We start from the raw sequence: 57,250 nt of genomic DNA, 5'->3' as shown, positions 1-57,250 counted from the left end.
AGGTGCTGCAGGACGGGATGAAGGGCCTGAAAAAGGGCTCGGAGGAATACGTGAACGCCAACAAGGAACTGAGCCAAGTGCGCGGCCGGATGGAGGAGCTGCGCAACGAAATCGGCCTCACCTCGCTCACCAGCGACCAGCTCAAGGCCAAGTCGCGTGAACTCAACCGCGAACTGGGCCAGCTCACGCCCAACACCGAGTCCTTCCTGAACAAGGCCGAGGAACTGGCCGCCGTGGATGCGCGCCTGGCCCAAGTACGCGCCGAAGCCAAGGGGGTGAAAGAGGAGTTGAACAACGCCGGCGGCGGGGTGCTCGACTTCATCAAAAAGGCGGCGGGCTTTGCCGGCATCCAGCTGGGCGTGCAGGCCGCCATTAGCGGGCTCAAGCAGTTGGGCAGCGAGAGCATCGACGCGGCGGCCAAGGGCAGCGACTCGATTGCCGACATGGAAAAGAGCCTCAACCTGACCACGGCCGGGGCCAAAGCCCTGCGCGGCCAGCTGGAAGGCATCGACACCCGCACCGCGCAGAGCGAGTTAGAAGCCATCGCCGTAGGAGGGGGCCAGTTGGGCGTGGCCGCCGCCGACGTGGACGAGTTCACCCAGTCGGTAGACCAGGCCGTGGTGGCGTTGGGCGATGAGTTCACCGGCGGGGTGGCGGACGTGACCAAGAGCATCGGCGGCTTGCAGAAGCTGTTCAAGACCACGGCCGACCTCAAGCCCGACCAGGCCATCACCAAAATCGGCTCGGCCCTCAACGCCCTGGGCGCGGACGGCAGCGCCACCAGCCCCGTCGTTGCCGACTTTACGGCGCGCATTGGCCAACTCGGCGACCTGGCTCCCGAAATCACCCAGACCCTGGGCCTGGGCGCGGCGTTCCAGGAACTGGGCTTGTCGGCCGAAATATCCAGTGGCGGGCTGAGCAATATCCTGCTCACCGCCTCGAAGGACACGGCCGGCTTCGGCAAGCAAATTGGCCTCACCAGCGCTGAATTTCAGCAGCTCATCAACACGGACCCCAACGAAGTTATCCTGCGCCTGGCGGCCAGTTTCAAGGGCGCCAGCAACACGGAAATCATCTCCACGCTCGATAAGTTGGGCATCAAGTCGCAGGAAGCCACGAAGGTGGTGAGCCTGCTGGCCAGCCAAACCGACATCGTGCGCCAAAAGCAGGCGCTGGCCAGTGCCGAGTTTGCCAAGGGCACGAGCCTCACGGACGAGTTCAACAAGAAGAATACTAACGCGGCGGCGGAGGTGGCCAAAGCCGAGAAGGGGTTTGCGCAGTTCCGGCAGGAGCTGGGCGAGCTACTGATTCCCATCTACATCAAGTTCCTCCAGTACGCGGGGCTGCTGCTCGACGTGCTCAAGGCCGTGCCCTCGTTTGTAGCAGAAAACAAAACCGCCTTTGGGCTGCTGGCCCTGGCGGTGCTGGCCTTCAACGCCGAACAAATCAAGGCGCAGGCCTCGACGCTGCGCACCCTGGTGCTGCAAAAGCTCGTGGCCCTGGGCGTGCTCACGGAGGTGGAGGGCAAGTACACCCTCATCACGGCCACCGAGTTGCAAACGGCGGCGCAGGAAGGGCTCAACACGGCGCTGGCGGCCAACCCCATCGGCCTCGTTATCACGCTGCTGGCCCTGTTTGCCTTTGGCCTGAAGCAACTCTACGACCGCAGCGAGGCTTTTCGGGCGGCCGTCGATAGTTTGTTCACCATGCTGCGGCCCTTGGGCGCGCTGTTCGGGAGCTTGTTCGACCAGCTGGTGCCCCTGGGCAAGGAACTGGGCGCGTTCTTCAGCAGCTTCAGCACCGGCAAAGGCGGGCTGGAGCTATTCGGCCAGGTGGTAGCGGTCGCCGTGGTGCTGCCCCTCAAGACGCTGGTCGCCGGCGTGCAGCTGGCCATCGACGCGCTGGGGCTGTTCATCGACGCCAATAAGCGGGTGGCCAATTTCTTCGGGGCCAATTTTAAAATTGACGACACCGCGTTCGACACCTTCACCCAGCACGCGAAGGCCAACGCTAAGTCGATTCTAAGCACCCTCACGGGCCAGGACGGGGCCGAAGCCAAGGCGGCGCAGACCAAGCGCTACAACGATTACTACGCCGAATTGCAGCAGCGGGAGCACCTGCGGCTGCTGGCTGCGGAGCAGGCCCGAGCCGAGGAAAAGAAAGCGGCGGTGGCGAAAAAGGCGGAGGAAGCCAAAAACGACCTGGAAAGCCTGAAGGAGCGGCTGGCCAACATCAAAGCCGCCCTGGCCCTGGTGCAGCAGGGCTCGGCGGAGGAACTGCGGCTGAAAATTCAGGAGGTGGCCACCAAGCGCGACATCGACCTGCTGGGGGAGAAAAAAACGGCCGGCGACCGCAAGGTGGTTGTGGCGGAAGCTGCCCGGGACATCCGGCAGCTCAAGGCCGATTTCGCCAAAAAGGAGCAGGAGGAAGCCGAGAAGCGGGCCAAGGAGCAGGCCGACGTGGAGAAAAAGATTGCCGACCTGAAGGCTGCGCAGCTCACCGACGAAACCGAGCGCAAAATCCTCCAGCTGCAGGCGGCCGCTGAAAAGGAAAAGGCCACGGCCAAGGGCACCGCCGAGCAGGTGGCTGAGCAGCGCAAACTCCTCGACGCGAAGCTGGCCACCGACATCGCGGAACTACGCCGCGCCCGGGCCCAGAAGGACGCCGAGGAGGAGTTAGGCATCGAAAAGCAGCGCAACGACCTTATTGTAAACGAGTGGGTGCGCCGGGCCGCGCAGCTGCGTACGGCCGCAGCCGGCGAGCAGTTGAAAATTCTCGATTCCGACCGCAACGCGGCCGAGAAGCGCCGCTTGGTGCAGGAAAAGCTCCAGCGCGACTTGCTCCAGCTCGAAGCCGACCGGGTGCGCCAGCAGGCTGAAATCGAGGCCCGCATCCTGGCCATCGACCAGGACATTGCCTTGCGCCGCATCGAGCGCCGCCGGCAGCAGTCGGCCGAGTTCAGCGCGGCCCGGGCGCAGGCCGATGCCGACGAGCAGGCCCTCCGCCGGCAGCAGCTCGATGCGCAGTACGCCGAAGAGTATTTTCAGCAGGGCATTTCGGAGGATACGAAGCTGGCCATCACCCGCCGCTACCTCGATGAGAAGCAGGCGCTGGAGGAAGAATACGCCGACCGGGCCAAAGCCCGCAACCAGGCCGGGGCCGAATTTGCGCTCAACATCGGCAGCCAGGCCATCCAAACGCTGAGCGATTTTGCCAAGATTGATGGCGACAAGGAGCTGATACGCATCGAGCGGAGCAAGAAGCAGCGCCTGGCCCAGCTCGAATTGGAGTACAAAGCCGGGCGCGTGGCCAAGGAGTCATACGAGCAGCAGAAATCGAATATCGAAGCCAACTATGACCTTCAAACTCGTAAGGTCAAGAAGGAGGCAGCTGAGAAGGATAAGGCGTTTAATATAGCCCAGGCCATTATTGCCGGTGTGCTGGCCGTGCTCAAAGCCGGTGGGCCATTCACGCCCACTGGCTTTGCCACAAGTATTGCAGCAGCTGCCAGCGTAGCCAAAATCATTGCCACGCCCATTCCCGAGTTTGCCAAGGGCACCCTCTTCGGTGGCGACAAGCTGAAGCTGGGCTGGCGCGAGAAGGTGCGGCGCTTTGCCTCCGGCGGCATCAACCCCGTGGCCGGCGTGCCTTCCGTGGGCCAGCTGCACGGCGGGGGCGGCATCCGGATGGTGGACGGCGCCACGGGCGAGCACCTGGGCGAGTGGGAGCGGGGCGAGCCCTACATGATTCTGAGCCGCGACACCTACGCCAACAACCGCGAGCTGGTCGATGACTTGCTCGACACAAGCATCAACCGGGGCGGGGCACCAGTGCGCCGGCGGGGCGCTGGCTACTACGAGGACGGTGGTACGCCGGGCGGTGCACCAGGTGCAGGCGGTGGTACCACGGGCGGCAGTAACCAGGAATTGGTGCAGGCCGTGCGTGAGACTCGGGACGCGGTACTGGGCCTGCCCAGCCGGCAACGCATCGATTGGACCAATGAGGACACAGCCAACATCGAGGACCAATTGGCTGAGCGAGAAAGCGACCGCGACAGCAACGCCATTCGATAGGGTGTGCCACTGAAAATGCCTCTGAAAAAACAAAAAGGCCATTTCCGTGCTGGAAATGGCCTTTTTAGCAAACGTCTGCGGTCTGGACGGGACTCGAACCCGCGACCTCCGCCGTGACAGGGCGGCATTCTAACCAACTGAACTACCAAACCGTTTGCCTTGGTGGAGAAGCCGTGTGCTTTTCCGTTTTGGTGATACAAAGGTAGGGTAAGAAAACCGCGCCCTGCAAGCCAGGGGCTAATATTTTTCTAAAAAGAAGGCCAACTTAGAGCTTGATGGTTGTTTCTCAGGGGGATTATTTTTCGCTGCCGGTCGCAACGATGGATGTTTTACCTTTGCCATCCGCTTGTAAGGCGGCATTTGGTGGTGCAGGTCGCGGCTTCTAGACCCGTTTAGCTTGCGCCATCCGTTATTTTCGCCTTCCCACTCCCGTAAACCCGAACGTAGCTCATGCTCCTCGACTTTGAACAACCCATCGCTGCCCTTGAAGGCAAGCTTCTCGAAATGCAGAAACTCGCGGCCGACAGCGAGGTAGACGTGAGCGAAGCAGTAGCGGCTCTGGAAGCTAAAATCAAGACCCTTAAGAAGGAAACCTTCGCTAACCTTACCCGCTGGCAGCGGGTACAGCTGTCGCGCCACCCGGAGCGCCCCCAGATGCTGGATTATATCACGGGCATGGCAGAGAAGTTTGTGGAGCTCCACGGCGACCGCACGGTGGGCGACGACAAGGCCATGGTGGGCGGCCTGGGTGAGCTGGATGGGCACACCGTGATGTTCATCGGCCAACAGAAAGGACACAACACGAAAGAACGGCAGTACCGGAATTTTGGAATGGCAAACCCCGAGGGCTACCGCAAGGCTTTGCGCCTGATGAAGCTGGCCGAGAAGTTCAACGTGCCAGTGGTTACCTTAATTGATACCATGGGCGCTTATCCGGGCCTAGAGGCCGAGGAGCGGGGGCAGGGCGAGGCCATTGCCCGCAACCTGAAGGAGATGTTTATGCTGAAAGTGCCGGTTGTCTGCGTCATCATTGGCGAGGGGGCCAGCGGTGGAGCCTTGGGCATTGCCATCGGCGACCGGGTGCTGATGCTGGAAAATACCTGGTACTCGGTGATTTCGCCGGAGTCGTGCAGCAGCATTCTGTGGCGCTCCTGGGACTACAAGGAGCAAGCCGCAGAGGCGCTCAAGCTTACGGCGACGGACATGAAGAGCGCCGGGCTGGTCGATGGCATCGTGAAAGAGCCGCTGGGTGGGGCCCATACAGCGCCCGAAGTGATGATTGATACTCTAAAAAGTACATTGCTCAAAACCCTGAAGGAATTAACTGCTATTTCTTCCGAGGACCGAATTTCGCAGCGCATTGATAAGTTTTCGGCAATGGGCGTAGTGGTAGAGTAGCTTTTTAAGCTGTTAGCTAATAGCTAGATTATGAAAATCCATACCCTTGATACCGGTCTTTTTAAGCTGGATGGCGGGGCCATGTTTGGCGTGGTGCCGCGCAGTATGTGGCAGAAGTTGAACCCGCCCGATGCCAATAATATGTGCACCTGGGCCATGCGCTGCCTACTGATTGAGGACGGCGGCCGGCTGCTGCTCATCGACAATGGTATTGGCGACAAGCAGGATGAGAAGTTTCGGGGGCACTTTTACCTGCACGGCGACGACACGCTGGAAAAATCCCTGCGCAAGCTGGGCTTCAGCAGCACGGATATCACCGATGTATTCTTGACGCATCTGCACTTCGACCACTGCGGGGGCTCGGTGCAGCGCCGGCCCGATGGTGTGCTGCAGTTGGCCTTTCCAAACGCTACCTATTGGAGCAACGAAGCACACTGGGACTGGGCCGTAACGCCCAACCCGCGTGAGAAGGCCAGCTTTCTGAAGGAAAATATCCTGCCGATTCAGGAAAGCGGACATTTGAAGTTTATCGACCTGCAAAAAGGTGTGCCCGATGCGCTGCCGCAGTTTCGCGAAATCATTCTGGCCGATGGGCACACCGAGAAAATGATGGTGCCGGTGATGGACTACAAAGGCCGGACACTGGCTTTTATGGCCGATTTGCTCCCTAGCGCCGCGCATATTCCACTGCCCTACGTGATGAGCTACGACGTGCGCCCGCTGCTCACCATGCCCGAGAAGGAAGCAGTGCTGCGCCGCGCGGCCGAGGATAATTGGGTGCTGCTGTTGGAGCACGACCCCACCAACGAGGCCTGCACCGTTCAGCTGACAGATAAGGGCATTCGCCTGGACCAAACCCTGCGTCTGGCTGACTTATAGGAGTGGAGTCGGTTGTGACGACGGATTTTGCGTAACGAAAAGCCGCCGGGCGGGCTATTGCTTGCCGGCATACGCTTACCATTCATCAACTAATACCACCATGGCCCAACTGGGTTTGGCTTTATCGGGCGGCGGTGCCCGGGGCATTGCGCATCTGGGGGTGCTGGCGGCCCTCGACGAGTTGCAGTTGCCGGTGGCAGAACTGGCGGGCGTGAGTTCCGGGGCCATTGCCAGTGTGTTTTACGCAGCTGGATTTGCTCCGCGCGAAATTCTGCGGCTGCTGATGTCCACCAACGTGTTTCGGCTCACGCGGCCTGCATTCAGCCGGTTTGGGCTACTGCATTTTGATGCGGTGGAACAGCTATTGGCCCGGCACTTGGGCAGTACCCTCAATTTTGAAGATTTAGACCGGCCGGTGACGTTGGTGGCGACGGACCTGATGGTGGGCGAGTCGGTGTATTTCAATACTGGGCCGCTGCTGCCGCCACTACTGGCCTCATCGGCGGTACCCATTATCTATCGGCCGGTGGAGTATCAGGGACGGCAGCTGGTGGATGGCGGCTTGCTTAATAACCTGCCGGTGGAGCCGCTGCTGGGCCGTGCGGGCCTGCGCGTGGTGGGCGTGCACTGCAATCCAATCAATCCGGAGGCAAGAATACCTACGTTCCGCCGCTTGATTGAGCGAACCTTGCATCTGGCCATCAATGCCAACACGCCGGCCCGTAAGGTGAAATGTGACCTGCTGCTGGAGCCACCTGAACTGCGGCACTATCGCCCGCTGGGCTATAAGCGCGGGCCGGAACTGTTCGACATCGGCTATCGCTACGCCATGAACCAAGCCACGGAGTTGCGGACGCTGCTCCAATAGAAAAGTGCATTTGGCCTCAATAACCCATCTTTGCTGAAATAATGGCCCATCCGGGCTTTTTGCTGACCAATTTATTTTCCGCTTTCTAGACTGCCTTTTATCCGATGCCCGCTCGCAAAACCTCGACCTTCTGGTATTACATGGCCAAACTCGTATTCGGAGTGGCCGGCTGGCACCTGGGCGAAATCAACGATTCGGAAATCAAGAAAAGCATCATGATTGCGGCTCCACACACCAGCAATTGGGACCTCATTCTAGCCCGCGCCGCCTTTTATCTCATGGATGTAGACGTGCGCTTCACCGTGAAAAAGGAGTGGACTGAGCATTGGGCATTGGGCTGGCTCGTGAAAGCCATTGGCGCGCTGCCTGTGGACCGCAGTCGCAACAACAGCCTCGTGGATGGCATGGTACAGCTTTTCAATGAGCATGATGAGTTAGTTATTCTCATCACCCCCGAAGGTACGCGGGCTTACCAGCCACGCTGGCGCAAGGGCTACTACTTTGCCGCACTAGGAGCAGGGGTGCCTATCCGCCTGGGCTACCTCGACTATGCCAAGAAGGAAGCCGGCATCGGAAAAGCCGTGTGGCCCAGCGGCGATTACGAGGCCGATGAGGCAAAAATCAAGGCGTTCTACCGCACAAAATCAGGCCGTTTTCCAGAGAAAGGTGTGCGCTAGACTAGTTTCAGAGAAGCAAAATCAGTATCTCCTGCTGAGCACAGCCGAAGCATTTTTACCGTGCAAGTGATTGTTCACTTTTGCAGTAGAGATGCTTCAACTGTGCTCAGCAGGACGTACCGGTTTACCTTGTTAGTCTAGCCGGGACCGTTCTTACCGTGTAGGAATATTCGGAACGTTGTGCCCTGGTGCTCTTGGCTTTCTACGGCCACGCTACCGCCGTGGCCTTGCACCAGGCGGTTGACCAGAAACAGGCCAACCCCGGTGCCTTCACCCACCTGCGGATGGAAGCGCCGGAAGAGGTGAAATAACTCGTTGCCGTAGCGGTTTAAGTTCATCCCTAAGCCATTATCGGCTACCTCCAGCACCGGAAGCCCATCGGTTTCGTAGCTCCGCACGCGGATGTACGGTGCCCGGTTAGGCTCGTGGTATTTGAGGGCGTTGCTAAGTAGGTTTAATAGGATGGTGCGGAGGTTGCTACGCACATACGTGAGCATAGGCAAGGCATTGAAGTCTGTTTCAACCTCGCCTTGGGTGGCAATAAGCTGCGGCTGCAGGACCTGTAGCACATCGGTAGCCACATCAGCAAAAGATATGGACTCAGTAAATTGCTCGCCGTGGCTGCGCTGCTCCTGCACCACCGCTGCCAGGTCGGTGATGGTGGTGGACAGGCTCTGGAGCGAATCGTCAATCAGGCGCAGCACCACGGCCTCCTCGGGGTCGTGGAAGGTGGCAGAACGGCGCAACTCATCAAACAGGCCATTCAGGTTATTTACCGGTTGGCGCAGGTCGTGGCTGGCGGCGTATACAAAGTTGTCGAGGTCCTGATTGGTGCGGGCCAGCTGCTGGTTGCGGGCAATAATGGCCTCATTGGCACTGCTAAGCTGGGCATTTTTGTCGTGTAGCTCCTCTCGAATAGTGGTGAGCTCAGCCAACGAATCGCGCAGCTGGCGGTTCACGCCCTGCAGTTCGGAATGGTAGCGGGCCACATATTGCCGCCACTCGTTTTTCTCGATGGCGTGGGCCACCGTTTTGGTCAGCAACTCGCGGTCAAACTCCTGCTTCACCAGATAGTCCAGGGCGCCGCTGTTGAGGGCGCGCACGGCCAGGGTTTCGCTGCCGCCGCCGGTTATCATCACCACGCACAGGGTATCGGGCGGAGCCAGGGCCTGGAGGCCTTCGAGCATGGTAAGGCCGTCGGTGTCGGGCAGGTTATAGTCGAGCAGTACACAGTCGGGCTGCCATTCTTTGAACAGCGCCAGACCGTCCTCGCCCGAGGAAGCTTCGGCAATTTCTACTCGCATGCTGGCCATTCCCTGGCCCAGGTAGCGGCGATATAGCATCCGGTCTTCCGGATTGTCGTCGATAAGCAGTATTCTCTTCACTCGCGGCGGGCTAGCTGGCGGCGGGCAGTTCCGAGGCGCCCAGCCAGTAGCTGGTCAGGAGACCCACTTTTTCTTCCAGTGCGCTGTAGGCAATGGGCTTGGTGAGGTAGCTGTTGGCCCCGAGGCGGTAGCATTCCTCAATGTCGCGCGCATTGGAGGAGGAGGTAAACACAATGACCGGAATGGAATTGAGAGCCGCGTCCTGCTTGAGCACGCCTAGCACATCGCGGCCGTCCAAGCCGGGCATATTCAGGTCGAGCAGCACGAACGCGGGCAACTGGCTGGGCCAGTTGGGGTGCTTGCCGTGGCCCTGTAAGTACTCCAGCGCCTGCTCACCGTCTTCGCAGCGCAGCACGGGGTTGGGTACCGCGCTTTTGCGAAGCGCCCGGCTCAGGGCCGTGAAGTCTTCGAGGCTGTCTTCCACCACAAGGATGGGGGTTTGGGATGCGGAGCTCATTTAGAGGTGCTTAGAAAGCGAGAAATAAAACGTGGAGCCTTGACCAACAACGGAATCAACCCAGAGTTCGCCACCGTGGCGTTCCACCATTTTTTTAGCAATGGATAGGCCTGCGCCAGTGCCACCGCCATACTTGTCCTGCGCGTGCAGGCGCTTAAAGATTTTGAAAATGTTATCGTGGTGCTTAGGCGCAATTCCGATGCCATTGTCCTGTACGTAAAAGACGTAAAAATCGGCGGGATTTCCGGTGCCTTTTGGTCCGCGCACGGTCGCTGGTGCCAAGCCGATAGTGACGAGTTTCTCGTCGCGGTCATTGTAGCGCATAGCGTTGGTGAGCAAATTGTTGAAAACCTCGCGGAGGCGAACCCGGTCGGCGCGCACGGTGGGCAGCTGCTCGGGTATTACTACAGTGGTGTGCGTCTGTTCGATACGGGGCGAAAGCAGGTCCAGCACATCGGCCAAATCCTCGTTGAGGTTGGCGGTTTCGGGCGACAAATCGAGGCGGCTCACCCGGGAAAGCAGGAGCAGCGACTCAATCAGGGACTCCATGCGCTGGCTGAGGCGCACCAGGGTCTGGAGCTTGCTCACGGCATCGGCGTCGAGCTTGTCGGCGTAGTCTTCTAGCAGGAAAAGCGAGTAGTTGTGGATGCCCCGCAAGGGCTCCTTCAGGTCGTGCGAAGCTACGTAAGCAAACGAATCCAGCTCGTCGTTGCTGCGCTCCAACTCGGCATTCAGGGTGGCTAGATTGGTGGCGCGGGCCTGCAGCTCGTTAAAGATTTTCAGCCGGACATCGGAAATAAACAGGCGGATTTCCCGCGCCGCTTCAATCTCGAGCGGCAGCCAGGGGGCGGCCGTGTCTTCCACCGTTTGCTTCCAAGCCTCAAACGACTGCCGGGGCGAGAGGAAAATCTCGCCGTCGACGGTAGTCTGATTCTTTTCGTGGCGCCCGGCCCAGGTTACGGTCTGGATGACTTCGGGCCGGAACCAAATGATGAACTCGCCGGGGTCCTGGGCCAGGGCAATGGCCAGAACGCCACTGGCCGTGCCCCGGATAGCGCGCCCGGCCGGGTTAAGCTGGGCGTAGGAATTGGTATGGAAAACGTCCTGATGGGTGTTGGCGCGCAGCCAGTCCACCAGTTCGGTAATTTGGGCTTTAGAAGGAGTGTTGCCCAGCGTAATGATTTCGCCCTCAAAGCAAATGGCCGCACCACCGCAGTCGAATACATCGAGCAGCGTCGGCGAGAAGCGATAGAGGCCATGGAGGAAGTTTTCCTGGGTGCTCACCAGCTCAAACAGCCTCGTTTGCGTCTGGCTGATGCGCGTCTGGTAGGCCAGTTCATCGTGCTGCTGCTTGGTCTTGAGCAGTGCCGACATGGTTTTGCCCAGAAACTGGCACAAGTCACGCAACTCGTAGCTCACCAGGCGCGGGCTTTCGTGGTGGCAGGTAATCATGCCCCACAGCCGTCCGTCTTCAATGAGCGAAATAGTCATGGTGGCCTGCGAACCCATGTTGTGCAGGTACTGGATATGGATGGGCGACACGCTGCGTAGCACGGCATAGGTCATGTCGGGCGGGCGGGTAGCACCAGGGCGATGGGCTGGCAGCAATGGCGTGGGCACGTACGACGCATCGGGGATGAACCGCAGCCAGTTTTTGAGGTACATGGCCCGTGCCTGCTTGGGAATATCGGTGGCCGGGTAGCGCATGCCCAGCCAGGGCGGCAGGTCTTCGCGCACGGCTTCGGCAATGACTTCGCCGCTATCATCCGGGGCAAAACGGTAGACCGCCACGCGGTCGAAACCGGTGAGGGCACGCACCTGCTCCACGGCCGACTGGCACATGGCCTGGGTGGTTTCGGCAGCCAGCAGCTGGCCCAGGGTTAAGTTGAGCGAGGGCAAGTCGAGGACGCTGGTGTCGTTGTCGGCCATTGGCTCACCTTCCACCCACAGCAGGCCGTCGTAGCGGTGCAGAATGAGCTTATAAAACGGCCGGTTCAGCACACGGCCCAAGCGGATGCCTAATAGCCGGCTCTGCTCGGTGAGGGTAGGCCAGATGCGTTCCACCTCCAGCAATTGCTCGGGTTCCAGTAGCTGGCCCAGGCCACCGCCAATCAGTTCTTCGGGCGTGATGGCCAGCAAGTCCCTTGTGTTGGCGCTGGCCTGCACCACGCGCCGGCTGGCCTCGTCAAGACACAGCAGAAACCCATAAGGCTGAATAAGCCCTGGAATATGAATCGGCTCCCGGTCGCAGTTATTGAGGTCAATGGGGGCTCCAACAAGGCTTTCGTCGGAGTAGCTTACGGCTGATTTAGCCATGCGGAAAGAGTTTGAAACGTAAGAATGGCCGAGGCTACGACGGTAGCTGGGTCTTCAGCAGCGGCTTCGCTCAGAAGCTGGCAAAACGCTTTCCAGAGCGGGCCGGTTCGCTCGGCGCGGCCCGTAAAAAAGGCGTGGGCCGTGATGCCCGCCTTGTCAAGCTGGCGGGCAATCACCTGCCCGCCCAGCGTCGAGCCTTCGAGCACGTACATCGCGCCAAGCAGCTGAGCCCGGGTGGCGAGCGGTAGCAGCACCGGACACCGGGGCGGGATGCCAGCGTAACCGAAGTGGGGTAAGTCCTCCAGAATCAGCGGGGCCCGGTAGCGCTGGTCCAATTGCCACTCGGGGCCAAAGGCAGCGGCGTGCGCCTGCAATTGGTGCTCGTAAGGTTGGAGGAATCCGTACATTTTGGCCAGAAACCGGGCTGTATCGGCGGCGGTTACGGTCCCGGCAGTCAGTGCCAGGTTGAAGGAGTTCTGCTCAACTGCGTCGTGGAAAGGGCTGGTTTCCTTGCGTAATTGATGCAAAATAGCCGAGCTTTCCGTGACCGATGACATAAATTAGGGAAAGGATTAAGAAAGCGAAAATAGGGCAGGGAGCCCAATTGCCGCCGTTTTGCTCAGTCCTGGGTTAGTGCGTAGCTCACCAGATTGGCACCCATGCGCAGGGCCTCGTCGTGTACGGCGGGCGAGTCTTCGGGGTAGGTCCCCACATCTTCCCAGCCGTTGCCGAGGTCGCACTCAAAGCTGTAAAAGCATACCAGGCGGCCCTTGTAAAGTATACCAAAGCCCTGGGCACGCTTGCCGTCGTGCTCGTGCACCTTGGGCAGCCCGCGCGGAAACTGGTATTTCTGGTGGTAGATGGGATGCGAGTAGGGCAGCTCCACAAATTCCAGCTCCGGAAATACCTTCTTCATCTCGGGTCGGATGAATTTATCCAGTCCATAATTATCATCGATGTGCAGAAAACCGCCCCCAATCAGGTATTGACGCAGGTTCTTAGCCTCGGCCGCCGTGAAGCTCACGTTGCCGTGGCCGGTCATGTGCACGAAGGGGTAGGTGAACAGCTCAGGCGCATCGAGCTCCACGGTGGCTTCGTCGGGCGCAATATTGGCATGCAGCGCCTGGTTGCAGAAGCGGATAAGGTTCGGCAGCGAGGTTTTGTTGGCGTACCAGTCGCCCCCGCCACCGTAGTGCAGCTTGGCAATGCGGAAGCTGGGCGCGGCCGGCGGCGCGGCAGCCGAGAGGGTGAGCAGCAACGAAAGGGTGAGTAGCAGTGACTTGAACATGAATGCGAGCTAGCGGGAGAATGCGGATATGAAGACAGTTTGCCGGGAATTGTAGTTCTTAGGCCTGAATTTACTGGTTTTCTACTGGCCTGACCAGAATGCCCCATGAGCAGCAAGCTTGAGAAACTAATTGCCCACCACGAAGCCGAACACGCAGCCCTCATTGTCCAAATTGACGAATACGTAGAAGAGATGCAATATAAAATGGCTCATCACTTGTCCAAAGGCTTGTCTTTGGTGAGTCAAAAGCTACATGTGCTGCAGAATCTCAAGGACAAATTTTACGATGATAAAGAAAATATAGCGCGTAGTATCAGCCTATTGGAAGACAGAATAACCAAGGAGGATTCCAGCTGGATGCGTGGCTACTGGTAGGTGAGAATGGCGGAACAGGAACAAAAAATAAAGGAGATTCAGGATGCCCAACAATTAGCACCAGCTAATGCAAAGTCAGTACTATTTCAGGAAGTTTTACGCAAATTGCTTGCTAATGAAATAGCCCAGTTTAAGCTCACGCTAGATGAATACAATACATTTTATTGCAATTTCCGACTAGTTAGAAGAACGCTGATAATGAGCATTCCTGAAATAAATAGACACCGAAGTGATAACCGATTTCGCAAAAAGCAGCTGGCGCATATGGAGCGGTTGGGCTTTCGCCTTTACGACCACAAGGATAAGCTTATGCTCTTTCTGCCGTATTCGAAGGAGGAAGACCTCGAGTAGGTGAAATGGGTGCTGGCACAGTTAGTTTTCGAAGTATTTTATTTCAAGGAATTTAGCGGCCAGTCTTACGTGAGCTATTCCGAATAGTGTATAGGAATGAGGATTATAACTGCTGACTATTTGGGTAGTAATGACACAAGAAAAATTGCGTAAATTCCTGCAGGCCAACGGACTGATAAATGCGCAGCAGGCGGAAGAAATAGCTAGGCAGTTTGTGCCAAAAGAGATTGCGCAGCATGATTTCCTGCTGCGCGAAGGCCGCGTGTGCGACGAATATTTATTCCTGGAAAAAGGCTTACTGAGAGCCTTTGCCCACGACCCCAACGGCAATGAGGTTACGACCAGCTTTTACAAAAGCGGGCAAGTTGTTTTTGAAGTGTCATCCTTTTTCACCCGTGTCACCTCACAGGAAAATATTCAGGCCCTGACGAATTGTGCCGGCTGGTGCATTACGTTTCAACAGCTCAACGCCTTGTTTCACGCACGGCCCGAGTTCCGGGAATTTGGTCGTTCGGTGCTGGTGCAGGGCTTTGCTACGCTCAAAGGGCGCATGCTGGGCATGATTACCACGTCGGCTACCGAGCGTTACGAACAACTGATGAAAACCACGCCCGAAATCCTGCTCAATGCCCCCGTGAAGCACATTGCATCCTATCTGGGCGTCACGGATACTTCGCTAAGCCGTATCAGGGCTGCGGTGACGAAAAGCGCCGGCCACGAGTGATTTCCTGCCATTTGGCAAGTAGCTGCCGGAGTTGCGTCGGTTCCTTTGCAGGGTTAGTTATCAACTCTCCAACACCATGCAAAATGTTTCGAATTACCTCAGTATCACGTTTATCATCATTGCCTTACTAGCCGCTGGTGCTTTCTATCGGGCGGCTAATAATTCGCGGCTCACGCTCGGCATATTACTGCTGTGGCTGCTGGTGCAGGCGCTGGTGGCGCGCAGTGGGTTCTATACCATAACCACCGGTTTTCCGCCCCGAATAGGCCTGCTGCTGGGGCCACCCATGCTACTGATTGCTGGCCTTTTCCTCAGCAACTCCGGCCGCCGCTACCTTGATGGGCTGCGGCTCGAAACGCTCACGCTCCTCCACACGGTACGCATTGCAGTGGAACTGATACTGCTCGGCCTGTTTTTGCACCGCGCCATTCCGCAGCTGATGACGTTTGAGGGCCGCAATTACGACATCCTCGCCGGGCTGACCGCGCCAGTGGTGTATTACCTGGTTTTTCGCAGCAAACTGCTTGACGCCAAGGGATTGCTGGTGTGGAATTTTGTCTGCCTGGGCTTGCTGGCCAATATTGTGGTTAATGCGGTTTTATCAGCTCCATCACCCTTCCAGCGGTTTGCTTTTGAGCAGCCAAACGTAGCTATTCTCCATTTTCCTTTTGTATGGCTCCCGTCGTGTGTGGTGCCCTTGGTGCTGCTGGCCCACCTCGCGGCCATCCGGCAACTGTTGAAAAAGCAGCAAAACCTGACGCTGGGTAAATAGCATCGGCCATGCGTAATGAGTCTATCTTCTAGCCTAGGTGCTAGATTGGCAACTTTTACGGCTGGGTTTTAGTAAGTAGGAGCACAGTCAGTACGCATTACACCTAAACCAGATATGCTTATGAAAGGGCTCCTAATGGTGATTTCGGCAATGCTATTTGTTGGGCAAACGGCCAATGCGCAAACGAAGGTGGCGAATTACTCTATCGGCAAATACGGCACTGATAAGTATGAGCATTTCAGCTTTTATGTAAAGGATGGCCATCGAGCCGAAATTTATTATCGCTATGGAAAAGTGGATAAGGAATTTAAAGTTACTTATTTGAATAAGCTGCAAGTAAATGGCAGTGACGCCTTTAAAGTTAAGTTCTCTAATGGTCACACAACTACCGTTATTCCCAGTGGAATTAAATTAAAAATAGCAGATGATGGGGAAACACCAAAAATATTTACCTGGGAATACGAAGGGCCGGTAAATGGAGTCGGCACGTTTTGCCAGCCCTGTACTGAAGATGAAAAAGAGGCCATTCAACTTGTGAAGGCATACTATTTAAAATGAGTGGGGATAGTTATTGATTAGGTTATTAGCAATATTTATTCAATCTGTTCAGGCGGAAATTTATCGCTTGAAATCCCTGATAATTCTACACTGTATTTATCTTATGACCAACGAGGAAACCGCTGTCAAAGCTACTTATTTTAGCATTGCGGGCAACGTTTCTCTGGCGCTGCTTAAGGGGTTGGCCGGCTACTTCGGCAATTCCTACGCCCTGGTAGCTGATGCCATCGAATCGACGGCGGATATCTTTTCTTCGTTTCTGGTGCTGCTGGGCATCAAATACGCATACCGGCCGGCCGATAAAAACCATCCGTATGGTCATGGCCGCATCGAGCCACTGGTCACGTTTCTGGTAGTAGGCTTTCTTATCACGTCGGCCACCATTATTGCCTATGAGAGCATCCAGAACATCAGTACCCCGCACGCATTGCCCCGCGCCTGGACGCTGCTGGTGTTAGGCGGTATCATCATCTGGAAAGAAATTTCTTTTCGCACGGTGATGAAAAAAGCGGAGGAAACCAATTCTTCCTCGCTGAAGGCCGATGCCTGGCACCACCGCAGCGACGCCATTACGTCGGTAGCGGCATTTATCGGGATTTCCATTGCGCTGTTTTTGGGCAAAGGGTATGAGGCGGCTGATGATTGGGCGGCGCTATTTGCCGCTGGTTTTATTCTCTACAATAGCTATCAGATTTTTCGACCCGCATTAGGCGAAATTCTTGATGAGCACATGTACGATGATTTGGTAGCAGAAATCAGAGCGGTAGCGCAGCAGGTGGAGGGCGTGCTTGGGACTGAAAAATGCCTCGTTCGCAAAACAGGCATGCAATACCAGGTCGATTTACATGCCAGTGTGAGCGGCGAGATTACCGTGCGGGCCGGCCACGAAATTGCGCACCGGCTGAAGGACAGCCTGCAACAGAAAATTCCGCAATTAGGCAACGTCCTGATTCACATTGAACCGCAGGAGTAGGGCAGGAGCCAACGTGGTGATGCGTAATATTTCGCTTTCTTGCCGCCTGGAATGACATTCCATTAACCTGCTGAAAACACCTTAAGCGCACAACCAATGGTAACGGGCAAAGACTTGCTGGACCTGGGCCTGAAGCCCGGCAAATGGTTTAAAGATGCATTGGAGCACATCAACGCCCATGAATTGACCGGCGACGCCCTGCACGCTTACCTCGATACGGTGAAGCCCGCGCCGGTAATTCCGCTGCTGCCGGCGCCGGTGTCGTACCACGAAAATATTCAGGCCGATACACCCACCGAGCAGGCCAATATCGACTACGTGAAGCTGTCGATGGAACAGCTGATGCGTACGCCTACGGTGGTAGCCGGGGCCATTATGCCCGATGCCTGCCCGGCGGGGCCGCTGGGCACCATCCCGGTGGGCGGCGTAGTAGCTACCCGCAATGCCATTCACCCCGGCATGCACAGCGCCGATATCTGCTGCTCGGTGATGCTGACCAACCTGGGCAAAGCCGACCCCAAAACGGTGCTTGATGTGGCCCAGCAGCTTACCCACTTTGGTCCCGGCGGGCGCGAGCCCGGAAATCAATTTCCACTACCGGCCGAAATTGAAGCGGAAATGCAGGCCAACCCGTTTCTAAATTCCGGGCGCAGCCTGAAAATGGCCCATGAGCACCTGGGTACTCAGGGCGATGGCAACCACTTTCTCTACGTTGGAGTTTCCAAAAATACCGGCGACACGATGCTCGTGACGCACCACGGCTCGCGGGGTGTGGGAGCCGTGCTGTATGGCCACGGGATGAAAGTGGCAGAGTTGTTCCGTCGGGAGATTTCGCCCGAAACCGCTCCGGCTAACGCCTGGATTCCCAGCCAGACCGTGGAAGGCGAAAACTACTGGCGTGCGCTGCAAACCGTGCGCAAATGGACCAAGCAAAACCACTTGTGTCTGCACGATGCTATTGGCGAAAAGCTTGGCACAACGGTGCAGGAGCGGTACTGGAACGAACACAATTTCGTATTCCGCGACGGCGACGTGTTCTACCACGCCAAGGGCGCTACGCCGCTCGACCCGAAATTTATGCCCGACATCACCGGCCCGCGTATCATTCCGCTCAACATGGCCCAGCCCATTCTTATTGTGGAAGGTGCTACCAACGAAAACAACCTGGGCTTTGCGCCGCACGGTGCCGGCCGCAACCTCAGCCGCACGAAGCACAAATACAGCAAAATTGGCCAGACCAACGAAGAGGTATTTGCGGAAGAAACCCAGGGCATCGACGCCCGCTTTTTCTTCAATCGAATTGATATTTCCGAGCTGCCCAGCGCCTATAAAAATGCCGAAGACGTGAAGCGTCAAATCACGCAATTCAATCTGGCCACCATCATCGACGAAATTCAGCCCTACGGCTGCATCATGGCTGGCGACTGGGAGCAGGATGCGCCATGGCGCAAGAAAAAGCTGGCTAAAGCCGCTGCAGCTTTGGCCGCGGAAGGCGGCATTGATTCGCAGGAAGATTTGTCGGCGCTGACAGAGGATTGATTATCAGATGGCAATGTTAAAGGTCACGTTGCGTATCTCAGAGAAGGAACCGAGCTGCGTAGCTGTGGAAAAATTCCGGATTACTGGTGATGTTAAATCAAACATTTTGCCGTTTTATAGAGCCTTAAACGAGGCGGTTTCTACTCAGCATGGCAATCATTGGCCGGTAATTAACGCTCCCAAAGTGGAGGTGCTAAGTAGGCTAATGAAATCGCATAAAGTTTGGATTTGAAATTATTTATCACGCATAATTTGCGCCGTAAATACGACTGCTAGCGCTGCTGTTTCTGTCCGTAGTCGAGAGGCACCCAGCGTCACCGGCCGGATGCCTTTTTCCCGCGCCAGCGCAATTTCCTGCGGCGTAAAATCGCCTTCCGGGCCGATGAGCACGCAGCAGCCGGACCCCGCGCCAGCTACCTGCGCCAGCGCCGTCCGCTCGCCTTCTGCTAGATGCGCGATGAAAGTAGTTTCGGGGAGCACCGCTGCTACAAACGTTGCGTAATCCGTCAGCTCATCCAGTTGCGGCAGCCACGTCTGGCCCGACTGCTTGAGGGCGCTGATGGCAATTTTTTCCATCCGCTCCAGCTTCAGCTCGCGGCGCTCGGAGCGGGCGCAACGCAGGAAGCTGATGCGTTCGACGCCCACTTCCACGGCCTTTTCCACGAACCACTCCATGCGGTCGAGGTTTTTGGTAGGGGCTACGGCTACGTGCGTGAAGTAGGGGCGGGGCGCTACGGTTGCGTGGTAGGTGATGTGCAGCTGGCAGCGCTTCGGGTTGGCATCGGCCACCGCAGCAGCGTAGCGGCCCCCGCGCCCGTCGAGCAGCTCTACAGCATCGCCGATGCCCAGGCGCAGTACGCGCACGGCATGCTTGCTTTCGTCTTCGGGGAGGGTATATGTGGAGCCGGCGAGGTCGGGCGCGAAGAAGGTATGCATAGATGCAAAGAACGGCAGGCAGCTTCGAAATGGCGTTTTGGCTTCCAAAATACAAGCTGAGCCATAACGGCCGACCCTTGTCGGGCGTAGAAAGTAGCTCCACATTTCATCATTTCCGCCTTATGAATACGCCTCTTATCCCCCGTCCTGTGCATGGGGTAGCCGATTACCTCTACGTACCCACCGTAGCCGCAGCACCGGACTTGTTTGGGTTTGCACACAACAAAAAAGCGGCCCGCATCTGCCGCATCGTGAGTGGCGGCGTGTTGGCATCCACGCTGTTCACCCGCGCCGAATGGGGCGTGTGGAAGCTTGTGCCTTATAAAGCCCACTTGTTCCTGGATTTTGCTGCCGGCGTGGGAGCCATGGCCATGCCCTGGCTAGCAGGGTTTGCGCAAGACCGGCGGGCTCGCAACACGTTTCTGGGCATTGGCGCCATCAGCTTGGGCGCAAGTCTGCTGTCGGGTGTTTTCAGCAACTCTGAGGAAATGCCCCTGCCAGCTTCGTCGGCCGATGAAGCGGTGATTCCCGGCGGTACGGACTACACGACTTCCTCTTACTAACCACCCATCCACTCTTTCATGAAAATCAACCTTAAAAACCTCAGCGAACAAGTTGTGGTCATTACGGGCGCTTCGTCGGGCATAGGCCTTGTCACGGCTCGTATGGCAGCCAAAGAAGGTGCTAAACTGGTGCTGGCTTCGCGCAGCGAAGAGGCCCTGAGCCAGCTCTGCGCTGAAATTACGCAAAGCGGCGGGCAGGCAATATATGTTGTGGCCGATGTGAGCCAACAAACCCATGTGCAGCGCATTGCACAAGCCGCGCAGGAAAAGTTTGGCGGCTACGACACCTGGGTGAACAATGCCGGTGTGTCCATCTACGGCAAGCTGGAGCAGGTGCCCATCGACGACATGCGCAAACTGTTCGAAACCAACTTCTGGGGACTCGTCTACGGCTCTTTGGAGGCCGCGAAGCACCTGAAAAACAAAGGTGGAGCAATTATCAACGTGGGCAGCATCTTGTCCGACGTGACGGCTATTCTGCAAACCATTTACTCGGCCAGCAAACATGCGGTGAAAGGCTTCAACGACGGCCTGCGCATGGAACTGGAAATGGACGGTGCGCCGGTTTCCGTTACGCTCATCCAGCCCTCGTCCATCGACACGCCCTACACGGTGCACGCTAAAAACTACCTGGACCGCGAGGCCAAGCACGGCCCACCCGCTTATGCCCCCGAAACCGTAGCTCGCGCCATCCTGCACGCCGCCATCACGCCCGAGCGCGACATTGTGGTGGGTGGCGGGGGCCGTGCTTTTATTGGCATGCAGCGCTGGACGCCCGCAGTATTCGACCAATACATGGAAAAGGCGTTCGCCAAACAGGAGCACGCCGATGAGGCCCCGCGTCCCCTGGCTCAAAATGGCCTTGACCGGGCTGCCGGCGACTTGCGTGAGCGCGGCAACTACCCCGGTTATACCCGCGAAACCAGCTTCTATACTGCAGCCGTTACCACCGGCAGTCCGGCCTTGCGCACGGCGCTGTTGGCCGGTGCTGGGGTAGCGCTGGCCGCATGGCTGGGCCGGGCCAGCAAAATGAAAGACCAGCAGCGCCGCGACCGTCGGGGTTGGTAGAATTGAACCGCTATAGTTAGGAACAGCACGACGGCCGGGGCAGTAATTCCGGCCGTTTGTGTGCTGTGCCTAATAAGTCGCGGAAGTAACCTGGTTTCGTTGCGCGGCTTCAAAAAGCCGGCCTTACCGGACCTCCAGTTCTAACAGAGTCCAGATTAAAATAAGCAGCGGTGGCCAGGTTGAGTGGGTGGCCAGGACCGGGCTGAATGTCGTAGCCGCGTACTAAAACATAACGAGGGATTACCCCTACAATGGGCCTGACGGTAAGCACGGCGTGATGCCCAGCGGCGGCTCTATAAATCGGCAGGCGCGCATCGCATTGCCTGGCCCATTCGGGCGCATCAGCCAGCAATTCCTGCCAGGCCCGGATGGCTGGCGCGGCAGTCATAACCAAAAGCAGGATGCTCACTACAGTTCTGGTGGTCATTGGCGCGGGCTTACTGGGCTGGCTGTGTGCTGGTAAAGCTGCCCAACAGGCGGCGCACCAACCTAGCAAAATCCACCATATCAGCACATTGGTGGCGCGGGCAAGCAGGGGAGGGCCGCCCAGGGAAGCCAGCATTAAAACAATGCCTGCCACAAGCCCCAGCAATAAAACAAGTGCACTGATGGGGAGCGGTATACGCATGCCCACCGGCCGGTATCGTTGTAGCATGTCAGCGTGTGGGCTCAACACCACCGGAATGGCCAGTAGCAAAAGCACAGTCGGTTGCCATAGAATGAGGCGCAGGCTTTGTCCTACAGCCATCAGCATAAGCTTCGATTGCAGCGGAATTCGGGCAGGTTCTTCCGTCAAGCGGGCGTAATTGCCGGGTGCTAGCACGTGTACGATGCTAGTCAAGCCAAGGATGGTGAGCAGCCCTGCCCATACGTAGACGCTCGTCCGCTGACGCCGCCAAATACTAAGGCCCAACGCCAATAGCAGAACGGAGCCCAACTGCACAATGCCCAATTCGCTCGACCCGCCGGTGACAAACGTGCCAACTCCAGCTAGTCCCAACCAGCTCCATCGGGCATGGCCCGTGGCCTGGTGCGCCAGCGCAGTTGCTACTGGCACAATAATCAGGAGCAACATTGGAATCTGATGCACCACTTGTCCCGAAAACCAATAGAGGCTTGAGTGAATATCCGGAATTGCGGCTATGTAAACCAGCAGTAAAATGGCCGTAATCCATGCCGACTGGCTTCGACTGATGTGATTACTGGATAAGCGGCGCAGGCCAAACCAAAGCGTGGCAGCTGTGGCAATGCAAAAAAGCAGAGCAGTGGCTTTCACTCCATTCCACCAGCCGTAGGTGAGCGGATTGGCTGCCGTAAGAAGAAACATTGATACAAACCGGCCACCTGCCTCCTGATAAAGCTTGGACTGCAGGTGCCACAGCCCAAAATCACGAACGTGGGCCGCATTGCTGAGGTCGTCCCAATAGGGCTGGTTGTAGAGGCAGAGCGCAAAAAAAGGAAAAAGAGCCGTTACCAGTGCAACGCGGGGAAGCCAAAAATATATTTTGGGGTTCATCAAAGACCTGTTTGGAACAAAAAAGCGAAAGTGGTTAAGGCAGTCGCATACTATTGGTCATTCTGAGCAGCGCGAAGGACCTTATAAATACACCAGTTGATATTACTGCGAACGGTTGCAATAAGGTCCTGCGAAAACCTTTTAAAGATACGCGGATAGGTTCCTGACAACGCAAAAGCCCCGTCAGCTGCAACTGACGGGGCTTTCTGGTGAGTGAACTACGGCGAAACTTAGGCTTCTACGGCAACTCGGGGTGCCCCGGCCATAATTTCTTCATTTGCAAACTGCGCATACTTCTTAAAGTTTTCAACAAACTTCTCCGCCAGTGAATTGGCGGTGTGGTCGTAGGCGTCTTTGTCGGCCCAAGTATTACGTGGGTCCAGGATTTCGGTTGGCACACCGGGCACCGCGCCGGGTACTTCCATGCCAAAAATCGGGTGCTTGGTGAATTTTACTTCGTCGAGCTGACCGTTGAGAGCGGCCGTAATCATGGCACGGGTGTAGGGTAGCTTCATGCGGTGGCCGGTGCCGTAGCTGCCGCCGGTCCAGCCGGTGTTGATGAGCCACACGTTGATATCGGGGTTCTCATCCATTTTCTGGCCCAGCATCTCAGCGTATTTGGTGGGGTGCAGCGGTAGGAATACCGCGCCAAAGCAAGCCGAAAACGTAGTCTGAGGCTCGGTTACGCCCATTTCGGTGCCGGCCACCTTAGCCGTGTAGCCTGACATGAACAGATACATGGCGTGGCTTTTATCGAGCTTGCTGATGGGCGGAATTACGCCAAAGGCATCCGCCGTGAGGAAGAAAATGTTCTTCGGCGCGTTGGCCACACCGGGCTCAATGGCGTTGGGAATGAAGTCGATGGGGTAGGCGGTGCGGGTGTTTTCGGTCACCGATTTGTTGGCGTAGTCCACGGTATGGGTACCGGGGATGAAGCGTGTGTTCTCCACAATAGAGCCGAACCGGATGGCATCGTAAATCTCGGGCTCCTTCTCTTTGCTTAGGTCAATGACCTTGGCATAGCAGCCACCCTCAAAGTTGAAAATGCCAGCATCAGGCGTCCAGCCGTGTTCATCGTCGCCGATGAGGCCACGGTTGGGGTCGGCCGAGAGGGTTGTTTTGCCGGTGCCGGATAGGCCGAAGAAGATGGCCGTATCGCCCTGCTTGCCCACGTTGGCCGAGCAGTGCATGCTCAGGGTGTTGTGCTCGTGCGGCAATAGGTAGTTCAGCACGCCAAAAATGCCCTTTTTCATCTCACCAGCGTAGCCCGTGCCGCCAATCAGAATCATCTTTTTGGTAAAGTTGATGATGGCAAAATTGGTCTGGCGGGTGCCATCCACAGCCGGGTCGGCCTCAAAACCAGGTGCGCAGATGATGCTGAAGTCCGGCGTCCACGACGTGTCAGCGCCATTGGCCGGGCGCAGAAACATATTGTAGCAGAATAGGTTGTGCCAAGCCTGCTCGTTCACCACGCGCAGCTTGAGCTGGTAGTCGGGGTTGGCGCCGGCGTAGGCTTCGCGCACGTATAGCTCCTTATCGGCCAGGTAGGCCACCATTTTCTGGTGCAGTTGGTCAAACTTATCGGCGTCGAAGGGGATGTTGATGTCGCCCCACCACACGCTGTCCGCCGTGTTGGCATCGCGCACTACAAACCGGTCTTTGGGCGAGCGGCCGGTGAATTTACCGGTGTCAGCCATTAGCGCGCCGGTGTCGGTGAGGCTGCCTTCCTGGTTGCGCAGGGCGTGCTCCACGAGCTCGGCAGGCGTTAAATTGAGGTGAACGGTAGCGGTTTCGTTAAAGCCCAAAGGCTGCAAACGATTGTGGATATTGGCGGCAAACCGGGAATCTTTTTGCATGGCCCTTAAAGTGTTGGGTGGGAATTCTCTTGACTTCTGCTGCAAAGGTAGAAATTCCGCAAACGTTACCAGTGAAACAATTTGTTTTTTTAGTGGGACAAATCAAACTAGATATGGTTGATTTGTGCCTAGTGGTAGAAATATGACGCTTACTGGGCCGCTAGGGTAGGAGTAATACAACGCTTGACTACCTTTAGGTTTGGTTTGTCCCGGTCTTTCGCCCATTTGTCCATGCGCACCGATATTGCCCGCTACAACGGAATCTACGGCGACAGCCGTGCTCAGATTTCACACGACTACTTGCAGAGCCAGCTCATTGTGCCCCGCCAGCGCCTTACCGACTGGGGCCTCAAACCGCACCTGCACGAAAACCTATTCCAGCTTTTTTTCCTTGAAGCCGGCCGTGCCGCCTTCGAGGCCACCGAGCTTGTGGAGTTGCGCACGCCTTGCCTGGTCATCATCCCGGCCAATACGGTGCACGGCTTCACCTTCAGCCCGCAGGTGAAGGGCCGCACCCTCACGCTCTCCGAAGCCCTACTCGATACCATTCTGCAAGCCACGCCCGGCGTGCTGGTGGAGCTGAATACGGTGCACATTCTGTCAGACTTCAACGCGGAGGTTCGCTTTGCCGATTTATCGGAGCTGGAGCAGCGCATTCACGAGGAAATCTACTCGGAGTTGCCGGGCAAGCAGTTGGCTATCAACGGCTATTTTAAACTGCTGTTTGTGAAGATATTCCGGCTGCTGCACCACAACCGCCGCAAGGAAGACAGCCCCAACCGCGCCCTGCACTACTTCCGCGAGTTTCAGAAAGCCATTGAAAAAACGGCGCCTTTCGAGAAGAAAATCTCGGATTTTGCCCAGGAACTGAAGATTACGCCGGTACACCTCAACCGCATCTGCCAGGCTGTGAAGGGCAAAACTGCCCAGCAGATTGTGCAGGCCCATACCATTCGCAAGGCTCACAACTACCTCTTATATACATCGCTCTCGGTGGCCGAAATTGCCTATGAACTGCAATTCGTGGACCCCGGCTATTTCACCCGCTTCTTCCGCAAGCAAACGGGCATGGCACCCGGTGCCTATCGGGCCAAGGCCTACAGGAGCGACGCTTCGGGCAAAATAGGAAAGGTTGAATCGTAAGAATGTCATGTTGAGCGCAGCCGAAGCATGACGCGCTGCGATGCTCCCCAAGCTTTACAATGCCGAAACTTTCCTAGATTTACCGTGCCCGCAATGCATGGCATGCGCAACCGGGCCAATTTTCCCTCCATCAACACTTATTTCTCACCCTAGTTTTCCTTATGCAACCAGTCTCTGCTCAGACCGAGCGCCCGCTCGCTGCGGAATCCACCAGCCACCCACAGGGGCTGTACCTGCTGTTCGCCACCGAAATGTGGGAGCGGTTCAGCTACTACGGTATGCGCGCCGTGCTGGTGCTGTTCCTTACCAAGGCCATGATGATGGACAAGGCCTTCGCGTCCAAGTTCTATGGCGGCTACACCAGCTTGGTGTACCTCACGCCGCTCATCGGAGGCTTCATCTCGGACCGGTACTGGGGCAACCGGCGTTCTATCCTCACGGGCGGGCTGCTGATGGCGCTGGGTCAGTTCACGCTGTTTGTTTCGGCCTCCAACTACGGTGCGGCCGACACCCACGCCCTCAGCCACTGGCTGCTGTACCTGGGCCTGGGCGTGATGATTGTGGGCAACGGCTTCTTCAAACCCAACATTTCGAGCATGGTGGGCTCCCTCTACAGCCCTGCCGACAAGCGCAAAGATGCGGCCTACACCATTTTCTATATGGGCATCAACTTGGGCTCGTTCATCGGCAACACCATCACCAGTCTTATCGGCGATACTGGCAACCCGGCCGATTTCCGCTGGGCATTTCTGGCCTGTGGCATTGCCATGCTGCTGGGCACCGTCATTTTCAACTGGGGGAAGGGCAAGTACCTGCACACGCCGGAAGGTGTGCAGGTAGGCGAAACGCCCGTGCAGTCGGGTGGCGTGAAAGGCATCTACGCCCTGCTGCCGGTGCTGCTGGCCATTATCCTGGGCATTCTCTGGCTTGATTCGGCCAAATTCCCCACCATCGCGCCGCTGCTGGGTGTGGCCGTGGTCGGCATTGCCTTTATGATTTTCAGTGATAAATCCCTGAGCGGCGCCGATGTCAAAGGCATTATGGTAATTTTCATCGTGTCATTTTTCGTGGTGTTCTTCTGGGCCGCGTTTGAGCAGGCGCCAGCCTCGCTCACCTTCTTCGCCGATGAGCAGATGAACCGCACCATCTTCGGCTTCGAGTTGCCGGCCAGTATTTTCCAGAACCTCAACGCCATCTTCGTCGTGGTGGGCGCGCCCATCATGGCCGCTGTCTGGACAGCCCTGGGCCGCCGCGGGGCCGAGCCGCCGTCCCCCCTCAAAATGGCCATTGGCCTGGCTATGCTGGCCGCGGGCTACCTCGTGATGTGCTTCGGCGTGCACAACCTGCAGCCCGGCGTGAAGGTGAGCATGTTCTTCCTGGTGGCGCTGTATTTCCTGCACTCGGTAGGCGAGTTGTGTCTGTCACCCATCGGCCTGTCGCTGGTGAACAAGCTGGCTCCGGCCAAATTCGCTTCCTTGCTGATGGCTGTGTGGTTCCTCGCCAACGCAGCGGCCAACTACCTGGCTGGCTATATGAGCAGCCTTTACCCCGACCCCAAATCGACGGCTCCCGCGCCGGTGCTGCTGGGCTTCCACATCACCAATCTCTATGATTTCTTCATGGTGTTTGTGGTATCAGCAGCTGTGGCGGCGGCCATCCTGTTCCTCATCAGCGGCAAGCTGGCCAAGATGATGGACGCCCGCAACTACCCCGCGCCCGTAGCGCAGGCGTAAGCGGTTCACAGCTTGCCATTCTCTATGACTACGCTCGCCCACGTCCTCGCCACAAACTCAGGAGTTGATACAGGATATCAGCATAAGCCCAAGGGGGTTAGTCCGCTAGGCCCACTTATGCTGCCCAATGCTGTGCTGAAATGGTATGGAGTGTACGAAGCTAGTCGCCTCATCCCGGATGCAGTGACGGAAATGGCGCGTCAGCAGCTTAGCACTAGCCCGCCGGAGGCGCAGGGAATGGGTTTTGCCATCCTCCATCGTTGTGGAGAGTCCTTCTACTTCCTCATCGTCTGCACCTGGCGCAATTCCAACGAACTGTGGCAAACCGTGTTCTACAAAGACAACGATGCCGCTACCAGCTTCGCGCTTTTTCCGCGTGATGTGGCGCACAAGCCAACGCTGTGCGTGTGGGAACTGGTACCCGTATGGCACGAACAGCAGACTTGGACCCGTTTTCTCACATCGGCGCGCGACGAGCCCGCCGCGCAGCTCTGGCTCCACGATTGTTTTGCCGGTGCCTCTAGCTGAGCAGGGTATTTCGCATCAATAAAAAAGCCTCGATGCTGTTGCGTCGGGGCTTTTTGCTGCCCCAGTCCACCTATTTAGTCCTTTCCAACGCATCCAAAGCTTCACCTTAGGCTTCTAGATGCCCGCCAACCGTTTCCCGACTACAAACCTTCGAATTAAGCCATAAGCCTTACGCGCACAAAAAAGCCCCGTTGGCATTGCCAACGGGGCTTTCGTACTTATAGCGAAAAGCTACAAGCGGCTTGGCTTACATCATGCCGCCCATGCCACCCATGCCGCCCATGCCACCGTCGCCGTGGCTATGGCCAGCTTCTTTGGGCTCGGGCTCGTCCGAAATCACGGCTTCAGTCGTCAGCAGCAAGCCGGCGATGGAAGCAGCGTTTTCGAGGGCCAGACGGGTCACCTTGGTGGGGTCGATGATACCAGCGGCCACCAGGTTTTCGTACCGGTCTTCGCGGGCGTTATAGCCGTAGTCGCCTTGGCCGTCGCGCACTTTCTGCACCACTACTGAGCCTTCGCCACCAGCATTGGCCACGATGGTACGCAGGGGAGCCTCAAGGGCAGTGCGGATGATGTTCACGCCGGTGCGCTCATCGCTGTTGTGGGTGTCCACAGCGGCCAAGGCCTCGATGGCACGCACCAGGGCCACGCCACCGCCAGGCACCACGCCTTCCTCAACGGCAGCGCGGGTGGCGTGCAGGGCATCGTCCACACGGTCTTTTTTCTCTTTCATTTCCACTTCCGTGCTGGCACCGATGTAGAGAATAGCCACGCCGCCGCTCAGTTTAGCGAGGCGCTCCTGCAGTTTCTCCTTGTCGTAGTCCGACGTGGTGGTTTCCATCTGGGCCTTAATCTGGGCCACACGGCCGCTGATGGCATCTTTCGAGCCTTTGCCGTTTACGATGGTAGTGTTGTCCTTGTCGATGATGATTTTCTCAGCCGTACCAAGGTATTCCAAGGTAGCATTTTCGAGCTTGTAGCCCTGCTCTTCGCTGATAACGGTACCGCCTGTGAGGGTGGCAATGTCTTCCAGCATGGCCTTGCGGCGGTCACCGAAGCCAGGAGCCTTCACGGCGGCAATCTTCAGCGAGCCGCGCAGCTTGTTCACCACCAGGGTAGCGAGGGCTTCGCCATCAACATCTTCCGAAATGATAACCAAAGGCTTGCCGGTCTGGAGCACTTGCTCCAACACGGGCAGCAACTCCTTCATGGTGCTCACTTTCTTGTCGTAGATGAGCACGTAAGGGTTGTCGAACTCAACCTCCATCTTCTCGGGGTTGGTCACGAAGTAAGGGGAGAGGTAGCCGCGGTCGAACTGCATGCCTTCCACCGTTTTTACTTCGGTTTCGGTACCGCGAGCTTCCTCCACGGTGATGACACCTTCTTTGCCCACTTTGTCCATGGCATCAGCAATCATTTTGCCGATTTCCGCGTCGTTGTTAGCCGAAATCGTACCTACCTGGGCGATTTCCGAGTTGTTTTCAATTTTCTTCGACTGGGCTTTCAGATTGGCAACCACGGCCAGCACGGCCTTGTCGATGCCGCGCTTCAAATCCATCGGGTTGGCACCAGCGGCCACGTTTTTCGAGCCGGCGGTGTAGATGGCCTGGGCCAATACAGTAGCCGTCGTGGTACCATCACCGGCCTGGTCGGCGGTTTTGGAAGCCACTTCCTTCACGAGCTGGGCGCCCATGTTCTCGATGGGGTCGCGCAGCTCAATTTCTTTGGCTACAGTCACGCCGTCCTTGGTGATGGACGGAGCGCCGAATTTTTTGTCGATGATGACGTTGCGGCCTTTCGGACCGAGGGTCACTTTTACGGCGTTCGCCAGTTTGTTCACACCGGCCTGCAAACGGGCGCGGCCTTCGGTGTCGAATTGGATGTTCTTAGCCATTTCTGGGTAATGAGGGTATGAGGGAAAGAGTTAATGAGGAATCTTCGCTGAGTTAAGCCAATGGCTTAGAGCACGGCGAAAATGTCCGACTCGCGCATGATGAGTAGGTCTTCACCGTCGACAGTGATTTCGGTGCCGGCGTATTTGCCGTAGAGCACTTGGTCGCCTACCGCTACCTGCGGCTTGATGATGGTGCCGCTGTCGGCGGTTTTGCCCTCGCCCACGGCCACTACTTCGCCACGCTGGGGCTTCTCCTTGGCCGTATCGGGGATGATGATGCCGGATTTGGTTTTCTCCTCGGCGGCGGCAGCGCGAACAATTACGCGGTCGGCCAGCGGTTTCATGCTAAGTGCCATTTTGGGTGTTTTTGGGTTGAGTTAAGTGGAAATCCTTTGTGCTGGCCCCTGTCTCACTTCCCGTGCCAGCCCCACAAACCTGACAAAATAGGCAGCTTTTGGCGCTACCAAGTGGCAAAAGTGACGGATGCGCCGGTGGGTGAGTCTGCCGGCTGCTGCATGTCAGGCTGCCAGGTGGCAAACGATGCAGTCAACAAAAAAGCCGGTGCATCCAGGAGGACACACCGGCTTTGCCGTAGTTTGGGACGCTTATAGGAAGCGGGCTACTTAATTCTTGGCAGGCTCGGGGATAACCGTGGGAGCCGTAGGCTGGTCGGCCGGGGTCGTGCTAGTGCCAGCGGGGGCCGAAGCACCCGGTGCAGGGCCGGTCGGAGCTGCGGGAGCAGGCAGCTTGGTTTCCATAGCGCGCTGCTGGTTTACGCTGCGTACCGGGCCACCGCCCGTCGAAGTCAGCATGTGTGAGCCGAGCGACAATACCACCAAGCCGATTGCGAAGCCCCAGGTAAGTTTTTCGAGCAGGTCGCCCGTGCGCTTCACACCCATCATGCTAGCAGCGCCACCGGCACTAAACTGGCTGGAAATTCCACCGCCTTTCGGGTTTTGAGCCAGTACCACGAGGGCCAGCAGGAAACACACAACGAGAATGAGAATGACGAGAGTAGTATACATGAAGGGGGTGAAAGGCTAAAGCTGCAATTTATGCAGAAGGTTGCAAAGACTGTATTTGGGCCGCAAAGTACGCCATTTTTTCCGGCTGCTTCACCATGAGCTTTTCATAAATCTCAACGGCACGGGCAATTTTACCCTGCCGCACGAAAATACGGGCCAGGTTTTCGGATACTAAGTCGGGTTCGGCGCGGGTGCTGCGGACGCTTAGGTCGGTTTGGCCGCCGGGCGCGGGCGGTAGCATGGCCGGCCGCGTGAGGCGTGGCTGCCGCTTGAGGAAGTTATTAATGAGGTCGAGCGAGGAAGGCAGAGCCGGCGGTAGCGGTCGGTGCGTGGCCCAATGGTCGAGCAGCAACGGGTCGGGCTCGAAGAAGGTACCGACGGGCGGCAGCGCTGCGGCGGGTGGTTGGGCGGCGGCTACTACAGCAGTGGTAGCTTCCGCAGCCCCGACCTGAGCGGCCAGCATATCCAGCAACTGCATAGATAAGCCCAGGCGGCTGCTTTCGCCAAACGAATATCCCACGGCAGTATCACCGGTGAAGGCGGCCGGCGTGAAGGCTGGTGCGGGCGGCTCAACAGCTTCTGGAAATAGAACATCGGGGCTGCCTAGGCTGCGGGTAACGGCAGAGGCGGCCCATTCGTCGACCAGGCCCGGCAACTCATAAGTAGGTACTACCGGCGGTGGCGGCTCGGCCAAGCCAAATTCAAACCGCGCTTCGCCCACTTCCACCGGCGGCCGAATGGCAGGAGCCTGGGCCGGCAAGTCGTCCTCCTCAGCGGTAGGCGCGTCGACAAGTTCTTCTTCGTGCACTACTTTTGCTGGCAGAGCAATTGTTTCAATTGTAGCGCCTTCCTGGTCAACCAGATGCGGTAGCTCAACTATCTCGCTTTGAGATGCCTCGGTGGCATTCGCGGTCTGCGCAGGTTCCTGCACGATTGGCAATGGCAATGCCTCGGCAGTAATGGCTTCCGGTGCTACTGCTGGAACTGGAGTAGCTATAATTGGTGCTTGCGCCGTTGGCGCTTCCAGGGAGACTTCTACGGCGTCAATGGGTTGCGAATCAGCGTCAATTGATTCTGCAATCTGAGTGGTCGGCAATGCAACAACAGTTGTGACGGGCTCTGACTCCGCTGTTGGAGGAGCCACTTCCACAACTGGAGGCGGGGTGATTTCTAGCTGCGCAACTGGTGCCGGCGCAATTTCTATCGCTGGGGCTTCAGTGACTGGTGCAACTGTCAAAACCAATTCAGAAACAACTGCTGGTACTGGAACCAGAGCCGCTATTTCGACTGGTTCAGGCAGGAGCGGAGCCGCGGCTGTAGTTGGTACCTCGCTGAGCGCTGCCGGAGCCGCTACGGGCGCCGGTTCCGGCTCTGGTTCAGCAACGGGTTCTACTGATTCGATAAGGCGACGGAGGAGGGTGCGGTCGGCGGCGTAGGTAGCTGCGCGGCGCAGGCGCTGACCGGCCAGCATGGTGCCTTGGTCGTGGGCTGCTTTGGCCAGCAGCAAGTGGGCCGTCTGGCAGTACGGGAAGGCCTGGGCCAGTTGTTCAAGCTCGCGCACTTCAGCCGGGCCAAGGGCCGTAGGACGGTCGAGAACGTGCAAAAGCGTGGCGCGGGTCACGGGGAATTTGGACTATGAATCGAAAAGGAAAGGCAGGCATTACCGCCCCAAATCCAGCAGCTGGATTATTTAACGGGGCGCAACATTACGCTAATTTACGCAAAGACCTGCGCTGCTAGCGCTCTGCTAAACCAGGTTTTTACCAAAAAAAGGGGCCAGACCAAGGCGAAACCCCTGGTCTGGCCCACCTCAAATGCTTAGGCCATTACCAGTTAGCCACCGACTTATTAAAGATGTCAGTAATAATTTTATCGGTGGTCGTTCGCACCGCTGTGGGGTCGCTGTTGATGGTGGCGATGTTGCGGTTGGCGGCGTAGTCGTCGAAATTCTGGAACAACTGCTCGAAGCTCTGCTTGTCGTCCTTGGTATTGGTGAAGCGGATTTTGACCTGAATGGTGAGGCGGTTGGAGCCGGCCTGGTCTATGCCATCAATCTTCTGAATGGAGGCTGGCGCAAAGTCATAGGCCACAATGTTGCCATCGAATTGCAGGTCGCCATCGCGCGGCACTAGCTTCAGGTTGGTGTTGCGCTGGAAATAATCCTTCAAATCCTCCGTGAAACGCTGCGTCAGAAACGCTGGCCCTTGCGGCGCGTTATTCGTGATGGTCGCAATCGAAATGGTGCGCACCGCCGGGTCAATGTTGGTGCCGTTGAACGAATAGATGCCACAACCACTGATTGTTAAGCTAAGAGCCAATAGTTGAAAACTGATAGTTCTTCGGCTAAATAGCGAGAAAAAGCTAATAGCTAAGAGCTGACAGCCAACAGCTAATAACGCCTTACACTTGCTCCAGGTCATATTGCTTCAGTTTTCGATAGAGTGTGCGTTCCGAGATGCCCAGGTCGTGGGCGGCGTACTTGCGTTTATTGTTATGCTTTTTCAACGCCTTGAGAATCATCTCGCGTTCCTTGATGTCGAGGGAAAGCGTTTCTTCCTCCGTTTCGTGCGGAATGTCCTCCACCGGCGTGGCGTCATCGTAGTTCGTAGCCGGTTCGCTGTTATAAGTATTGGAAGCGGGCGGCAGAAAGTATTCGGCCGGCTGACCGCTCTCAAACGCGTTGCCGGCCGGCGTATTGTTGAACAGGTGACTGTTTTGACGGAGGAGTTCCTGAGCCTCGTGGGGGCGCTGGCCGGTGGCCAGCTCCAGCACCAGTTTCTTGAGGTCCGTCATGTCGCGACGCATGTCGAACAGGATTTTGTAGAGCAAATCCCGCTCGGAATACCCAGCCGTGCCGCCATCGGCCGCGCCCGACCCGAGGAGCATGGGCAGGCGGCTGCTTTGTTCCTGCGGCAGGTAAGGTGTGAGGCGGCGGGCATCCAGCTCCCGGTCGGTTTCCAGCACCGATATCTGCTCGGCAATGTTCTTGAGCTGGCGAATGTTGCCGGGGAAGCGAAAGCGCGTGAGGGCCTGCACCGCATCGGGCAGCAGCGAAATGGGCCGGGTCCGGTACCGCTCCGCCGCATCTGAGGCGAATTTGCGGAACAACAGGTAGATGTCGTCGCCCCGCTCGCGCAACGGTGGAACCGTGATGGGCACGGTGTTGAGGCGATAGTACAAGTCCTCGCGGAAGGTGCCAGACTGCACACGGTCGAGCAGGTTCACGTTGGTGGCGGCTACCACGCGCACATCGGTTTTCTGGACCTTGCTGGAACCTACCCGAATAAACTCGCCATTCTCAAGCACGCGCAGCAGGCGGGCCTGGGTGCCAAGCGGCATTTCGCCGATTTCATCCAGGAAAATGGTGCCGCCGTTGGTCACCTCAAAGTAGCCTTTACGCGCCTCATTGGCCCCGGTAAAAGAGCCCTTCTCGTGCCCAAACAGCTCAGAGTCGATAGTGCCTTCTGGAATGGCGCCGCAGTTGATGGCGATGAACTGCCCGTGCTTGCGCGGCGACAAGGCGTGAATAATCTTGGAAAACGACTCCTTGCCCGACCCGCTTTCGCCGGTAATGAGCACCGTCATATCAGTGGGCGCTACTTGCGCCGCCACCTGAATGGCGTAGTTCAGCGCTGGCGCGTTGCCGATGATGCCGAACCGGAGCTTGATGGATTGGATTTCGGAAGGTGTCAAGGCTGGTTGTCAGTTGTTAATGGTCCGTTGTCAGGGAAGTAGCTGGGTGCATCTTCGGCAACTTGCGACGGGGTAAGCGAACGAATCCTCGCAACAGTTTTTTGCAGTTGGCTTTAGCTGCTAATATTTCCTGAAGCATTGATTCATCAAAGTAAGTTGCGCAGTTTGCTGGTGGCTGCACCCTTCCGCGATGTTGGAATGAATAGAAACCGCAGCTCGTCTTAATTGATTGGTCAAGCCAAATAATTCCTCTTTTGAAAATCGTCTGTCAACTGCCGGCTTCGCAGCCAAACGCTCAACTCGGTGTAAGACCTTTCCATGAGAGCCCTAGCACCTGACAACGAGCAGCGGAAGCTAAATAACCTCGCCGAGTAATGTACTGGCCGTGCTACTGTGCACCAGTACGTTCACATAATCACCTTTCTTGAAGTTTTGCTTGGGGAAAATGATGACTTGGTTTTGGCTGTTACGGCCGCTCAGGTCATCCTGTGAGCGTTTTGAGAAGTTCTCCACCAGCACGCGGTGCACCTGGCCCACAGCACGGCGGTTGCGCTCGGCACTGTGGACTTGCTGAATGTCAATAAGCTCCTGCAAGCGACGTTTTTTGGTCTCCAGCGGAATGTCATCGGCCAGCTTGCGGGCGGCCAGCGTGCCAGGGCGCTCCGAGTAGAAGAACTGGTAGGCCATGTCGTACTTCACAAAGTGCATGAGGCTCTTGGTATCCTCGTGCTCCTCCTCGGTTTCGGAGCAGAAACCAGCAATCATATCGGTCGAGATGGCGCAGTCGTCGCCCAGAATCTCACGGATTTTTAGTATCCGCTCCTCGTACCAGGGCCGGTCGTAGGTCCGGTTCATCAGGTTGAGAATGCGCGAGTTGCCGCTCTGCGCCGGCAGGTGAATGTATTTGCAGATGTTCTCGTGGCGTGCCATAGTGTGTAACACTTCGTCGGTGATGTCCTTGGGGTGCGAGGTGGAGAAGCGCACCCGCAACTCGGGGCTGATGAGGGCCACGCGCTCCAGCAGTTGGGCAAAGTTGACGTGCTCGGTACCATCGGCCGAAGCCCATTTGTAGGAGTCCACGTTCTGGCCCAGCAGGGTTACTTCCTTGTAGCCAGCTGCTACCAAGGCATTGGCTTCCTGCACGATGCTGTGGGCATCGCGACTGCGCTCACGCCCGCGGGTGAAGGGCACCACGCAGAAGGAGCACATATTGTCACAGCCGCGCATGATGCTGATGAAGGCGGAAACGCCGTTGGAGTTGAGGCGCACGGGCGTAATGTCGGCGTAGGTTTCCTCGCGGCTTAGCAGCACGTTCACGCCCTTCTGCCCGCCATCAACCTGGCTGATGAGTTGGGGCAGGTCGCGGTAGGCATCCGGGCCCACCACGAGGTCCACGATTTTCTCTTCCTCCAGAAACTTGCTTTTCAGGCGCTCGGCCATGCAGCCGAGTACTCCTACCAGCATGGCCGGCTTGCGCTTTTTGTGCGAATTAATCTGCTTGAGCCGCATGCGGACCGTCTGCTCTGCCTTCTCGCGGATGGAACAGGTATTGAGTAGCACGAGGTCAGCGTTGGCAAGGTCGTCAGTCGTATCGAAGCCTTCATCGAACAAAATGCTCGACACGATTTCAGAGTCCGAGAAGTTCATCTGACAGCCGTAGCTCTCAATATAAAGCTTGCGCTGACGCCCGGTGCGGGTGGCGGCTGTTACCCGTACATCGCCAGCAGGTGTAGCCTCAGCGGTGGGGACTGCTTTATCTAAAAAATCAAGGGTTAACAGGGGTTGGGCCATATTCTAAACGCTTTTCGGCGGAGGACAAAGATACGCTGTTCGAAGGTAAAATGACAGAATGGCAGTTGGTCAATAGAACGATAATGCAGGGAGCGTCTGTCATCCTGAGCAGAGCCAAGGACCTTATCGCCACTGAGCATCTTGCAACAAATGGTTTGAATTACTATCCATTGTTCCACCGTGCTGAGGTCCTTCGTTGGCTACAAGATGACAAGGAGGGTTTACCACGACCTGATATCTGCATTCAGTACTTCCAGTAAGGCCTTGGCTTTCAGTAGGCATTCCTCATATTCACGCTCGGGGTCGGAGTCGTAGGTGATGGCGGAGCCAACCTGGAAGCTGAGATAGCCGGTATCACGCCGGTATTGCAGCGAGCGAATGACGACGTTGAAGTCGAAGTTGCCATCGGACTGCACGTAGCCGATGCTGCCGCTGTAGAGGCCGCGCCGACTGGCTTCGTAGTGCTCGATGAGCTGCATGGCGCGGATTTTCGGCGCACCGGTCATCGAGCCCATGGGGAAAGTTGCGCGTAGAATATCCTCCAGATTAGCCACTGGGTGTCTGTCGGCGGTCACGGTTGAAATCATTTGCCAGAGGTGGCGGAAAGGGTAGAGGCCGAATAACTCGGGCACGCGTACGGTGCCGGTTTGGGCCACGCGGGCGAGGTCATTGCGCACTAAATCCACAATCATGAGGTTTTCGGCGCGTTCCTTTTCGTCGTGGAAAAGCGTTTGGCGTTGCTCCTCGTCGGCCTCTGGCGTGGCGCCGCGCCGAATGGTGCCTTTGATGGGCTGGGAAATCAGCTGCCCGTCGCGGTGCGCCAAAAAACGCTCGGGCGAGGCACAGAGCAGGAAATGGTCGTGCCAGCGCACGAAGCCGGCAAAGGGGGCAGGTGAGGCCTGCATGAGCCGCCAGAATGCGTCCACTGGTTCCAATGCTACACCTTCGGCATAAAACTCCTGGCAAAGGTTTAGCTCGTACACCTCGCCGTTGAGGATGTCCTCCCGAACGGCTGTCACGGCGCGGAGGTAATCGGCCTTGGGCAAGCGCGGGCGCACGGCTAGCACTTGCGGGGTTGGCTGCGCCACCATGGGCTGCGCCAGAATCTGCTGCAATATTCCCTCGCTCTGGCCGTGAATTTCCAGCGTTTCGGCGTGCCAGACCAGCCAGGTTTGGGGGCTAAAAAAGTGTAGAATGGGCCAGGAGAAGCCGTCGAAATTCCGGCTGGTCAGGTCCTCTATACCGTTTTTGGCATCGTAGGTGATGAAACCACAGTGCAAGCCGGCAGCTGCTGGTGCAACGGACAGGGTCCCAAGCTCAGCAAGTGAGTGGGTGGCCCCGGCTCCGGTGGGGGCTACGGCCAGCAGGTGCCCGAAAGTTCCATGGGGGTAGTCCAGTCCATTGGGCTCGAAGTAGGCACAGTGCGCAAACCGGGCACCCCAATGCAGCGCCCGCATTTGGAAATCAGCTGGTAATGCCGTCAGTGGAATGGTCATAAAAACCTCAGGGAGAATAGGCACGGTAGCAAATGAATAGTGGCCCGAGCCGTGGGGCTGGCCCTAAAGGTCGGGCTACTTCAACTCCCGCAGGGCCAGTTTGGCCTTGGCGTCGGTGCTGTTCTTGTATTCGTGCCAGGGGTAGTTCAGCGCCTTCTGAAAATACTTGCGCGCAACGGGTTTGTTGCCAGCACTCTGAGCCAGATAACCCTGCTGCAAGGCAGCCTGCGGAGCAAAATAATACGGTGCTTTCGGCCCCGCTACCGTCTGGGTGCGCTCAAAGTAAAACCAGGCCGAATCGAGCTGGCCTAGGCCTTGGAAGGCGCGGGCCCGGCGGTAGGGCTCCTCAATACGGTCGCGCCACAGGGTGGCCGGCGTGGTGCGAAATGCATGCAGCGTCTTTAGGGCCTGCTGATTGTAGCCGCCGTCGCTTTGCAATCTGGCGCGGGTGAGGATGGGATTTAGGCCAACAGCTTCGTGGTAGTAATGCTGGGCGTAGTTGTCTTCTTCCACATCGGCCGGGCCTGGGCGGTTTATCATTTCACGGTAGCGGGCTACTGTAGCTGCCGGCTGCCCACCGAGCCACGCGGCCAAATAGAGTTTGAACGCGGCATCCTTGCGGTAATGCTGGCCCTTATAGTCTCGCAAAAAAGCCAGATTTTCCCGCTCAGAATCGGCATAGTCGCCCTGGTAGAGCAGCAAGTCGGCGGCCATATGGCGCAGGTACGGAATGGGCAGGTAGGCGGGGCCGGCGGGCCGGGCACGGTAGGCTGCCAAGGCCGCATCGGCATGGTGCTGACGCTTGTTGGTGCTGATGAGAAGGTAGTAAAAGAGCAGATTATCAGGCTGATGCGTGGTAAGGCGCTCGGTGAGGCGCAGGGCTTCCTCGGGTTTTTTGTAGTAGCCTTCCCGAATCATGGCCAGGTAAATCTGGCTTTCGGTCTGGAAGTCATTGGGCTGATTGGCAGCTAGGGCCAGGTTCTGCAAGCCGGTTTCCGGGTTAGCGGTGAGGCCCAGCAGGCGTAGCAGCCAGTGGTAGCCCTCGGGCAAGGAGCCAACGGCAAACTGGCAGAGCCCCAACGTCTTGCGTGCTGGCAAAAATGCCGGGTACTGCTTCACCACATCCTGCATCTGATGGTAGCCGCTGCGCAGGTGGTAGCCACCCATCACCAAGTGCTTGAACAGCAACTGGCTCAATCCTAAGTGTAGGGTGATTTCGGCGCGGGCATAGTCGCGCAGGGCGCTGGCGGGCGCGTCATCCAATGCATCCAGGCGGGCTTCCTGACTGGCGGCCAAGGCCTCGTAGCGACTGGCATCCTGGGTGCAGAGCAACTCAATAAAATCGGCACAGTTAGCTACCAGCAGTGGGGCCGGAGCCGTTGGCGCGCTGGCCAGCTCCGGTCGAAGCAACTCGCGGGCCGTGCCCAGCCGCAGCTTAAATACTTCGGCGTAGGCGCGCCGGCTACTCGCCGTCAGAGCTTCGGGCTTGGGAGCGTAAACAGGCTGCTCATTTTCTGCCGCTTGCGGCGGGGATTGCTCCAAGCTAGTATTTGCTTTCGCCGAAGCTAGGGTGCAGCCCATTGCCATCAGCAGCAGCACGGCCCAGCTGATACGGGCACAAGTTGCAAGCAAAGCAGATGGGTGGTAAATCATGAAGCAGAAAAGCCAGACAATAAAAAAGGAACGGCAGCGCCGTTCCTTTTTTATTCAAAACCGGTAGCGAAAACTATGAGATGCGGGCTTCCACATCGGCCAGAATCCGGCCGCAGTGCTCGCACACGATGATTTTCTTATGCGAGATGATATCAGCCTGGCGCTGGGGCGGCACTGTGTTGAAGCAGCCACCGCAGGCGTCGCGGCGCACTAGTACCACGGCCAGGCCGTTGCGCACGTTGCCGCGGATGCGGGTGTAGGCCGTCAGCAAGCGGGCTTCCACTGGTTTGGTGGCCTCCTCGCGCTGGGCCATGATGCCGCGCTCTTCCTCTTCGTTTTCCGAAATGATGGTATCGAGCTCGCTTTTCTTGGTGTCGAGGTCCTTGCGACGCTCATCCAACTTCGATTTCGTACCGCTGATTTCGGCGTTTTTAACGTCAATCTGGTACTGAGCCTCTTTGATTTTTTTGTCAGCAATCTGGATTTCCAGGCGCTGCAGCTCAATTTCCTTGGCAATAGCTTCGAACTCGCGGTTGTTACGCACATTCTGCTGTTGCTCGTCGTACTTCTTGATGAGCGACTCGGCATCTTTGCTGGCCTGTTTGCGGCTCTTGATGAAGTCGTTCAAACCCTGAATGTCCTCGTCGAATTTCTTCACGCGGACTTCGTAGCCAGCAATTTCGTCTTCCAGGTCGCTCACTTCCTCGGGCAAATCGCCGCGCACGCGCCGGATTTCGTCCAGCTGCGAGTCGAGGTGCTGCAAGGTGAGCAGGGCTTCGAGCTTAGCGGCTACGGGAACGTCGGCGGGGGCCACGGCGGCACTATTAGCAGTCATACTGAACGGGGTTCGTAGGGGTTTCGGCGATTAAGACCGCAAAAGTACGCGAAAATCCGGCTGTTAACAAATCCCGGAACACTTCACCAGTGAACTGCTCGCTCTCAAAATGGCCCACGTCGCAAAGCATCAGCTGGCCCTCGGCCCCAAAAAACTCGTGGTATTTCACGTCGCCGGTCACATAGGCATCGGCCCCAACCGCCCGCGCCGCACCAATGAGGAAGGCCCCTGCTCCGCCACAGATAGCTACCGTTTTAATCGGTTTTTCAAAAGTCGTGTGGCGCACCACCGGCACCAGCAATTGCCGCTTTAGCAGCTGTCGGAACGTGGCCGGAGCCAGTGCCTCCGGCAATTCGCCCACTAGGCCTGCGCCCACTTCCTGGTGTACATTTTCCAGTTTAATCAGCTCATAGGCAACTTCCTCATACGGATGGGCTGTTCGTAAAGCCCGCAGTACGTGCGCCTGCCGATGCAGCGGCAGCAGCACTTCTATGCGCAACTCTGCTACGGTTTCGGGTTGATTTTGAGCACCAATAGCCGGCTTTGTGCCTATGCCGGGGGTGAAAGTGCCAGTGCCCTCGGTACGGAAGCTGCAATCAGAATACTGGCCCACCTGCCCGGCCCCGGCGGCGTAGAGCGCCGCCAATACGTGCCCAGCAACATCGGCCTGCTGGTCTTCCGGTCGGTTGGGGATGTAGGTGATGAGGCGAGCGAGCATACCGCTTTGCGGGGCCAGCACACGCGTTTTCAGAAGGCCTAATTTTTCCGCCAGCTTGTCGTTCACACCGCCGCGCACATTGTCGAGGTTGGTGTGAGCAGCGTAAATAGCTACGTCATTTTTGAGGGCCGCGATGATTGTTTGCTCTACTTCGTTGGCCCCGGTGAGGCGTTTAAGTGGCCGAAAAATGACTGGGTGGTGGGCTACCACCACGTTGCAGCCGCGCCTCACGGCTTCGTCCACCACGGCGGGCGTGCAGTCGAGGGTAATGAGTACGCCAGTTATTTCAGCCTGCGGGTTGCCGCATTGCAGGCCGGCGTTGTCGTAGCTTTCCTGGTAGGCGAGGGGCGCGGCGGCTTCCAGTAGGCGGGCAAGGTCTTGAACGGTAGGCATTTGGGTTAGGTAACAATTAGCAGTGAGCAATCAACAAAGGTGGCTAGACCTGCTACAGGTTTAGAAGCTGGCCCAGGGTTTCCACGTAGTGGGCCACATTGGTAGTCGTGTTGCGGCTCTTGTATTGCATGAGGTAGCGTGGGTGGTCGAGCACAATAATTTTATCGAATAGGCCCAATTCGGCATTCAGACGCTTAAAGAATTCGCCGTTGCGCTTGCCCAAGCTCACGGCTACATCACGGCGCAAACCTAACTCCTGCACTTGTTGGCGCAGCGATAACTGAATATCCGACCATAAAGCCTTTATCAGGGCTGGTGAGTCGTAATAGTTGTGGTTTAGGCCGTCCTTTAGCAAAACCAGCGGGTAGAGCGAGCCCACATAAAAATGCTGGTAAAAAGCTGCTGGCCCGCCCATCTCAGTGATGACCTTGTACACAAACTGGGTGGAAGTTTCGGGGCGTTGCCGGGGCAGGTCGTTAGCAATGCCGCAATATTCGGCCAAGGCTGTAGGGTCGGTGAAGGCTACCCCGGTGCGGCCCATGCCCAGCCGGCCGGGGTTGATGCCCAGCACCGCCACACGGGGCGGACCATCGGAGTAGAATTTATGGGCAAACTGGCTCAACAGGTCGTACACGGCCGGTTCGCGGAATGGGCTGCGGGCCTCTACGCCGGTGGGAAGCGCAGTGGGGATGGGGAAAGTGCTGAGGAAATGCAACAGCGGGTCGGCAAACTGGGACATGGGAAGAGAGGTGAAGAAAGCAGACAAAACTTCGGGGTACAAGTTCTAGGTCGCCGTACTTTTGCAGGCCGTTGTTGTGGCGTTTTGCTATTTATGCCGTCTGTGCTGGCTTTTCTGCTGCTACCGTTTTCCTGGCTTTATGCCGGGGTGCTGGCCGCGCGCAATTGGCTGTACGACATCGGCTGGAAACGCGCCGAAACCTTCGCCGTGCCACTCCTCAACGTGGGCAACCTACGGGTGGGCGGCACCGGCAAAACCCCCCACGTCATCTGGCTGGTAGAAGAACTGTTGCGCCAGGGGCATCGCCCGGCTATTCTGAGCCGCGGCTACGGTCGCCAGACCAAAGGCCCGCGCCTGGCAAGTGCCCAGGATTCGGCCGCCACGGTGGGCGACGAGCCGTGGCAGTATTTCGGACTATTTGCATCGCAACGGGTGCCAGTTTCCGTGGCGGAAGAGCGCAGCCTCGGGGCTCAGTTACTGCTCCAGCAGCACCCGGAAATCACAGTTATCGTGCTCGATGATGCCTACCAGCACCGCGCCGTGCGGCCTACGCTGAATATCTTGCTGACCGAGCTGGCCCGCCCGTTTTATGATGACCTAGTGCTGCCCGCCGGCCGCCTGCGCGAAAGTCGTAGCGGAGCCAAGCGGGCCGACGTCGTTATTGTAACCAAGTGCCCACCCGACCTCTCCGAAACGGCGCAGCACGCTATTGCCGCGCGGGTTCAGTGCTATACCAACCCCGACGTTCCTGTGCTATTTTCGGCCTATGCTTACGCGCCGCCCCACGCGTTACATCCGGAAGCAGGCGCTGAGCCAGTTGCACAAAATGTGGTGTTAACTCCTGGGTCGGCATTGTTGCTGACGGGAATAGCGCAGCCTGGTCCGCTGCGTAATGAGCTTGAAAAACAGGGTTTTGACATTCGGCGCCACGCCGATTTTCCCGACCATTATGCTTTCACACCCGCCGATGTGGCAGCGTTGCGAATGCATTGGCAGCCGGGCTGGCCTATTTTTACAACGGAAAAGGATGCCACACGCCTGCAAAGCCCGGAATTGCGGGCGGCGCAGGTGGGCCTGCCTTTCTATACCATTCCGGTGCGGGTGGCGTTTCTGGGGAGTGGCAGCGCAGCTTTGCGCCGGCTACTGCCCGGTGCGCCCGTACCAAATGCTTGATTATTACGTTGACCCGGCCGGTTGCTTCGGCAATCCGGCGCAATTGCTACCCGCTTGAACGCATCCCTGCAAGGAGTATTTTCGATGATTTGGACCCGTCTGCGGCCGCTGGCTGTTTTACTGGTCGTGTTGGCGCTGTGGGGCGCCCCGGGTACCCGGGCGCAGGTGCGCGACGACTCCACCAAAGTCCTTTACGGCCCCAAAACCACCCGCATCATCTATGAGGCCGAGGTGTTGCGCGACTCCACCTCCGGCACACCGCTCGATACCACGCTCACGCGCTGGCCACAGGCGCGGTTCTGGTTTCACGATACCACGTTTCAGCAGGATTTGGGAGCTGTGGGCACGGCCTCGCGGCCGTTGCTGTACCAGCCCAATTACCAGTTGGGTGCCCGCTTTGGCCGCAACGTCTTCGATAAATACGCCCGCGACGCTACCACGGTGCCGTATTACGATTCGCGTTCACCGTACTCGTTTTTCCGTTACATCCAGTCAGGGGCCGGCGAGCAGGTGTTTGAAATCAGCTACAGCCGCAGCCTCAAAAAGAACTTCAGCGTGGGCCTAGCCTACGAGCGGATTGCATCTAACAAAGTGCTCGACCCCGTCCGGTCCCGCGACGGCCTTGTGGAGCATTCCAATATTTTGCTTTTCGGCCGCTATCAAACAGATGATGAGCGTTATCACCTGTTGATAAATTTCAGTAACGTACGCCACCGCGCTGTTGAGCAAGGAGGTATCCGGCCCGTCACAACTACTTCGATTGTAGATGGAGAGACCTTCATCGAGGGTGAAAACCGACCCCAGGAACTTTTCAAATATGCCCAACAGAAGGTTAATCTGAGCCAAGCCGTCAATACCGAAGACCGTGACGAGCTGTATTTTACCCAAACTTACCGCCTGCTTGGTCGGGGCCTCACTGCCTATCACACCTTCGATGCCAAGCGTCAGTATAATAGCTATTATGACAAAGCGCTGACCTTGCGCAATACTTTCTACCAGCCTGATGTATTATACTACCCACGGGTACTGCGCAACACCGCCGCCATCCTCGACCGGGCCGAATACCGCCAAGTTGAAAACACCGTGGGGCTGCTTGGGCGTACCGACGCGGTGGAATATCGTATTTACAGCCGTTTCCGCAACGCCAGTCTGGTTGAGCAGTCGCTGAAGAGCAATCAGCAGCTCTACCAGGCGCCCATTTCTACTGGTCTGGAGTTGGAAGAAGTTCATAATGAAAATTATTTCAATGCGTTTGTGGGAGGAACAGCGGCTTTTAATTATCGAAAAATCTACGCCATTGAGGCTGCTGGCGAGTATAAAGTAGGCAACGAGTATTGGGCACAGGCATCCATCCGGACCGGTCCGCTTTCGGCTGAAGCGCTGGTTAATTCCTATTCACCCACTCTCATGCAGCAAGAGCATGTTGGCAATAACTATGAGTGGCACAACGACAGTTTAAATAATACCAGCACGCAGCAACTCACCGGCCGCCTGCGCCTGAAATTGCCCAATATTGGCATTCTTACCGACCAGCGTTTTGAAGCGAGCGCCAGCGTCGCTAACATCATCAATCTGGTGTATTACGGCACCGATGGCCGCCCCACGCAGCTCAGTGCTACTCGTAACCTATTGATTGTCTATGCACGGCATACTGCCCGCCTGGGCCGTGTCGGCTTCGACAATCAGGCTACCTACACCCGCGGCGGTGAGGCCGATAAAGAAGGGATTCGGATTCCTAGCCTAGTTTCTAATTCGCGAGTGTACTACGAAAGCTATATTTTCCGCAAGGCGCTATTTACCCAAGTAGGAGCCGAAATGTATTTCCAGTCCCGGTTCCAAGCCTACAATTACAGTCCCAGCACCCAGCAATTTTATCAGCAGGAAACGTTCAGCATTCGGCCTTACCCGCTGGTGGATGTGTTTTTGTCTGCAGATATTAAAACGGTTTCTGTTTTCCTGAAAGTAGCTTATTTGAATCAGGGAGTGCTCGATAACGGCTATTTCACCACGCCTTATTATACCGGTTATCCGCGCCGTTTTCAGTTTGGGGTAAAATGGAATTTCTTTAATTAGAAATACGGAAATGAAAGAAAAAACAATTCTGAAATTAAAGTTGAATACTGACCCGCGCTGGGTAAATATCGCCGAGAAAAACATCGAAGATATTCTGGTCGACCACGCTTGGTGCGAGCAGAAAGCCGCCAGCACCGGCATCAGCATGATTATCCATTACCCCGAGAAAACCCGCCTCGTGGATGAGCTGACGGACTTAGTTGCCGAAGAGTGGAGCCACTTCGAAAGAGTGTTGCTGGAGCTGCGTAAGCGCGGTTTTGCCCTCGGCCGTCCGCGCAAAGATGAGTATGTAGTGCAGCTATTAGCGCACGTACGCAAGGGTGGGGCCCGCGAGCGCCAGCTCATGGACCAACTTCTGGTGTCGGCACTGATTGAGGCCCGCAGCTGCGAGCGTTTCAAATTACTCTGGCAAAATATTGCCGACCAGGAATTGAGTAAATTTTATTACGAATTAATGGTATCGGAAGCCGCCCATTTTGTGAGCTACGTCGACTTAGCGAAGGAATATTGCGACCCGAAAGCTGTAGATGAGCGGCTGCAGGAATTGCTGATAGTTGAAGGCGAAATCATAACAAATTTACCCGTTCGCGACGACCGAATGCACTAAGCGCAAGGTTTCGCGAAGTTTCAAAAGAATTAAGTCTCGCTAAGGAAGATGAATGACATCCTACTCGGCGAGACTTAATTTTTAAACTTTGCGCGAGCCTATATAGCCGGTAGCACCGTGCCGCGCACTTCGCCGAATCCGATGCGCACACCTTCTTTCTCGGCGTAGCCGCGCATAATTACCGTATCGCCATCGAGCAGGAATTTGCGTTCGGAGCCATCGGCGAGTGGTAGGGGGCGGGTGCCGCGCCAAGCCAGCTCCAGCATTGAGCCGAGAGAATCGGGCGTCGGGCCGGAGATGGTACCGGAGGCGTAAAGGTCGCCAGCTTCGAGGTTGCAGCCGTTGGAGGCGTGATGGGTGAGTTGCTGGGCCATGCTCCAATACATCAGGCCGAAATTGGTGCGGCTAATGGTCGTTTCCGGGCCTTCGGCGGGCGTTAGGGCTATTTCGAGGTGCACGTCGAAATTGTGGGCTCCGGTCTGGGCCAGGTAGGGCAGGGGCGTTGGCTCTTGCGTGGGACCGGCCAAGCGGAAGGGCTCCAGTGCATCGAGCGTCACCACCCAAGGGGCAATGCTACTGCCGAAGTTCTTGGCCAAAAATGGCCCCAACGGTACGTATTCCCAGCTTTGTAAGTCACGGGCGCTCCAGTCGTTGAACAGGCACAGGCCAAAAATATGGTCTTCAGCCGCATCTATACTTACGGTACTGCCCAGGGCGGTGCCGGTGCCCACCACGAAGGCCATTTCCAGCTCAAAATCGAGCTGGCGGCTGGGTCCGAAAGTTGGAGCCGCTTCATCGGGGGCCTTGCGCTGGCCGTTGGGCCGATGAATGCTGGTGCCTGATACCACGATGCTGCTGGTACGGCCGTGGTAGCCTATGGGCAGGTGGCGCCAGTTGGGCAGCAGGGCGTTAGCCGGGTCGCGGAACATGGTACCCACGTTGGTGGCGTGTTCGATGCTGCTATAGAAGTCGGTGTAGTTGGCAGGCTTCACGGGGCGTAGCATCCGCACATCGGTTTGGCGCAACAGGCAGTCGCGCACGGCCAACTCATTGTCGCGCAGGCGGGGCTCGTCGTGGCGCAGCAGCTCGCTCACGCGCTGGCGTACGGCCCGCCAAGCCGGCCGGCCCAGCCGCAGAAAGGCATTCAGCGAGCGGCGGCGAAATACTTTGGGCTGGGTATCACCTAGCTCTTCCAAATCCTCAAAAAAGCCGAACTGACTAGCGGCGTACAGGTCAAACACATAGCCGCCAATGGCAACGCCCAAGTGCGGTCCTCGCTCATCGGTTTCGAACACGCCAAACGGCAGGTTCTGAATGGGAAAGTCGCTTTCGGGGCGGATGTCAATCCAGGAGCGGAGGGTGGGCGAGTTGGGCGAAGTGGCCATGTGCTGAGAAAGGTTGAAGGCACAAAAGTAGCGCCGGACCGTCTGCTACGCTGTTCAGCTTGGTTAGCTCGGGGCTTTTGCCAACATTGCAGCCCCTTTTCAACCAGCTTTTCTATGATTCATCCCAACACAGAGCTGCGGTTTATCAGTCCCGAAATTGGTTTTGGAGTGGTAGCTACCAAGCTTATTCCCAAAGGCACCATCACTTGGGTATTCGACTCCCTCGACCAGATTATTTCTTCTCAAACCCTGGCCCGGCTGGACCCTTTACAAAAGGTCTTTCTGGAAAAATATTCCTACCGCGACCACAACGGGGATTATGTGCTCTGCGGCGACCATGCCCGGTTTGTTAATCACAGCTTTCGTTCCAGCTGCATCAGCACGGCTTATAATTGTGAGTTAGCCGTGCGCGACATCCAGCCCGGCGAGGACTTGACCGACGATTATGGTTACCTCAACCTCACCGAGCCCTTCGATTGTGTGCCCGAGCCAGGCAGCCCCCGTACCCAAGCCTTGCCCGACGATTTGCTGCATTATCACGCACAGTGGGATAGGCAACTCCGTGACGCTTTTCGGTCATTCAACCGTGTTGAACAACCTTTGCTGCGATTGCTGGCCCCTGAACACCAGCAGGAAGTATTGGCCGTAGCTGCCGGTGAGAAGACAATGGAATCTATTCTGAGTTGCTATTACCGTGAGCCAGAGAAGGATTTAGGCAAAAACCTGTCATCCTGAACTTGAGAAAGCATTATTCCACCTACGCAAATAGGGTTACTCCTAATTGTTCTTTGGTGATAATGTCCTTCGCAAACTCAGGATGACAAATGGGCGTCGTTGCCAAAGCATCTAAGTCAGGCTGTTATCGGGCCTCAACAGCTGTGATTTCCGGTACCGCTTTTTTTACGGTGTCCTCTAGGCCGGCGCGGGTCATGGTTGACATAGGGCAGGCACCGCAGGCACCCTGCCATTCCAGTTGGAGCACGCCTTCGGCGGTAATGTTAGCCACGCGTACGTTGCCGCCGTCGGTGGCCAGGTAGGGGCGCAGGGTGTCGAGGGCCGCTTCGATGCGTGGCATCAGCGGATGTTCGAAAGTTGGGGGAGAGGTTGTTATTTCCACGGATATTAGGAATTCATCTGCACGACAGCCGTTTTGGGGGCCACGTTATTTCGAATACTTACCTGCCGGGCCACCGATTCGGCCAAGTCGGCGAAGAGTTTGCCAACGGCCGACTCGGGGTCTAATACGGCTGGCTGGCCTTGGTCGCCGTTTTCGCGGATGCTTTGCACCAGCGGCAGCTGACCCAGCAGCGGTACATCGTGCTGCGCTGCTAGGCGCTGCCCCCCGTTTTCGCCAAAAATAAAATACTTGTTATCGGGCAGCTCGGCTGGCGTGAACCACGCCATATTCTCCACTACGCCCAATACCGGCACGTTGATTTGGGGCTGGCGGAACATCTGCAAGCCTTTCTGAGCATCGGCCAGCGCCACTTTTTGCGGCGTGGTCACGATGACGGCGCCAGTCACGGGCACAGTTTGCACCAGCGTGAGGTGGATGTCGGAAGTGCCGGGCGGCAGGTCGAGCAGCAGGTAATCGAGCTCGCCCCAGTCAACTTCCGTGATAAACTGCTTGAGCGCCGACGAAGCCATCGGCCCGCGCCACACAATGGCGCTTTCGGCCGGAGCCAAGAAGCCAATACTCATCAGCTTCACACCGTATTTGATGATGGGCTGAATCAGGTTTTTGCCATTCGGGCCCTGGAAAACGTGCGGAGCCTCGTTCTCCACGTCAAACATTACGGGCACGCTAGGGCCGGAAATGTCGGCATCAACCAAGCCAACTTTGGCGCCGGTAGCAGCCAGGGCTACGGCTAGGTTAGCTGTGACGGTGCTTTTGCCCACACCACCCTTGCCCGAGGCAATGGCGATAATATTTTTCACGCCGGGCAGCAGGTCACCACGGTTGTTGCGGCCGGTGGTCACGCGCGACGTCATCGTAATTACCACGTTGGCATCTTTATCCACCATCGTGTGGATGGCACGCTCGCAGGCATCGTGAATGAGCTGCTTGAGTGGGCAAGCAGGAGTGGTGAGTACGACGGTAAACGCGACGGTAAGGCCGTCAATCGCAATGTTCTCAATCATGTTGAGCGTCACGAGGTCCTGGCCCAGGTCGGGCTCTTCCACGTAGCTCAGGGCTTTGAGAACGGCTTCTTGGGTAATGGTCATTGGGGAGGGCAAAGCGCCGGAAACGGGCGTCTTGCAAAGATAACCCGCGAAGCGGCAGGGCAGTTCGGGAATGGGCTAAATTGCCTTTTTATGAATGTTGAGTGAATTATGGCAGAGGAGGCAGGGAAATCAACAAAAATCAGCCATATTTACTTAGGGTCTATTCTACTGAGCTTACCAAATTCTTTTTATGAAAGAACTTTACAAAACATATAATAACAACACTTTAGCTATGGGTTGCGACCCGGGCGAAGAGGATGAACAAGCCCAGATTTTAGTCTTGGAGTTAGTCGTGCCAGTAGCAGCTGTACCGGTGCTGCAACAGCCGGTATCCACAGCGGCGCGGTCGATGCAGCATGCATCCGTCAGCAGTACAGTGCCGCGTCAGCTGGTCATCCAGTTCCAGGCTAATAATACGGCGCTGTCTACGGCTTGGTGTACCACGGCCACCCTCATGGCTACCGGGCCCATTCGGAGGGCCCGGCTGTGAAACGCAGTTAATGAAGATGTTCGATTTGACGAGAAGCCAGCAGGCCGGCGGGCACGCTTAGTGCGCCGGTCTGTGGGTCAATCAGTCCGTTGCGCTCGTCTTCGATGTTGGTGGCCTGGGTGTATACATCGCCAGCAATGGGCCGTGTGCGCAATTCCTGTTTAAAGGCCAGAATACTGTTGGTTCGCGCCTCGGCATCGGCCGGCCCGCCGTAGTCCGAAAAGCCGAAACCACCCCATTCGCTCACGATGAGTGGCACCTGACGACGGTAAAAGAACGGGTCGCCCACTACCAGCGGGAACGCAGCAGTGCCTTCCAACTCACCGCCCACCAAGCGGTCGAGCAGTTCCCGCCAACGGCCCAGGTCCGGCGTGTAGAGGTGAGCCGTGAGCAAGTCGGACTTCAGGCGGCCAGTGTAGGAAATGTGGTGCCAGCCGTCGTTATCCACTACCAGAAACTGGGGATAGGCCAGCTGCATGAAGTGATAGGTTTCCATAATGTACTGGCGTGTCTCGGCATTGGTGGCAATGTCCTGGGCACCCCAGTCCTCATTATAAAGGCTCCAAATGATGATGCTGGGGTGGGTTTCGCTCAATGTGACCATGCGCATGAGTTCGGCGCGGTGGTTTTCGCGGCTGCGCGGGGTGGAACTGTGCGGGCTGGGCACTTCCACCCACAGCAGCAGACCCAACTCGTCGGCCAGATTGTAGATGCGCGGGTCGATGCCGGCAATGTGCACCCGTACGAGGTTGCAGCCCAATGCTTTCATGGCATGCATGTGGCGCTGCATTTCTTCCAATGTGGCCTGACCCGGCTGGTAAAGGATGCCATCGAGGTATACGGCCTCATTGTTGAGGTACACGTAGCGGCCCCGAGCTTCCACTTTGCGTAAGCCAAACAGGGTTTCAATCTGAGCCGCGTAGCCTTCGGCGTCAATAAGCTGGGCTACCAGACGGTAGCGGTTGGGAGCTTCCGGCGACCATAATTCGGCTCCCGGTACTTCCAGCACCAGGCGTTGCTGCCATTGCCCGGCTTCCAGGTGCACGGGAAAGTCGGAAGTGGCCAGCGGCGCGGTACGGCTGGGAGTAAGCGGGTCAAATACCTGAAGGCGTATAACATAGTTGCCGGCATCGTGGATGCGTAGCGTCAGGTTGAAGCGCACGAGCTGGTCTTCTACTACGCTCACCACGCCCACACGGGAGCGCAGACGGTTGCGTTCCACCACTTCCAGCCACACGCTGCGCACGGCGCCGGTGTAGGTCTGGTACCATATGCCGCCGCGCTTGTACACGTGCGACTCCTGCTTGCCCCGGGGCGTTTCGGCGTCCATGGTATCGGCAATGCGCACGGTGAGGCGGTTCACGAGGTGGAGGTTGGCCTCGTCGAGCTCGTAGGTAAAGGACGTGTATTCGCCAAAATGAACGTCTTCGCCCTCAATGGTTCTGAGCAGCTGCCCATTTAGCCATACCCGCGTTTCGTAGCCGCAGGCCCCAAACGTGAGTTGCATCATGGAGCGTTGCTGGGCATCGGCTACTTCGGGCAGAGTGAACTCCCGCTCGTACCACACCACTACTTGGTCGTGCCAGGTTGCGCCGTCGCGCTGACCCCGAGCCTGCGCCAGATGCTCCTCAACCGAACCCGGCCATTGGGCCGTGTGCTCGTAAATATGGCCCAAGGCCCAGTCTTCACGCAGGCCCGCATCCTCTACATCGTGGGCAAATTTCCACTGTCCATCAAGCAGTACGTGGCCGTTCAGGCGGAGTACGGCGCGGGGCAAGGGGTTATCAATTTCTTCGAAAGTGGGCTCGCTGTCGGGGCGGCTGGCGGAAAGAGAATAATTGGATTGATTCAGGTCGTCCATGCGTGGGGCGGAAAGAGGGCCGGCGTCAGGCACCGGACTAAAATACCCTTTCTAACGGACCGCTCACGCGCAATGATGCGCTGAAGGAATAATTCTACAGCCAGTCCCGCAATTTTATAGGTTCAGCCCTCTATTAAGGTTGAATAGCTAGGGCAAATCCAGCCCCACCGCCGGTCTGGTAGGTGGGCACTAGCAGCAGCTTGTGCGCTATGCGTGGCGGCAGCGCTTTGGTTAGCGCCGGGTAGAGGTGCCAGATTGTTTCGGCGGAGAGAAAGCCGATGCCCGCGCCAGCCAGCACATCGGTGGCCCAGTGCTTGTTACCCAGCAGGCGCATTGTGCCAGTAGCCGCTGCTACAGCATAGCCGCTCACGCTTAGCCACGGGTATTGGCGGCCGTACTGCTCGTGTAGCAGGGTAGCGGTAAGGAAGGCCTGTGAGGTGTGAGAGGAGGGAAAGGAGCTGAGGTCGTTGGGGTTATAGGGCCGTGGTTCGGCCGTGACGCGCTTGAGGTTGCTCACTACCGCCGCGTCCAACTCATGTGCCGCCAGATAGATAAGCGTGAAGCCAACCGCCGAGCGCTCGCCCCGGTGGCCGGTGGCCATCATGGCGTAGGCCATGGCCAGGGGAACGTGGCGGGTGTAGTCGTCGAGACCGTGAGCATCGAAGCCGCGAAACATTTCCTGGGTTTCGTGCTGCATCTCCAGCTTGGCCCGATACAGGGTTTCATTGTACTGATTGCTGTGGGCGAGCACACCGATGCCTACCAGCACCGACGGCACGGCAATGCGCAGGGCCGCCCGTTGGCCGCAGCTCAGGCGTGGAGCGTAGGCAACCGAATCAGTAGTTCCAATTTGTTGTCCGTAAGTAGCAGTGGCTGGCCAGCCAGCCAGGAGTAAAAAGAGTAGTTGTAAGCGTAGTAAAAACAACAACATAGAAGGCAGGTATAACTGTGGTCCTTAAAGTTACTTCCTTCTTCATGCGAGGTCAATAAAAAGTAGTGAGCGGTCACTTACACCAAGTGAACGCAGCTAAAAAAGCTGCCAACGCTTTCTAATGGCGCTCATAATGTGCCCGTGTTGCTGGTGTTTCTTCCTGGTCTCCGGCCTTGAATTAGGAGAAATATAAAGGCCCTGACTACTCGCGTAGCCAAGGCCTTTATGCCTGCTTGTAGTGCTGGGTTTAGGTTTTCTGCTTCTTTTTCTTGGCTGCGGGGAACAGAATGTTATTCAGAATAAGGCGGTAGCCGGGCGAGTTGGGGTGCAGGGCCAGGTCGGTGGGCTCCTCGCCGACAAGGTGCTGGTAGTCTTCCGGGTCGTGGCCGCCGTAGAACGTCCAGGTGCCTTTGCCCAAAGTGCCGTGGATGTAGCGGGCCTCGCCAGTCTGCTTGGTTTCGCCCATAATGACGACGTCGGATTTGATAAGGCTTTTGCGAAAGGCCGTGGTCTGGCCCATGAAGCCGTGGATGGTTTTTTCGTGGTTCTGGCAAAGCATGGTGGGCACCGGGTCGTACTTGGCCGAGTAGGTGAAAAGCGAAAAATAGTCGTTCTGCTCGCCCAGGCCGCGCTCCCCGGGCTGCATGTCGATGTTGGAATACTCGTACTCGTAGGGATTGCGCACCAACTGGAAGTTCTGAAATGCCAGGCAGCGGTTGAAATTCAGCTTCGATTGCGCCGCCGGGTCGGACGGGTCGCCGTCGTACATACTTTCTACCATGTCGATGCCCAGGCCGGACAGGGCAATATCATACGAGTCGGTGGCTGAGCACATGGCGAACAAAAAACCGCCACCCGCGATGAATTCCTGCATCTTGGTGGCAACCGCTCCCTTCATCTGGCTCACCTTGGCGAAGTTGTTGCGTTTAGCTGCGGCTTCGGCATCGCGCTGCTGCTGCTGGTACCAGGAGGCGTTTCGGTAGGTGGCGTAAAACTTGCCATATTCGCCCGTAAAGTCTTCGTGGTGCAGGTGCAGCCAGTCGTACTTCGGCAATTCGCCTTTCAGTACCTCGTCGTCGTAAATCTGGGTGTAGGGAATTTCGGCGTACGTGAGCACCATCGTTACGGCATCGTCCCAAGGCTGCTTGCCTTTAGGAGTGTACACCGCAATTTTGGGCACCTTCTCCAGCTTCATCACATCCATGTTGGCATTCGGGTCAGCTATTTCCTGCAAGATGCCAGTGTACTGCGCCTCGCTGATAACCTGATAGCTGACGCCACGCACGGCTAACTCGTTTTCGGCCCCGGCCCCGGCCTCGAAGGCGAAGGAGCCACCCCGGTAGTTCAGCAGCCAGTCGACGGGTACCTCGCGCTGGAGCAGCCAGAACGCAACCCCGTAGGCCTTGAGGCACTCTTTCTGGGTGTTGTCCATCGGAATGAAAACGTGGTTGGCGCGGGCGGCCAACGGCGCGGCCATCCCAGCCAGCGCCACAAGCACGAAGAAGAGCAATCGTTTAAAGAGCATCATTTTTATCAAAAGAAACGCACCAGACCAACGAGGTTGCGGCGGTCGTGGTTCAAGTTAGGTGCCGGCCGCCGAACTTTGGCCCAAGTTGTCGCTGGTTGACCACATTTGTCGGCCCACATCCGGCACCTGCCTGCACAGGACCTGATGACAAATGAACCGCTTGCCGTAATTCAGCTGCCCAAAAAACGATAAGGATTTCGTCGCTGCTTTATAATATGCGCAGAATGCTCAAGATGACGAATGAGCACAACCAGAATTCAGAAACCGCCTACCATGAGTCCTTTCGAAAACGTCCGCGAAGCCTTCCGTTCCATCCGTGCCAATTTGCTGCGGACCATCCTCACGGCCCTTATTCTCAGCATTGGGCTTTTGGCGCTGGTGGGCATCCTCACTTGCATCGACGCCATTAAGAATTCCCTGTCCGATACATTTGCCAGCCTCGGGGCTAACTCGTTTGAGCTGCACGCCAAGGGCTATACCAACCGCAACCGGCGCGGCGGCGTGCAGGCCCGGCAGTACCCGCCCATTAGCCTGTTGCAAGCCAAGCTCTACAAAAAAGCTATGGGCGAAGATGCCCAGGTGGGCGTGTCGGCCTTCATTGCGGGGGCCGTGGAAATGAAGGCCGCCGGCATCAAAACCAATCCCAACATGCAGGTGATTGCGGGCGATGAGAACTACCTGAAAATTGAAGGATTCAACCTGGCCGAAGGCCGTATCTTCTCCCAGGCCGAGCTGAACAGCGGGGCCAATGTGATGGTGGTGGGCGATGAAATCAAACTCAAGCTGTTTCCCAAGCAAACCCCGATAGGCAAGTATGTAATGGCCATGGGCCGCCGATTCCTGATAGTTGGACTACTCGAAAAAAGCGGCAGTGGGGCCGGCGGTGGGGGCGGAGCCGACCGCATTGCCCTTTTGCCCCTCGAAACCGGGAACCACATGCCGCGTCAGCGCGCCCTCACCTTCGACGTGAAAACAGCCACCGACAAACATGGTGAGCTTAATTTTCTCATGGGCCAGGCCACCGGCGTAATGCGCGCCGTGCGCCACGACAAGCTGGGACAGGAAGATAGCTTCGTGGTCGAAAGCAGCGAGTCGCTGGCTAATGATTTGGAATCTATTTCGGGCAAAGTGCGAGCCGGCGGCAGCATCATGGCCTTCACCGCGCTGCTGGGCGCCAGCATTGCCCTGATGAACATCATGCTGGTTTCGGTGACGGAGCGCACCCGCGAAATCGGAATTCGCAAGGCGCTGGGCGCTACGGCCAAGCAAATACGGCTGCAATTTCTGATTGAAGCTATTGTGATTTGCCTGCTGGGCGGCACGGTTGGTATCATCCTCGGCGTACTTAGTGGAAACCTGGTAGCCAAGTTTGTGGGGTCCGGAGCTTTCCTTGTGCCTTGGATTTGGATGGTGGTTGGGCTGGTAATCTGCGTGGGCGTGGGATTGGCGTCGGGCTATTATCCTGCCAGCAAAGCCGCGGCGCTCGACCCCATTGACTCGTTGCGCTACGAGTAGCCAATCAACTAGTCCCAGACGTTATGGATGTCAAACAGTGGTGGTTCGCATTGCTGGCAGTAGTTATGCCTCCGCCTGATTACGCGCAAAGTGTATCCCATTTGCGCGCCGGGCTCGTTACCGCTACTGAGGCTGGTGGATTGCACCGATTTGAGGTGCCGCAGGTGCGGCTGACTAACGCAGCTACAAGCCAGCGCATTAATCGCAGCATCGTAAATCACATCTTTGGCGGAGACGACCTGGTCACAACTACTCCCATAGCTCAGGTGTTACGGCCAGCAGCTAAGGATTTCGGCTGGGATGTTGAAACGCAAAGCTGGCAGCGAGGAGGCCATGGCTGACTGGTTGTGGCTATAAGGTGCTGCTCAATGAGCACGGCCTGTTGTCGCTGGCGCTGTTTTGTGAATACACCGGAGCATACACGTGAGAAGGCACCGACCACCTCACCTTCGACTTGCGCACCGGCCGGCAGTTGTCATTAGCCGACGTGGTGGCTGACCCTCCCGCGCAGCTACGGCAGCGGATGCATCGGGCAATCAACCGGCGCTTCGCCGAAACATTAAATGAGATGGCGGCGGATAAAGTAGACTCAGCCGATATCGGGTTGGTAATTGGGCTCTATTCGTGGGATAAGATTACAAAGCAGGTGCGGTTTCAGAGTGACCCTGGACCAATGGATAAAGAACGGGCCACGGAGCCCAGTTTGAAAAACTTTGCCCTCACCCCACGGGAACTACAACTGTACTATGGCCCGGTATTACCACACGTCATCCAAACTCTTGACCTCGACCCTACCTATCATTTTCCATATGCAAGGGTGCAACCACGTGGCTTGCTGGTGCCGGTAACCAAGACTGGCAGAACTGCTAAGCAAAAGTTGTAGCTAACCATGAAAATGATACATTTGCACAAATACTCATTTGTGCAAATGGCTGCTCCTGTCACTTCTATCGTTCCCATCGACCAGCGCTTTGCGCAGCTTATTCAACAGTTTGGTCTGACTAAGAACAGTTTTGCTATCTCTTTGGGCAAGACGGCTAGCGTGGTACAGCACCTCATCGACGGCCGTAACAAACCGGGGTATGACCTGCTTTGTAAAGTTTTTGAGATATACCCAAATGTGTCGAGAGACTGGCTGTTGTTAGGTCGGGGCCCCATGTTGGTGAGTGGTGAGCCAACTCCCAAGCCCGTTTCAAGCGTAAAACCCCCTGCTGTTGAGGAGCTTTTGGAGCCCATTGATTTGTCAGA

Annotated in this window: 52 protein-coding genes and 1 tRNA gene (2 of these 53 only partly in view); 25 read left to right on the top strand and 28 right to left on the bottom strand. The window is 57.1% G+C overall.

The window, feature by feature from the left end; all coding sequences use genetic code 11:
- Positions 1-4,073: the 3' portion of a hypothetical protein gene (locus J4E00_RS00680; protein WP_208173080.1), read on the top strand. The gene continues 94 nt to the left of window position 1, outside the view; 4,073 of the gene's 4,167 nt are visible here — the last part of the coding sequence; its start codon lies beyond the left edge, outside the window; it ends in the stop codon at positions 4,071-4,073.
- 78 nt (positions 4,074-4,151) lie between these two features.
- Here J4E00_RS00680 and J4E00_RS00675 read toward each other — a convergent pair.
- Positions 4,152-4,225, bottom strand: a tRNA-Asp gene (locus J4E00_RS00675).
- A 298-nt stretch (positions 4,226-4,523) separates the two neighbouring features.
- Here J4E00_RS00675 and J4E00_RS00670 point away from each other — a divergent pair.
- From J4E00_RS00670 to J4E00_RS00655, 4 genes are all read left to right on the top strand, one after another.
- Positions 4,524-5,471 carry an acetyl-CoA carboxylase carboxyltransferase subunit alpha gene (locus J4E00_RS00670; protein WP_208173079.1) on the top strand — a complete coding sequence of 316 codons (948 nt, stop codon included), beginning with the start codon at positions 4,524-4,526 and terminating at the stop codon, positions 5,469-5,471.
- Between the two features lie 30 nt (positions 5,472-5,501).
- Positions 5,502-6,350 (top strand): MBL fold metallo-hydrolase, encoded by an 849-nt coding sequence (locus J4E00_RS00665; protein WP_208173078.1) that lies wholly within the window; start codon positions 5,502-5,504, stop codon positions 6,348-6,350.
- 100 nt (positions 6,351-6,450) lie between these two features.
- Entirely contained in the window at positions 6,451-7,218 is a 768-nt protein-coding gene (locus J4E00_RS00660; protein WP_208173077.1) for a patatin-like phospholipase family protein, read from the top strand.
- A 104-nt stretch (positions 7,219-7,322) separates the two neighbouring features.
- A complete protein-coding gene (locus J4E00_RS00655; protein WP_208173076.1) occupies positions 7,323-7,895 on the top strand; it encodes a 1-acyl-sn-glycerol-3-phosphate acyltransferase in 573 nt (190 codons plus the stop codon).
- Positions 7,896-8,032: 137 nt separating this feature from the next.
- Here the strand turns inward: J4E00_RS00655 and J4E00_RS00650 are convergent, their stop codons facing one another.
- From J4E00_RS00650 to J4E00_RS00630, 5 genes are all read right to left on the bottom strand, one after another.
- Positions 8,033-9,280: a sensor histidine kinase gene (locus J4E00_RS00650; RefSeq protein WP_208173075.1), complete on the bottom strand. Its 1,248-nt coding sequence runs from the start codon at positions 9,278-9,280 to the stop codon at positions 8,033-8,035.
- Positions 9,281-9,290: 10 nt separating this feature from the next.
- Positions 9,291-9,737, bottom strand: coding sequence for a response regulator (locus J4E00_RS00645; protein ID WP_208173074.1), 447 nt, complete (start codon positions 9,735-9,737; stop codon positions 9,291-9,293).
- Positions 9,738-12,053, bottom strand: coding sequence for an ATP-binding protein (locus tag J4E00_RS00640; RefSeq protein WP_208173073.1), 2,316 nt, complete (start codon positions 12,051-12,053; stop codon positions 9,738-9,740).
- Complete coding sequence (locus tag J4E00_RS00635; RefSeq protein WP_208173072.1) at positions 12,035-12,610, bottom strand: biliverdin-producing heme oxygenase; 576 nt, start codon at positions 12,608-12,610, stop codon at positions 12,035-12,037. Before J4E00_RS00635 ends, J4E00_RS00640 begins: the two co-directional genes overlap by 19 nt.
- 62 nt (positions 12,611-12,672) lie before the next feature.
- Positions 12,673-13,341, bottom strand: coding sequence for a DUF4159 domain-containing protein (locus tag J4E00_RS00630; RefSeq protein WP_208173071.1), 669 nt, complete (start codon positions 13,339-13,341; stop codon positions 12,673-12,675).
- A 105-nt stretch (positions 13,342-13,446) separates the two neighbouring features.
- Here J4E00_RS00630 and J4E00_RS00625 point away from each other — a divergent pair, with 105 nt between their 5' ends.
- From J4E00_RS00625 to J4E00_RS00595, 7 genes are all read left to right on the top strand, one after another.
- Positions 13,447-13,716, top strand: a complete 270-nt coding sequence (locus J4E00_RS00625) for a hypothetical protein (protein ID WP_208173070.1) — start codon at positions 13,447-13,449, stop codon at positions 13,714-13,716.
- A 6-nt stretch (positions 13,717-13,722) separates the two neighbouring features.
- Positions 13,723-14,067 carry a hypothetical protein gene (locus J4E00_RS00620; RefSeq protein ID WP_208173069.1) on the top strand — a complete coding sequence of 115 codons (345 nt, stop codon included), beginning with the start codon at positions 13,723-13,725 and terminating at the stop codon, positions 14,065-14,067.
- Between the two features lie 130 nt (positions 14,068-14,197).
- A complete protein-coding gene (locus tag J4E00_RS00615) occupies positions 14,198-14,791 on the top strand; it encodes a Crp/Fnr family transcriptional regulator (RefSeq protein ID WP_208173068.1) in 594 nt (197 codons plus the stop codon).
- 76 nt (positions 14,792-14,867) lie between these two features.
- Complete coding sequence (locus tag J4E00_RS00610) at positions 14,868-15,563, top strand: hypothetical protein (RefSeq protein ID WP_208173067.1); 696 nt, start codon at positions 14,868-14,870, stop codon at positions 15,561-15,563.
- Between the two features lie 120 nt (positions 15,564-15,683).
- On the top strand, positions 15,684-16,121 hold the full coding sequence (locus tag J4E00_RS00605; RefSeq protein ID WP_208173066.1) for a hypothetical protein: 438 nt from the start codon (positions 15,684-15,686) through the stop codon (positions 16,119-16,121).
- A 103-nt stretch (positions 16,122-16,224) separates the two neighbouring features.
- Positions 16,225-17,094, top strand: coding sequence for a cation diffusion facilitator family transporter (locus J4E00_RS00600; protein ID WP_208173065.1), 870 nt, complete (start codon positions 16,225-16,227; stop codon positions 17,092-17,094).
- Positions 17,095-17,190: 96 nt separating this feature from the next.
- On the top strand, positions 17,191-18,633 hold the full coding sequence (locus J4E00_RS00595) for an RtcB family protein (protein ID WP_208173064.1): 1,443 nt from the start codon (positions 17,191-17,193) through the stop codon (positions 18,631-18,633).
- A gap of 234 nt (positions 18,634-18,867) precedes the next feature.
- Here J4E00_RS00595 and J4E00_RS00590 read toward each other — a convergent pair whose 3' ends face one another.
- The gene (locus tag J4E00_RS00590; RefSeq protein ID WP_208173063.1) at positions 18,868-19,569 is read right to left on the bottom strand and encodes an RsmE family RNA methyltransferase; all 702 of its coding nucleotides are present in this window, start codon (positions 19,567-19,569) and stop codon (positions 18,868-18,870) included.
- A gap of 122 nt (positions 19,570-19,691) precedes the next feature.
- On the opposite strand from J4E00_RS00590, the gene J4E00_RS00585 reads away from it, so the two are divergent.
- Together J4E00_RS00585 and J4E00_RS00580 are read left to right on the top strand one after the other, a co-directional pair.
- Positions 19,692-20,132: a hypothetical protein gene (locus J4E00_RS00585; protein ID WP_208173062.1), complete on the top strand. Its 441-nt coding sequence runs from the start codon at positions 19,692-19,694 to the stop codon at positions 20,130-20,132.
- 18 nt (positions 20,133-20,150) lie between these two features.
- Complete coding sequence (locus J4E00_RS00580) at positions 20,151-21,200, top strand: SDR family oxidoreductase (protein WP_208173061.1); 1,050 nt, start codon at positions 20,151-20,153, stop codon at positions 21,198-21,200.
- 109 nt (positions 21,201-21,309) lie between these two features.
- On the opposite strand, the gene J4E00_RS00575 is transcribed toward J4E00_RS00580, so the two are convergent.
- Both J4E00_RS00575 and pckA read right to left on the bottom strand, forming a co-directional pair.
- Complete coding sequence (locus J4E00_RS00575; protein ID WP_208173060.1) at positions 21,310-22,716, bottom strand: DUF6056 family protein; 1,407 nt, start codon at positions 22,714-22,716, stop codon at positions 21,310-21,312.
- A gap of 230 nt (positions 22,717-22,946) precedes the next feature.
- Entirely contained in the window at positions 22,947-24,572 is a 1,626-nt protein-coding gene (gene pckA, locus J4E00_RS00570; protein ID WP_208173059.1) for a phosphoenolpyruvate carboxykinase (ATP), read from the bottom strand.
- Positions 24,573-24,803: 231 nt separating this feature from the next.
- Between pckA and J4E00_RS00565 the strand changes: the two genes are divergently transcribed.
- The 3 genes from J4E00_RS00565 to J4E00_RS00555 all read left to right on the top strand — a co-directional run bounded on the left by J4E00_RS00565 (position 24,804) and on the right by J4E00_RS00555 (position 27,976).
- Positions 24,804-25,715: an AraC family transcriptional regulator gene (locus J4E00_RS00565; RefSeq protein ID WP_208173058.1), complete on the top strand. Its 912-nt coding sequence runs from the start codon at positions 24,804-24,806 to the stop codon at positions 25,713-25,715.
- Between the two features lie 161 nt (positions 25,716-25,876).
- Entirely contained in the window at positions 25,877-27,448 is a 1,572-nt protein-coding gene (locus J4E00_RS00560; protein WP_208173057.1) for a peptide MFS transporter, read from the top strand.
- Between the two features lie 117 nt (positions 27,449-27,565).
- Positions 27,566-27,976, top strand: coding sequence for a hypothetical protein (locus tag J4E00_RS00555; RefSeq protein ID WP_208173056.1), 411 nt, complete (start codon positions 27,566-27,568; stop codon positions 27,974-27,976).
- 247 nt (positions 27,977-28,223) lie between these two features.
- Here the strand turns inward: J4E00_RS00555 and groL are convergent, their stop codons facing one another.
- From groL to J4E00_RS00490, 13 genes are all read right to left on the bottom strand, one after another.
- Positions 28,224-29,870, bottom strand: a complete 1,647-nt coding sequence (gene groL, locus J4E00_RS00550) for a chaperonin GroEL (RefSeq protein ID WP_208173055.1) — start codon at positions 29,868-29,870, stop codon at positions 28,224-28,226.
- A 65-nt stretch (positions 29,871-29,935) separates the two neighbouring features.
- The gene (groES, locus tag J4E00_RS00545) at positions 29,936-30,226 is read right to left on the bottom strand and encodes a co-chaperone GroES (RefSeq protein WP_198068620.1); all 291 of its coding nucleotides are present in this window, start codon (positions 30,224-30,226) and stop codon (positions 29,936-29,938) included.
- Between the two features lie 267 nt (positions 30,227-30,493).
- Entirely contained in the window at positions 30,494-30,895 is a 402-nt protein-coding gene (gene secG / locus J4E00_RS00540; RefSeq protein WP_208173054.1) for a preprotein translocase subunit SecG, read from the bottom strand.
- A 28-nt stretch (positions 30,896-30,923) separates the two neighbouring features.
- On the bottom strand, positions 30,924-32,516 hold the full coding sequence (locus J4E00_RS00535; protein WP_208173053.1) for a hypothetical protein: 1,593 nt from the start codon (positions 32,514-32,516) through the stop codon (positions 30,924-30,926).
- 205 nt (positions 32,517-32,721) lie between these two features.
- Entirely contained in the window at positions 32,722-33,213 is a 492-nt protein-coding gene (locus J4E00_RS00530; protein WP_236049366.1) for an LptE family protein, read from the bottom strand.
- 82 nt (positions 33,214-33,295) lie between these two features.
- Complete coding sequence (locus J4E00_RS00525; protein ID WP_208173052.1) at positions 33,296-34,588, bottom strand: sigma-54 interaction domain-containing protein; 1,293 nt, start codon at positions 34,586-34,588, stop codon at positions 33,296-33,298.
- 120 nt (positions 34,589-34,708) lie between these two features.
- Positions 34,709-34,825: a four helix bundle protein gene (locus J4E00_RS00520; protein ID WP_236049418.1), complete on the bottom strand. Its 117-nt coding sequence runs from the start codon at positions 34,823-34,825 to the stop codon at positions 34,709-34,711.
- A 117-nt stretch (positions 34,826-34,942) separates the two neighbouring features.
- Positions 34,943-36,379: a tRNA (N6-isopentenyl adenosine(37)-C2)-methylthiotransferase MiaB gene (miaB, locus tag J4E00_RS00515; protein ID WP_208173050.1), complete on the bottom strand. Its 1,437-nt coding sequence runs from the start codon at positions 36,377-36,379 to the stop codon at positions 34,943-34,945.
- Between the two features lie 221 nt (positions 36,380-36,600).
- On the bottom strand, positions 36,601-37,899 hold the full coding sequence (locus J4E00_RS00510; protein ID WP_317196575.1) for an anthranilate synthase component I family protein: 1,299 nt from the start codon (positions 37,897-37,899) through the stop codon (positions 36,601-36,603).
- A gap of 51 nt (positions 37,900-37,950) precedes the next feature.
- Positions 37,951-39,507, bottom strand: a complete 1,557-nt coding sequence (locus J4E00_RS00505) for a DUF3808 domain-containing protein (RefSeq protein WP_208173049.1) — start codon at positions 39,505-39,507, stop codon at positions 37,951-37,953.
- A gap of 94 nt (positions 39,508-39,601) precedes the next feature.
- Positions 39,602-40,363 carry a zinc ribbon domain-containing protein gene (locus tag J4E00_RS00500; protein WP_208173048.1) on the bottom strand — a complete coding sequence of 254 codons (762 nt, stop codon included), beginning with the start codon at positions 40,361-40,363 and terminating at the stop codon, positions 39,602-39,604.
- Positions 40,353-41,474 (bottom strand): Nif3-like dinuclear metal center hexameric protein, encoded by a 1,122-nt coding sequence (locus tag J4E00_RS00495; protein ID WP_208173047.1) that lies wholly within the window; start codon positions 41,472-41,474, stop codon positions 40,353-40,355. Before J4E00_RS00495 ends, J4E00_RS00500 begins: the two co-directional genes overlap by 11 nt.
- A 52-nt stretch (positions 41,475-41,526) precedes the next feature.
- Positions 41,527-42,213 (bottom strand): uracil-DNA glycosylase family protein, encoded by a 687-nt coding sequence (locus J4E00_RS00490; RefSeq protein WP_208173046.1) that lies wholly within the window; start codon positions 42,211-42,213, stop codon positions 41,527-41,529.
- 93 nt (positions 42,214-42,306) lie between these two features.
- Between J4E00_RS00490 and lpxK the strand changes: the two genes are divergently transcribed.
- The 3 genes from lpxK (at position 42,307) to J4E00_RS00475 (ending at position 46,066) form a co-directional block, all read left to right on the top strand.
- Positions 42,307-43,386, top strand: a complete 1,080-nt coding sequence (gene lpxK / locus J4E00_RS00485; protein ID WP_208173045.1) for a tetraacyldisaccharide 4'-kinase — start codon at positions 42,307-42,309, stop codon at positions 43,384-43,386.
- 84 nt (positions 43,387-43,470) lie between these two features.
- Positions 43,471-45,459, top strand: coding sequence for a putative porin (locus tag J4E00_RS00480; RefSeq protein WP_208173044.1), 1,989 nt, complete (start codon positions 43,471-43,473; stop codon positions 45,457-45,459).
- 10 nt (positions 45,460-45,469) lie between these two features.
- The gene (locus J4E00_RS00475) at positions 45,470-46,066 is read left to right on the top strand and encodes a tRNA-(ms[2]io[6]A)-hydroxylase (protein WP_208173043.1); all 597 of its coding nucleotides are present in this window, start codon (positions 45,470-45,472) and stop codon (positions 46,064-46,066) included.
- Positions 46,067-46,164: 98 nt separating this feature from the next.
- On the opposite strand, the gene fahA is transcribed toward J4E00_RS00475, so the two are convergent.
- Complete coding sequence (gene fahA / locus J4E00_RS00470) at positions 46,165-47,451, bottom strand: fumarylacetoacetase (RefSeq protein ID WP_208173042.1); 1,287 nt, start codon at positions 47,449-47,451, stop codon at positions 46,165-46,167.
- Positions 47,452-47,565: 114 nt separating this feature from the next.
- Between fahA and J4E00_RS00465 the strand changes: the two genes are divergently transcribed.
- Complete coding sequence (locus tag J4E00_RS00465) at positions 47,566-48,186, top strand: SET domain-containing protein (protein ID WP_208173041.1); 621 nt, start codon at positions 47,566-47,568, stop codon at positions 48,184-48,186.
- A 124-nt stretch (positions 48,187-48,310) separates the two neighbouring features.
- Here J4E00_RS00465 and J4E00_RS00460 read toward each other — a convergent pair whose 3' ends face one another.
- Both J4E00_RS00460 and J4E00_RS00455 read right to left on the bottom strand, forming a co-directional pair.
- A complete protein-coding gene (locus J4E00_RS00460) occupies positions 48,311-48,526 on the bottom strand; it encodes a NifU family protein (protein WP_208173040.1) in 216 nt (71 codons plus the stop codon).
- A 47-nt stretch (positions 48,527-48,573) separates the two neighbouring features.
- Positions 48,574-49,677 (bottom strand): Mrp/NBP35 family ATP-binding protein, encoded by a 1,104-nt coding sequence (locus tag J4E00_RS00455; RefSeq protein ID WP_208173039.1) that lies wholly within the window; start codon positions 49,675-49,677, stop codon positions 48,574-48,576.
- A 190-nt stretch (positions 49,678-49,867) separates the two neighbouring features.
- Between J4E00_RS00455 and J4E00_RS00450 the strand changes: the two genes are divergently transcribed.
- Positions 49,868-50,167 (top strand): hypothetical protein, encoded by a 300-nt coding sequence (locus tag J4E00_RS00450; RefSeq protein ID WP_208173038.1) that lies wholly within the window; start codon positions 49,868-49,870, stop codon positions 50,165-50,167.
- A 7-nt stretch (positions 50,168-50,174) separates the two neighbouring features.
- On the opposite strand, the gene J4E00_RS00445 is transcribed toward J4E00_RS00450, so the two are convergent.
- The 3 genes from J4E00_RS00445 to J4E00_RS00435 form a co-directional block, all read right to left on the bottom strand.
- Positions 50,175-52,028 (bottom strand): glycoside hydrolase family 2 protein, encoded by a 1,854-nt coding sequence (locus J4E00_RS00445; RefSeq protein ID WP_208173037.1) that lies wholly within the window; start codon positions 52,026-52,028, stop codon positions 50,175-50,177.
- A gap of 133 nt (positions 52,029-52,161) precedes the next feature.
- Positions 52,162-52,959 (bottom strand): phosphatase PAP2 family protein, encoded by a 798-nt coding sequence (locus J4E00_RS00440; protein WP_208173036.1) that lies wholly within the window; start codon positions 52,957-52,959, stop codon positions 52,162-52,164.
- Between the two features lie 247 nt (positions 52,960-53,206).
- The gene (locus J4E00_RS00435; protein WP_236049416.1) at positions 53,207-54,484 is read right to left on the bottom strand and encodes an asparagine synthetase B; all 1,278 of its coding nucleotides are present in this window, start codon (positions 54,482-54,484) and stop codon (positions 53,207-53,209) included.
- Between the two features lie 276 nt (positions 54,485-54,760).
- Here J4E00_RS00435 and J4E00_RS00430 point away from each other — a divergent pair, with 276 nt between their 5' ends.
- From J4E00_RS00430 to J4E00_RS00420, 3 genes are all read left to right on the top strand, one after another.
- Entirely contained in the window at positions 54,761-56,002 is a 1,242-nt protein-coding gene (locus tag J4E00_RS00430) for an ABC transporter permease (RefSeq protein ID WP_208173035.1), read from the top strand.
- Between the two features lie 454 nt (positions 56,003-56,456).
- Positions 56,457-56,885, top strand: coding sequence for a hypothetical protein (locus J4E00_RS00425; RefSeq protein ID WP_208173034.1), 429 nt, complete (start codon positions 56,457-56,459; stop codon positions 56,883-56,885).
- A gap of 6 nt (positions 56,886-56,891) precedes the next feature.
- Positions 56,892-57,250 carry the start of a helix-turn-helix transcriptional regulator gene (locus J4E00_RS00420; RefSeq protein WP_208173033.1) on the top strand. 517 nt of this gene lie beyond the right edge of the window, so 359 of the gene's 876 nt are visible here — the first part of the coding sequence; the start codon lies at positions 56,892-56,894; the stop codon falls past the right edge of the window.

Origin of the sequence: Hymenobacter negativus (genome assembly GCF_017571495.1) — a bacterium.
In the GTDB taxonomy this organism is placed as follows: domain Bacteria; phylum Bacteroidota; class Bacteroidia; order Cytophagales; family Hymenobacteraceae; genus Hymenobacter; species Hymenobacter negativus.
Note: the sequence above shows the minus strand (reverse complement) of the source record. Positions and strands in the feature narration are given on the sequence as shown.

What these genes read in the sequence shown, in the direction of transcription:
- secG (WP_208173054.1), bottom strand. Translation starts at nt 30,895, where the DNA reads ATGTATACTACTCTCGTCATTCTCATTCTCGTTGTGTGTTTCCTGCTG.
- J4E00_RS00500 (WP_208173048.1), bottom strand. Translation starts at nt 40,363, where the DNA reads ATGACTGCTAATAGTGCCGCCGTGGCCCCCGCCGACGTTCCCGTAGCC.
- J4E00_RS00625 (WP_208173070.1), top strand. Translation starts at nt 13,447, where the DNA reads ATGAGCAGCAAGCTTGAGAAACTAATTGCCCACCACGAAGCCGAACAC.
- J4E00_RS00590 (WP_208173063.1), bottom strand. Translation starts at nt 19,569, where the DNA reads ATGCATACCTTCTTCGCGCCCGACCTCGCCGGCTCCACATATACCCTC.
- J4E00_RS00475 (WP_208173043.1), top strand. Translation starts at nt 45,470, where the DNA reads ATGAAAGAAAAAACAATTCTGAAATTAAAGTTGAATACTGACCCGCGC.
- J4E00_RS00640 (WP_208173073.1), bottom strand. Translation starts at nt 12,053, where the DNA reads ATGGCTAAATCAGCCGTAAGCTACTCCGACGAAAGCCTTGTTGGAGCC.
- J4E00_RS00615 (WP_208173068.1), top strand. Translation starts at nt 14,198, where the DNA reads ATGACACAAGAAAAATTGCGTAAATTCCTGCAGGCCAACGGACTGATA.
- J4E00_RS00495 (WP_208173047.1), bottom strand. Translation starts at nt 41,474, where the DNA reads ATGCCTACCGTTCAAGACCTTGCCCGCCTACTGGAAGCCGCCGCGCCC.
- J4E00_RS00670 (WP_208173079.1), top strand. Translation starts at nt 4,524, where the DNA reads ATGCTCCTCGACTTTGAACAACCCATCGCTGCCCTTGAAGGCAAGCTT.
- J4E00_RS00440 (WP_208173036.1), bottom strand. Translation starts at nt 52,959, where the DNA reads ATGTTGTTGTTTTTACTACGCTTACAACTACTCTTTTTACTCCTGGCT.
- J4E00_RS00665 (WP_208173078.1), top strand. Translation starts at nt 5,502, where the DNA reads ATGAAAATCCATACCCTTGATACCGGTCTTTTTAAGCTGGATGGCGGG.
- J4E00_RS00555 (WP_208173056.1), top strand. Translation starts at nt 27,566, where the DNA reads ATGCTGCCCAATGCTGTGCTGAAATGGTATGGAGTGTACGAAGCTAGT.
- J4E00_RS00635 (WP_208173072.1), bottom strand. Translation starts at nt 12,610, where the DNA reads ATGTCATCGGTCACGGAAAGCTCGGCTATTTTGCATCAATTACGCAAG.
- J4E00_RS00655 (WP_208173076.1), top strand. Translation starts at nt 7,323, where the DNA reads ATGCCCGCTCGCAAAACCTCGACCTTCTGGTATTACATGGCCAAACTC.
- J4E00_RS00645 (WP_208173074.1), bottom strand. Translation starts at nt 9,737, where the DNA reads ATGAGCTCCGCATCCCAAACCCCCATCCTTGTGGTGGAAGACAGCCTC.
- J4E00_RS00460 (WP_208173040.1), bottom strand. Translation starts at nt 48,526, where the DNA reads ATGCCACGCATCGAAGCGGCCCTCGACACCCTGCGCCCCTACCTGGCC.
- J4E00_RS00430 (WP_208173035.1), top strand. Translation starts at nt 54,761, where the DNA reads ATGAGTCCTTTCGAAAACGTCCGCGAAGCCTTCCGTTCCATCCGTGCC.
- fahA (WP_208173042.1), bottom strand. Translation starts at nt 47,451, where the DNA reads ATGGCCACTTCGCCCAACTCGCCCACCCTCCGCTCCTGGATTGACATC.
- J4E00_RS00575 (WP_208173060.1), bottom strand. Translation starts at nt 22,716, where the DNA reads ATGAACCCCAAAATATATTTTTGGCTTCCCCGCGTTGCACTGGTAACG.
- J4E00_RS00585 (WP_208173062.1), top strand. Translation starts at nt 19,692, where the DNA reads ATGAATACGCCTCTTATCCCCCGTCCTGTGCATGGGGTAGCCGATTAC.
- J4E00_RS00595 (WP_208173064.1), top strand. Translation starts at nt 17,191, where the DNA reads ATGGTAACGGGCAAAGACTTGCTGGACCTGGGCCTGAAGCCCGGCAAA.
- J4E00_RS00455 (WP_208173039.1), bottom strand. Translation starts at nt 49,677, where the DNA reads ATGACCATTACCCAAGAAGCCGTTCTCAAAGCCCTGAGCTACGTGGAA.
- J4E00_RS00480 (WP_208173044.1), top strand. Translation starts at nt 43,471, where the DNA reads ATGATTTGGACCCGTCTGCGGCCGCTGGCTGTTTTACTGGTCGTGTTG.
- miaB (WP_208173050.1), bottom strand. Translation starts at nt 36,379, where the DNA reads ATGGCCCAACCCCTGTTAACCCTTGATTTTTTAGATAAAGCAGTCCCC.
- pckA (WP_208173059.1), bottom strand. Translation starts at nt 24,572, where the DNA reads ATGCAAAAAGATTCCCGGTTTGCCGCCAATATCCACAATCGTTTGCAG.
- J4E00_RS00560 (WP_208173057.1), top strand. Translation starts at nt 25,877, where the DNA reads ATGCAACCAGTCTCTGCTCAGACCGAGCGCCCGCTCGCTGCGGAATCC.
- J4E00_RS00450 (WP_208173038.1), top strand. Translation starts at nt 49,868, where the DNA reads ATGAAAGAACTTTACAAAACATATAATAACAACACTTTAGCTATGGGT.
- J4E00_RS00610 (WP_208173067.1), top strand. Translation starts at nt 14,868, where the DNA reads ATGCAAAATGTTTCGAATTACCTCAGTATCACGTTTATCATCATTGCC.
- J4E00_RS00490 (WP_208173046.1), bottom strand. Translation starts at nt 42,213, where the DNA reads ATGTCCCAGTTTGCCGACCCGCTGTTGCATTTCCTCAGCACTTTCCCC.
- J4E00_RS00465 (WP_208173041.1), top strand. Translation starts at nt 47,566, where the DNA reads ATGATTCATCCCAACACAGAGCTGCGGTTTATCAGTCCCGAAATTGGT.
- J4E00_RS00565 (WP_208173058.1), top strand. Translation starts at nt 24,804, where the DNA reads ATGCGCACCGATATTGCCCGCTACAACGGAATCTACGGCGACAGCCGT.
- lpxK (WP_208173045.1), top strand. Translation starts at nt 42,307, where the DNA reads ATGCCGTCTGTGCTGGCTTTTCTGCTGCTACCGTTTTCCTGGCTTTAT.
- J4E00_RS00435 (WP_236049416.1), bottom strand. Translation starts at nt 54,484, where the DNA reads ATGCTCTTTAAACGATTGCTCTTCTTCGTGCTTGTGGCGCTGGCTGGG.
- groES (WP_198068620.1), bottom strand. Translation starts at nt 30,226, where the DNA reads ATGGCACTTAGCATGAAACCGCTGGCCGACCGCGTAATTGTTCGCGCT.
- J4E00_RS00660 (WP_208173077.1), top strand. Translation starts at nt 6,451, where the DNA reads ATGGCCCAACTGGGTTTGGCTTTATCGGGCGGCGGTGCCCGGGGCATT.
- J4E00_RS00445 (WP_208173037.1), bottom strand. Translation starts at nt 52,028, where the DNA reads ATGGACGACCTGAATCAATCCAATTATTCTCTTTCCGCCAGCCGCCCC.
- J4E00_RS00605 (WP_208173066.1), top strand. Translation starts at nt 15,684, where the DNA reads ATGAAAGGGCTCCTAATGGTGATTTCGGCAATGCTATTTGTTGGGCAA.
- J4E00_RS00620 (WP_208173069.1), top strand. Translation starts at nt 13,723, where the DNA reads ATGGCGGAACAGGAACAAAAAATAAAGGAGATTCAGGATGCCCAACAA.
- J4E00_RS00600 (WP_208173065.1), top strand. Translation starts at nt 16,225, where the DNA reads ATGACCAACGAGGAAACCGCTGTCAAAGCTACTTATTTTAGCATTGCG.
- groL (WP_208173055.1), bottom strand. Translation starts at nt 29,870, where the DNA reads ATGGCTAAGAACATCCAATTCGACACCGAAGGCCGCGCCCGTTTGCAG.
- J4E00_RS00580 (WP_208173061.1), top strand. Translation starts at nt 20,151, where the DNA reads ATGAAAATCAACCTTAAAAACCTCAGCGAACAAGTTGTGGTCATTACG.
- J4E00_RS00630 (WP_208173071.1), bottom strand. Translation starts at nt 13,341, where the DNA reads ATGTTCAAGTCACTGCTACTCACCCTTTCGTTGCTGCTCACCCTCTCG.